Source organism: Alphaproteobacteria bacterium (assembly GCA_016870095.1).
In the GTDB taxonomy this organism is placed as follows: Bacteria; Pseudomonadota; Alphaproteobacteria; order Paracaedibacterales; family VGCI01; genus VGCI01.
In genome coordinates this window covers 1-42,500 of sequence record VGCI01000005.1, presented here as the reverse complement: position 1 = coordinate 42,500, position 42,500 = coordinate 1, and the positions used below count along the sequence as shown (strand labels likewise).

Below are 42,500 nucleotides of genomic sequence, written 5' to 3'. Positions count from 1 at the left end.
GTGTGGTTCGTCTGGGTGAAGGAATTCAGGCAAATAATAGATTACAACCAGGCGCCATCGCCCGTACCATTGATGCGTTGAAAATTTGTCGGGATAAAATTGCCAAAAATAATGTTAGTAAAATTAGAGCCGTTACAACCGAAGCGTGCCGTCGAGCCGAAAACAGTGAGGATCTATTGAGTCTTGCTCGCGCAGAACTTAGTATTGATATTGAAGTCATTACTCCTCTTGAAGAAGCTCGGCTCGCTTTATCCGGCTGCGCCGCTATTCTTGACCCCCAAGTTCCCTATGCTGTTGCCTTTGATATTGGCGGGGGCAGTACAGAAATCATTTGGCTAAAATTAATGCCCTCTCCTAAAAATCGCAGATCCCGTATTCCTATTGTTCAAGTTATTGACTGTGCCTCTCTTCCTTTTGGCGTTGTCACGTTGAGTGAAATTTATGGCACCCGATTTACAGAGTTTGGCATTTACCAAGACTTACGTCAAAAAGTTGCGCAAGAAGTCAGTCGTTTTTCTATCAAAAACAATATTCAAGCCTTTATTGAAGATGGACAAGTTCAAATGGCGGGTACATCAGGTACGATCACAACGATTGGGGCTATTCACTTAGAATTGCAAAAGTACGATCGTCGTTTCATAGATGGACTGTTCTTGCAACTTAGCGATATCCATAAAGTCTGTGGAAATCTGCTTAAAATGACACCATTGGAGCGTTCTCACAGCGCCTGTATTGGACCCGGGCGCGCTGACCTTGTGTTAATGGGTACCGCTATATTGGAAGGTATTTGTGATGTATGGGCATTGCCCTACTTACGCGTTGCTGACAGAGGCGTTCGCGAAGGTATATTAATGGATTTGTTAGAGGAGCTATAGACCGTGACGCGACCACCGCGCCCATCTCAAAAAGCAAAGAATAAAAGTAAAAGCGCTTCGAAAGTAGGCAAAACCAAACTTAAAGATAACCGGAAAAGAACAGCATCATCAAAGAAATGGCTGATTCGTCAGATAAACGATCCTTATGTTATCAAAGCACAAGATGAAGGGTATCGATCTCGTGCTGCGTTCAAACTTATTGAAATCGATGCGAAATACCACTTTCTAAAACCCGGGATTACCATTATTGATTTAGGAGCCGCTCCCGGAGGGTGGACACAAGTTGCTGCAAAGAAATTAAAAGTAGGCACAAGGAAAGGAACAACTCTGGGAAGTCAAATTATAGCCGTCGACCTTCAAGACATGGCTCCCTTAAAGGACGTAACAATCCTTACCGCCGATTTTACAAATGACTCCACGGTTCAAATGATTCTTGAAAACCTCAAGGGTGGCGCAGATGTCCTCTTAAGTGACATGGCAGCCCCAGCTTGTGGAATGACGGATGTGGATCACATTCGTATTATGAATTTGGTAGAGGCCGCTTATGAATTTGCTCTCCTCGTTTTAAAGCCAGGGGGAACGTTTGTTGCCAAAGTTCTTCAAGGGGGAACCGAAGCCACTCTTTTAACACGCCTCAAAAAATCTTTTGCAAAAGTGAGTCACTTTAAGCCGCCCGCAAGCCGCAAAGATTCCGCAGAAATTTATGTGGTGGCCCAGGGGTTTCGAGAAAAATAATAGTTTTTCTCCGCTCTTTATTTAATAACTGTATAAAACACAGAAAATAATGGAAAAACCTCACTCTTTTCTCTACGATGCAGTCATGGAAAATATTTTAAGAACAAAATTAACAACAGCTTTGAGTCCCCTTATTTTAGAAATTGAGGATGAATCCCACAAGCATGCCAGTCATGCTGGAGCCAAGCCTTGGGTAGAACACGGTCAAAGCACTCATTTTCATATTAAAATTGTCTCTGCACTATTCACCCCCCTCACCCGGTTAGAGAGGTACAGAATGGTTCATGATATTTTGAAAGAAGAATTGGCAGGCCCCATTCACGCACTTTCCCTCAATTTACAAACACCAGAAGACATAAGATGACAGCTGAAGAAATGGTCGCCCGCATCCTTTACCGTGATGCTTTAATTCTTGTGTTGGATAAACCCTCAGGGATTGCGGTCCACACAGCAAATGGCGGGTTAAACAATTTAGAGCGCCATTTCCCTGCTCTTCAATTTGGGCTGCCAAACCCGCCTACCCTAGCCCATCGTCTTGACCGCGGCACCAGTGGTTGCTTAATTTTGGCCCGTCATAAAGAAGCCGCTCGACGTCTTGGTGTCCTATTTAAAAACAACCAAATTAAGAAATCCTATTGGGCTATTGTAAAAGGCACTTTCGCCCGGGATGAAGGGCGAATTGACTTCCCTTTAAGTAAACAATCCAGCAGCAAAAAACATTGGTGGATGAAAGTTGATGAGGAATTTGGTATTTCCGCCATTACAGATTACCGTGTTCTGGGGCGGGGCGATGGCTTGACATGGGTTGAACTTACACCGCAAACGGGACGCACTCATCAGTTGCGAGTTCATTGTGCCGCCTTGGGGCACCCCATTGTTGGCGATTATATTTACGATTCATCTGGCGAGACAGAGCCTAATGCCTTTCTCCACCTGCATGCACGATCTCTTGAAATTCCCCTTTACCCGAAAAAGGCCTCCATTTCTGTCGTAGCGGCACCACCCGACCACATGCGGGAAGCCTTAAATGTTTGTGGGTGTATTTCCTGAACCTTGTACCCTTGCTCATCTTGACCATAATGAATAGGACAATTTTGTCACAGTAATTCAGCAAAATATAATGCCTTTAGAATTTTGGGTTGAATCTAACATTTTCATATATTAAATTTTAAGAGTATTTTAATTAAATTTTTAATTATGGAGTTGAGTTTATGAAAAAAGTACTGAAAAGTAGTCTCGTTGTAGCAAGTCTTGTTACCCTCGCTGCCACATCTACCCATGCCAATCATCCGAAAAGTGGCTTTTATGCGGGCGCTGCCCTTGGCGGAACGGCACTAACAGGTAAAAGTAATTTGTCTGTACGCAGGAACATACCAGCTCTTGGAGATGTTCCCCAGAACTTTAACCCGACTATAGGCGACAAAAATTTTGCTGCCGATATTTTTGTTGGATTTGGAAAACGGTTTCAGTGCACCTGGGTTGGTTTTGAAGTTCTTGCTTCTCTTTCTTCCCTAAATGCCAATGCTCCCTTAGATATTACACCATTAACAACTTCTGATAATGGACAATTTTTATCTATTAAAACAACGAATGCTTGGGGTGGCACATTCAATTTTGGGTATTATATGAATCCAACAACCAAACTTTATGTAAAATTGGGCCTTGAATCCCGACGCTTCCGAACCAATTTTAATGGAACTGGGAATGCAGCCGTCGCAGCAACTGATCCCAATCTCCTTTCGATCGTCAAAAATACAACGAGTACCGCCTTTGTACCGGGATTCGGTTTAGAAACAGATCTAACCCCACGCTTGTCCCTTCGTACTGATTACCGTATCGCGTTACATCCCCGAAAGACAACGAATGTTACTAACTCAGCCACGCAGTTTAGTAATATTCGCACAAAACCAACTGTGCATTATTTCAACCTCGGCTTGGTTGTGAAAATCTAACAAGAAAAGGGGGAATCGTCAGATTCCCCCTCTCACTAAACCAAATATTTACCGTTAAATGTTTTTATAATCCAAGGCGATTTAATGCCCGACTTATATTATTAGCGACACCCGCTGCTACGGGAGTTCCATCGTTGGCTTTATGAGTACCGGCATTTAGTCTCGCCAACAGACTTTCTATTTTTGCTATTTTTGTGCGTCCTCCCAAATCCCTTAATAGGTCTCTCATAATTGTTGCCTCAACAGCTTCGTCGGTAAACATTTCTAAGTACGGATCTGAAGCAGCGCTATGATCAAGTCCTAAAGCTGTTTTAATTGAATTCTTAATTTCACTATCAGCTGGATTTGCAGAAGTGCGTATTGCTTCAAAGACTTTAGCTTTCATCGCAGGCGTAATTGCTGCAGCAGCAGGCAATCTAACAGCAGCTAATTGCACTGCTGCTGTACTACCCGCAACCGCAATAGCTTTATTAAAGATGTCAGATAGATTTCCGTTAGCTGCTGGTACTCTGAGAGCTGCAATCGGATCATTTACTGTATTTAAAAATTTCACCGGATCTTGAACCCCGTCAAGCGTTCGAGCTTGCAAAGCTGCATGCTCTTGCTTTTGAGCAGCTTGTTGTTTTGCTAATCTATCTAGACCATGACCAGCTTCAGGTAAACCAAACAGGGCAGCCATAACTGTTGTCGCCAATAATACTCTACCTAATTTTGAATTTTTCGTAACGCTCATGACAATAATCTCCTTATAATTAATGAATGATCCTCTTTCATATTATCCAATAATTATTAAAAAAATATGAATAAGAAAAATGACTAATTTATTTAAAACATGAAATTTTTTAGAGCCTGGAATAGGCTCTAGTGGTTGACTGACTTCGTTTCACAAACATTATTTTCTTTGCAACAAACAGTCTGCACCTCAGTGGTACTTTTCTAAATGAATCTCAGGATTCTAGCGCCGGGCAGCCTCAAGGTACGCTTTCAGCAAGCGTACACTTTCACGATCCCCATAACCATAAACCCCAAGGGCATATTTTAACTCATCAAGGGAGATTTTATCATTGTGAGAAAGAGCTACCCTACCTGTTTTGACGACTAACTCGTATTTATTGATCAGAGCCGTTAGAACATCAAGTTGTTGGAAAGGAACCAGAGCGGGTTTACCATGGGCAGCATCTTGAGGATCGACAGATCTTTTCGCTATGTGGGCCGCAACGGCTCCCATACCTTTTTCTAAAGTATTTTCTCCCTCTATAAGCGTTTCCAATAAACCAGAGGAAGCCGCAATCATTGTAAAAAAATGGAGATCACTTGGCCCAATGCCAGGTATATTCAAGCCTAAAATTTCTTTTATTTGCGCTTTATCGGCTTGATCCGCAGGAGCATTTGAATTGATAATATTTCGAAGTGCATGAATTTTTTGCCCAATTGTGGCTTGATCCCCTTCTGGCAATAAACCTTTAGCCGCACTATCAGGTTTTGCGGATGCTGCACGTAATAGGTTATCTAAGGGACGATTTTTACCGAAGTTGGCAGTCGGATCTAATAATGCTTTTCTAAATTTATCATTTGCATGGGAAGCTCCCAATACAAAAAGTAGACTAAAGGTGGTAAGAGCAAACCTTATAATTGCTTTTACTTGCTTTTCATAGCTCATAACAATCAACTCCCTTATCAATAAATTATCATTCTATTGTAAAAGAAATTTATTAAAGGAAAATTAAGAAGAACAACTTTTTAGTCAGTCTTTTGGACTTTGCGCCATTCTTTAACATTTTGCAGATGTTGGTCATAGGTTGCAGAAAAAGCATGGCCGCCCGTACCATCCGCTACAAAATATACATCGGGTGTTTTGGCGGGACTGACGACGGACTGCAAAGATTTAAGACCCGGACATGCTATGGGCTTAGGAGGCAAGGCCGGGATAACATAGGTATTATAATCGGATACATGTTTTAAATCATTCAAGGTCAAAAGACGACCTAAGGGTTTTTCCCCTCTTGTTAAGCCATAGATAACCGTCGGATCTGATTGAAGTTTCATTCCTTTTTTTAATCGATTTAAAAACACCGCTGCAACGCGTGGACGTTCGGCTGCAACACCTGTTTCTTTTTCTATAATTGATGCTAATACAAGGAGGTCTTCTGGTGATTTCAGAGGAAAATCAGCAGAGCGACTGCCCCAGACTTCCTTCAAGGCTTGAGTCATTGCCCGACGCATATGAGATAATACTTTCTCACGAGACTCTCCGCGAACGTAGCTATACGTCTCTGGGAGCAAGGCCCCCTCTTCCGGAATTCGAATAATCTCTCCACTTAAATTGTCAACATCCTTTACAATCTTAATGATCTGCGTAACCGTTAAGCCTTCAGGAATGGTAACTTGATGAACAATCACTTTGCCACTGGCCAGTATGTGCGCAATATCGATAGGCCGCGCTTGAGCCGGGATGAGATACTCGCCTGCCTTAAGAGCCCCCTTCTTATCCGCAAAAATGACAGCAGCCACAAATCCCCACGGATATTTAACCACGCCTTGTGAAACAAGAGCATCTGCTGTCGCTGTTAAACCGCTGCCTTTTTCGATAAGAATTGTTACGTCTTGATTGTTTGGACCGGGAGCTAATGCTCCCCCTGGAGCCCATAAAATGATCACGCACCCTAATGAGGCAAGGCTTAACGTCAAGAAAAATGTTACAATTTTGCTTCTCATAATAAAATTGTAGGGGTTTTCTTATTTGAATTCTACTGGAAAGAATGGATACAATGAGAAAGAGGATTGCATTAAAAATAATAAAGGTTGATCGATAAAATTCATCGATCAACCTTATTACATTCACCTAAATGGTGAATAGACTCCTAAAATTTATAAGAGCGAATCTCTTATTCACTTCCAATTTCAGTATTGATAACTTCATCTTGAGAATTTTCATTAACAGGTTGTTTATCTCGAGGATCCCAAGGGTTATTTTGAGTAATTTCCATGCTTTTAAATACATTAGTAGTCTTAACGGATGCTTCAGCTGAATTTGCACTTATCAAAATGCCAGCAACCAAAGTAAATAATGCTAATAAATTTTTCATTTTAATGCTCCTATTTATAAGTTACATTATTAATAATAAGGCATTACTATTAATATATTATTAAAATGAGATTTATATTTAAGTATATAATGTACACATAATTAATAATGAAATTATACTAAAAATCAATTAAAAATTATGGCCTGCGAATCAAGAACAAAACTAGACTTTATAAATGGATCTCTTTTATACTGCCTGCAGAATAAGGATTAAAGTATGTCGAACTTAAGAATATTACAGGTCATACCCGAAATAAAAATGGGCGGCGTGGAGCGGGTAACCCTCGATATGGCTGCAGCTTTACGAAAAATTTACCCTACCACTTATGTTGCTGCGAAAAGAGGGGACCTTCTGCCTGTATTAGAAAATCTGGGGGCAACTCACTTCCCCCTGCCCCTTACAACTAAAAATCCTATTCAAATCATTCGAAATGGCTATAACTTAGCCAAAATAATTCGAGAGTATAATATAGATGTGATTCATGCTCGTTCGCGAGCCCCAGCTTGGAGCGCCCTTCTCGCCGCCCGACTTACGAAAACACCCCTAGTTACGACGTATCATGGTGCATATCACTCAACAAACAAATTGAAAACATTTTATAATTCTGTCATGGCGCGCGGTGATCGTATCATCGCAATTTCGGATTTTATTTACAAAACTATTGAACATCATCACCCACAAGCTCTTTCAAAAGTAAGTTTGATCCGTGAGGGCATTGATCTTGATGAATTTAATCCGCATACCATTACGTCTTCCGAGGTTGAGCATTTGAAAAAGGAATGGCGCATCCCCCCTACAGCAACAGTTTTCTTAGTTCCGGGACGTGTATCACGTCTGAAAGGCCAAAGCATTTTTATCGATGCCATTCGACGCCTTAGTAATCCTAATATTGTTGGTGTTATCCTTGGAGAAAACCAAGAAAATTCCTCCTACCCTGCCGAAATTAGACACCAATCTGAAGGCCTACCCATTCGCCTTATCCCTTACATATCAAAACCAAAAATTGCTTATGCCGCTGCCGACTTTATTGTATCGCCATCTCTTGTGGAAGAAGCATTTGGGCGTATTACAGCTGAAGCTGGGGCCATGGAACGGATTATTATTGCCACAAACCAAGGAGCCACCCCGGAAATCTGCATCCCTCAAAAGACAGGGTTCCTTGTTCAACCTGGCAATTCAAGAGCCTTAGCCGATGCCATGATTCAAGTCATGAAAATGTCCCCCCAAGATTGCCAAATCATGGGGGAAAACGCGCGTCAATATATTTCTGATCACTTTTCTCTTTCCCGTATGTGTACTGAAACCATTAATTTGTATAAGGAACTTGTCGAATGAAACACATCCTTATTATTAAGTTGGGAGCTCTGGGAGATATTTTTGCAGCTACGTCAGGATTTGAGGCCATACGCAACCATCACCCACAAGATCATTTAACTTTGCTCACCACACAGCCCTATGAAAATTTTGCGAAACAGTTAGGTTTCTTTGATGACATTTGGTTTGATGAACGAAAAAAAATCACTAACCTTAAAAATTTATGGGCTATGCGAAAAAAACTCCGGTCTGGATCTTTTGACCGGGTTTATGATCTTCAAATGGTCGATCGGACTAATTTCTATTCTTACCTAATTGGGATGATCCATCGCCCCGAATGGGTAGGAACAGCTTGGGGTGCCTCCCATCGCTATTCCCTTCCCACCACACCAACCTACCATCAAGACCGCCTCCGTGGCCTTTTGGAAGCCGGTGGAATTTTTAATCTCCCTCCTTTAGATTTGACACGTCTTTCAGGTAATATTGCCGATTTTCCCGTCAAGTTCCCCTATGTATTGTTTGCACCAGGAGCTTCTCCGGCACACCGCCATACAAAATGTTGGCCGTTAGAAAGATATGCTGAAGTTGCTATGGCTATTGTTAAAGCTGGTTTAACACCCGTTATTGTTGGTGGCCCCGATGAAGATAATCATATCATGACCGAATTATGTCCCGAAGCCATAGACCTAACGGGCAAGACCAAATTATTAGACATTATTACCGTTGCAACTCATGCAGCTTTTGCTATTGGTAACGACACGGGCCCCATGCATATCGCTTCAACATGTTTATGTCCCGTTTTAGCTCTCTTTTTTGGAAAAAACGATCCCAAAGCTGTTGGACCCCGTGGCGTTTTTTATCACCACCTATACAGCCCACAAAAAGAAATGCTCCAAACGACTGAAGTCCTTAAACTCTTACCAATATTTATAAACCAATATAAAGATCGAGCCGGGCTGCATAAACAAAGGAATGGCAATAGTTAGGACTTGATTTTTATCCTTTTCACCCTAATTTGATTAATTAGACAGTCAATTCATCATAACCTAGGTTTGAGGAGGGTATAATGTCTATAAAATCTACATTCATTCTTAGTTGTCTCATTTTGAGTATCAGTAGTACACAAAATATTGCATGGGCTGCCTATTCTTCACCCAGCGTTGCTAAAGAAAATGACATTGAAAAAGTTGATGTAACCACAAAAATGCAAGTCGTTATGGCAGAAAATAATGGCTCAAAACTTTCTCTAAAAGACTTAGATAATGTCACTCCCAACGTTACAAAAGCTGATACCTTACTTCGATCTCTTACACCAGAACAATTGACAACCCTACTTATCACTCCGGAGTCTTCTCCAGTTATGAGCGATACGCAAGATGCTCTCTTAATAGATGCTTTGTCGAAGAAACTTGTTTTTTCCCTCGTTGAAAAAGTCTCTGTGTTTGACACGCGTGAAGCCCTAAAAGATATATCCTTAAGTGAAGCTGTCAGAAATTTTGATTTCACTGATAGCTTGGTATCCTCGCTTAATGGAAAAGAACTTGTTTTTGGAGCTGAAGCTTTAAAAGAGGAAAGTTTGGTTGCTAAATTAGCAACTAAGGTGCAATTTGGCTCTCAAAAAGACTCAACCTTGGCTAAATTAACCGAAGCATTAAAGAAATTTAATCCTGACTTCTATATGATACCAGATTAAATAAATGAACGCTCTAGGGAGCACTGTTCAATAAAAGAGATTTGAGGCGCTCAGTGGCATTATTCTTCGCCATAATACGTGCAGGGATAGCATCACCATCCTGTCCTTTTACTAAACTCGCAAAAGTCAAAATTTGCCCAGGCTTATCTTTTGGCGGCTCAACCCAGCCAACAAACCATCCAATAGGTCGGGAAACACTCACAGTCGCTCCTTTATCCATTCGGTGGGAGCCTGAGCCTGTCTTTGCATAGAGCTTATAACCTCCGGGTAAGTCTTCAATAAACAATAAGTCTCGAGTAAACTTATAGGCTATATCAGAAAATGGTAACTTGTGATCCATAAATTTTTGAAGAAAATTCACCTGCTCTCTAGGAGATATTTTTAAGCTACTTGATAGCCACGCATGCGTTAGACCATTGTTTTTCCCCTTATCGCCCTCCAAATCCTCATTGCCATAACCAAGCAACTGAACGTAGCGCTGGAATGTTTCACTACCTAAGCGCTTCGTGAGAACTTGCGAGAACCAGACACACGAATGTCTCATCCAGGTTGTCGGTGTTTGATCAACCCCCCAATTTGGCAGACGCAAAGTATTCCATGATAAATATTCCTCACGAAATTTCCACACTGGATTGGTTTGACTAATAAGGATTTGTTGATCATAACCAATTAAACTTAAAACAATTTTAAACGTTGAACAGGGAGATACCTGCTCATCGACAGATCCCTCCTCAACAACAATATTTCCCGATGGATATTCTTTTATCAAAAGACTGGACTCACTCGCATAAATTCCGAGGGTATTCAACAAAATGAGTATACAAACTTGGTAAATAAATTGAGTCATGGATAGGCTTTCATGAGCAATTGAATTGTATATGAATATATAAAATACACTTTAGATTCCAATTTTCAATAAAAAAAACGGCCCTTAATTATAGGGCCGTTTCTTAGAAGTTACACTTCAGAAACTGTTATTTTGCAGGGGCTTCGGCTATATTTTCTTGCCCCGAAAGTCGGGCCATATCTTTTGCGCCTTTTGCGCCTTCGTCACGATCAACCAACTCAATGATCGCCAAGGGAGCATTATCACCATAACGAAAACCGGCTTTAATAATACGAATATATCCACCATTGCGTTTTTTATAGCGATCAGCAAGAGGCCCCATAAGTTTCGCTGCTAGTTCTTCACTACGGATTTGTGAAATAGCCTGACGCCTAGCGGCTAAGGACTTCTTCTTACCTAAAGTAATCAATTTCTCAACAATAGGACGAAGATCTTTTGCTTTTGGCAATGTGGTCGTGATCTGCTCATGCTCGACAAGAGCTTGAGCTAAATTAGCAAACAAGGCTTTTCTGTGAGCGCTTGTGCGATTAAGTTTTCTACCACTGATTCCATGTCTCATTTTCTAAATCTCCAATAGGGTACATATTTTATCTGGTGTACCACAATTCTTAAGTATAAGGATCTTCCAACTTCTTAGCGAGTTCTTCAATATTTTCTGGCGGCCAATTTGGAATAAGCATTCCAAGAGTTAGGCCCATACCATCAAGAACTTCCTTAATTTCATTCAAAGACTTCCGTCCAAAGTTGGGTGTCTTTAACATTTCATTTTCTGTTTTTTGGACTAAATCACCAATGTACAGAATATTTTCGTTCTTCAAACAATTTGCAGAACGAACTGAAAGCTCGAGTTCTTCAACTTTACGAAGCAAATTGCGGTTGAAGGGTAAATCTGAGGCTTCAGATTGACGCTCGGCATATTTTGGTTCTTCAAAATTGATAAACTGTTGAAGTTGATCTTGAAGAATGCGTGCTGCTAATGCAACGGCATCATCGGGCTTAATAGATCCATCCGTTAAAATACGCATCGTTAGTTTATCATAATCTGTACGTTGACCAACACGCGTTGGCTCAACGCGGAAGCTAACGCGCTTAACGGGACTAAAAATTGCATCAATAGGAATAACGCCAATTGGCTTATCTTCTTGAATGTGTTGTCCTGCCGGTACATAACCCTTGCCAGTTTCAACCGTCATTTCCATATTGAGTTTTCCACCTTCATCAAGTGTACAAATCACAACATCTGGATCTAGAATCTCTACTTCTGAAGGACAAATGATGTCTGAAGCTTTAACGGGACCACTACGAGCCACATTTAAACGAATTTTTCTTGATGTCTCAGAATGTAGACGAACACCAACAGTTTTGAGATTCAAAACAATATCCGTTACATCTTCCAATACTCCAGGGATAGTTGAAAATTCATGAAGAACTTCGTCTATTTTTACAGCAGTAATAGCTGCCCCCTGAATAGAGGAAAGAAGGATACGACGTATGGAATTACCCAAAGTCATCCCGAACCCTCTCTCTAACGGTTCTGCTACAACTTCTGCCTCACGCAAATCTGGATCGACAAACTGCACATTCAGCTTGAAGGGCTTAATTAATGACTGCCAATTTTTTTGAAGCACTTATCTTCCCCAATCTTAAAAACAAAATTCATGAACGACCAAAGTTAAAACTTTATGGTCAAACCTATACACGACGGCGCTTAGGTGCACGGCACCCATTATGAGGCACGGGAGACACATCACGAATAATGGTCACATTAAAGCCTACGGACTGCAAAGCCCTTAAGGCGGTTTCTCTTCCCGAACCTGGGCCTTTAACCATCACAGAAACATTTCTGACACCATGTTCAGATGCTTTCTTCCCAGCATCCTCAGCAGCGAGCTGTGCTGCATATGGTGTTGATTTGCGAGATCCTTTAAACCCAACCGAACCTGCAGATGACCAGGAAATTGCATTTCCTTGCTCGTCCGCAATTGTGATAACGGTGTTATTAAAAGTCGCATTAATGTGAGCTACTGCGTTGACGATATTTTTACGTTCTCGTCGACGAACTCTACCTACTGGTTTTTGTGCCATAATCGCCCCAATTATCCTTTACTTATTTACCAACCATTTTTTTACCCGCAATAGCAACTGCCTTGCCTTTGCGCGTACGTGCGTTTGTATGAGTCCTTTGACCACGAACAGGTAACCCTTTACGGTGTCTTAATCCTCTGTAACATGCCAAATCCATTAGTCTCTTTATATTCATTGAAACTTCCCGGCGCAAATCACCCTCAACTTTATAGTCTCTATCAATAATTTCCCGAATCTTCAAAATTTCTTGATCTGTCAGATCATTCACGCGGCGCTTAAAATCAATTCCTGCTTTATTCATGATGTCTTTTGAACGCACAGGACCAATGCCGTAAATATACGTTAAGGCTATAACTACCCTTTTTTGTGTCGGTATGTTGACACCAGCAATACGAGCCACATTATTCTCCTCTTCTAATTAACCCAGCCTTCATTATGGCTTCATTTATAAATGACGTTACTTCCTCTTGAGGAAGTGATGCATCAATACTTTTTAACAAACCCTTCTCGCTGTAGAAGCGTTTTGCTGGCAATGTTTGTTCTTGATAGATTTTTAATCTATTCTCGAGAACAGCTGGCGTATCGTCTTGGCGTCTATCAAAATGAGAAGAACCACATTGATCGCAAACGCTCTCAATTTTTGGTTTCTTCGTCACATCATGGTAGACAGCGCCACACTCCCGGCAAACATACCGCCCAGTAACACGTGCAATAAGCTCGCTCATATTTACAGCAAAGTCAAATACAACATCAACCTTTAAATTTTCTACACCAAGAAGTGCATCAAATGCAATAGCTTGGTTCAATGTTCTTGGAAAACCATCAAAAACAAAATCTTTTTTAACATTTTTTTCCACAACATTTGCAACAACTTGCATTATTAGTTCATCTTTCGGAAATTCTCCTGCTTGAACCTTAGAAGCAATGCTACGTCCAATTTCCGATCCAGAAGCTATTTCTTGCCTTAAAAGATCACCTGTTGAAACATGTACCAAATCTTTTATCGTTTTTTGCAAGGCTTGAGCTTGGGTTCCTTTACCTGAACCTGGAGGCCCAAAGAAAACGAGAATCATTTTACCGTTTTCCCCTTCCTCGGGATTTTTTGATCAGACCTTCATATTGGTGTGCCAATAAATAGGATTGAACTTGATTAATGGTATCAATCGTAACGCTCACAACAATTAATATACTGGTTCCCCCAAGATAAAATGGCAAGGAGCCAACACGTGATAAGATAAACTCAGGCAATATGCAAACCGACGCTAGGTAGATAGCACCCACAGCTGTTAGTCTTGTTAATATGTAATCAATGTAATTAGCCGTGCTTGGTCCAGGACGCACACCAGGAACATACGCACCCATTTTCCTCAAATTCTCAGCTGTCTCTGCCGGATTAAAAACAAGAGCTGTGTAAAAGAATGCAAAGAATACGATCATGAAAACATAAAGAACTATGTACAAAGGCGTCCCATGATTTAGATAAATAGCAATCATTCCTAACCAACTATCCGGTGTTCCTCCCGCAGAAAAGCCTGCAATAGTTGCTGGGAACATAAGTAAGGAAGAAGCAAATATAGGAGGAATAACACCTGCACTATTCAGTTTTAAGGGCAAATGTGTGGTTTGTGCTGTTGCAGGACGATCGGGAGCGGCCTGTCTTTTCGGATATTGAATGAGGATGCGTCTTTGTGCACGCTCAACAAACACAACGTAAGCAATAATAAGAGCTACCATAAATAAAATACCCAAAATGATAAGCAACGACAATGAACCTGTACGTCCTAGCTCGATCGTTCTAAACACAGATGAAGGGAGGTTAGCAACGATACCTGCATAAATGAGCAAGGAAATGCCATTGCCGATTCCTCGAGAAGTAATTTGTTCACCTAACCACATAATGAAAAGCGTACCGCCTGTTAATGTAATCATGGTTGTAAGACGAAAAAACATGCCAGGATCAAGCACAGCACCACCACCCGTGTGTCCGGTAAGTTTTTCGAGGCCTACGGCAATACCATAAGCTTGAATACATGCAAGAAATACTGTTCCATAACGTGTATATTGATTGATCTTGCGACGACCTGACTCACCTTCCTTTTTTAAAGCTTCTAAGTGAGGGGAGACGGAAGTCATTAGTTGAATAATAATGCTTGAGGAAATATAAGGCATAATCATAAGGGAAAATATTGTCATACGACCAACGGCACCACCTGAAAACATATCAAGCATTCCAAAAATACCGCCGGCATTTCTTTGAATAAATTCAGCTATAACCTCAGGATTAATACCAGGTAACGGGATATACGTTCCGATACGATAAATGACAAGAGCTGACAAAGTGAACCAGATTCTCTTCTTTAAGTCTTCTGCCTTTGTAAAAGTTTTTAAACTAATACTAGATGCAAATTGTTCGATTGCAGAAGACATACAGTTCCCCTTGCCTATAATTTATGCTATTAACATTACTCTTTTACAAGGCGTGAATTCCAAATATTAAAACTACATTTAATTTTACATTAATATGAAAAACAAACCTTACATTACCACTTAAACTCAAAAACAAAAGTCATTTTTGAGTACAAACTGACGATTAAGCCTAAATCTAACTCTTAAGCAAACTTTATAGATCCACCCAATTTTTCAACTGCAGCTTTTGCTGAGGCTGACGCACGTGTAATCTCTAAATTGACTTTTTGATCTAACTTACCTGTAGAAATAAGACTGATACCTTCGTACCATTTCTTCATGGTTCTCGTGGCAATCAATATTTCTCGATCAATCGGCTTAGACGGATCAATTTTTTTATTCTTAATAAGAGTATTAATTTTACTAAAGGTCAGCTCAAACATACTTTGGGCATGAATGTTTACGAATCCACGCTTTGGAAGTCTACGATAAATAGGATTTTGACCGCCCTCAAAGCCGTTCAATGCGACGCCTGAACGCGCAGTTTGACCTTTACCCCCACGACCAGATGTTTTTCCCAATCCTGATCCAATACCACGACCACGTAACTTTTTCTTTGTACGTGCACCGTAGTTGTCATTAATTTCATTTAATTTTATGCTCATGTAACTATCTCAATTCGTTATTATTCAAGAACGACAACCATATGCTGTAACTTATCAAGCAAACCTCTTGTTGATAAATTATCAATAATTTGACGCTCCCTATTCAGCTTTCCCAGTCCCAATGACTTTAGATAAAGTTGTTGTCTCGGATCACGACGAATAGGGCTTCCAATTTGTTTAATGCGAACCATGCTTTGCTTTGCTTTTGGCGAAGCCTCGGATTTAACTGGCTTTGCTTCAGACTTTATAGATTTTGCGGTTTCTGCACCAGCAACTTCAGTCTGTGATAACTCATCAGTCACTTTCGAAGCTTTTGTCGATTTAGCCGGAGTCTTTGTAACTTTATTATCTGCCATTTATTATCTCCTTGCCAAAGCCGCATCACGACGCGCCACAACTTCAGGTACTTTTCGACCCAATTTCATAGCAATCTGACGTGGTGAAGTCATATTTGTTAAAGCATTAAAGGTTGCCCGAACGACGTTATAATAATTTGAAGTTCCAACAGACTTACTAACAACATCTTGCAGACCAAGGGCTTCAAAAACTGCGCGCATAGGACCACCAGCAATAATACCTGTTCCGGGAGGAGCCATTCTCAAATTAACACTGCCGGCTCCAAATTTACCTTTAACGTCATGATGGAGTGTACGCCCCTCTCTTAAAGGAACGCGAATCATTCCGCGTTTTGCTTGCTCAGTCGCTTTTCGCACAGCATCGGGAACTTCCCGCGCCTTACCCGCTCCAAAACCAACTTTACCTTTACCATCACCAATCACAACAAGGGCAGAAAAACGCAAGTTTTTTCCGCCTTTAACAACTTTTGTTACGCGGCGGACACTGACGAGTTTTTCAATCAGCTCTTGCTCTTCTTTAACGTTTTTATCTGTATTCGTAACTTTGCTCATTGTTTTTTCCTAGAAACTCAGTCCATTTTCACGTGCTGCATCAGCAAGGGCTTTCACACGCCCGTGATACAGGTAACCCGATCTGTCAAAGTATACGTCTTTAATACCTGCTTTAACAGCTTTCTTTGCAATTAATTGCCCGACAGCAATTGCCGCCTCTTTATTACAACCACTCTTCAATGACTTTTTAATATCTTTGTCAATTGTTGACGCTGTTGCAAGCGTAATTGATTTTTCATCATCAATTATTTGCGCATAAATATTACAATTAGAGCGATATATGCTCAATCTTAATCGCCCAGAATTAACCTTTCGCAGTTTCGTACGAATTCTCTGTTTACGGCGATCTCGTGCGTTCTTTAATACTATCATGGCTACTTCTTCTTACCTTCTTTTCTTACAACAAACTCACCTTGCCGTATAACCCCTTTTCCCTTATAAGGTTCTGGAGTCCGGTAAGACCTAATCTCTGCTGCCATTTGACCCACTTTTTGTTTGCTGGGTCCCGTAATAGAAATTGAGGTTGGCTTTTCACATTTTACCGTAATTCCATGAGGAATGGGATATTCAATATCGTGACTATATCCCAGCTGCAATACAAGTTTTGATCCTTGCACTGAGGCGCGATAACCAACACCACTCAACTCTAAGTTAACAACAGCGCCTTGATCTACAGCAGATATCATAGTTGCAATTCGACGTTGTGCAGTCCCCCACATCATTTGAGCGATTTTTTCGCCAGATTTTGGTTTAACGACAATTACATTATCATTGCGCTCAACGATAACATGATCCGGAAACTCATAAGAGTCCTTACCTGTTTTTCCTTGCGCTTCTATGACATTGGCGTTAATTGTAACTGTAACACCAGCAGGCACACTTATAGGATTTTTCCCAACTCGAGACATATTAATACCTTAAAATACTTGACAGATTATTTCGCCACCGACACCTTGAACTTTGGCTTCTATATCAGACATTACACCTTTTGAGGTCGATAATATACTAATTCCCAGACCGCTACGATAACTGTTTAATTTCTTCACAGCACAATAAAGACGCCGACCTGGCTTTGAGGCTCTCACAACAGTTTCTATAACTGGCAAACCTTCGCTATACTTCAATTCTATAATGATCTTTTCAATGCCTTTTCGCACTTCTTCTGATCGATAATTTCTGATGTAACCTTCGGTCTTTAGAACTTCAAGTACATTTTTACGCATTGACGATGAAGGAGATTCAACAGATGCTTTACCAACCCGTTGACCGTTACGAATTCTCGTTAACATATCTCCAATAGGATCATTAATATTCATATTTTACCAACTCGACTTTATAATACCTGGGATTAAACCTGCAGACCCTAAATCTCTCAATGCAATTCTTGAAAGAGAGAACTTACGGTGATAACCTCTTGGACGCCCTGACAACAAACAACGATTCCGAATACGCGTTGCAGAACTATTGCGCGGCATTTCAGCAAGCTTTAAAGTTGCCATTATGCGATCTTCAATTGGCGTTACCTTTGAAGAAATTATTTTCTTCAAAGCTCTGCGCTTATTTTCTGCGCGCTTTGAAAGAAGTTTACGCCTATTGTTTTTTTCAATTGAACCTTGTTTTGCCATAACTCATTATTCCTTAGATTGTATAATCGGAAGATTTAAGGCCTTCAGCAATGCAAGACATTCTGCGTCCGTTTTTGCTGTCGTACATATAATTACATCAAAGCCGCGAACTTTATCAACTTTGTCATAATCAACTTCAGGAAAAATGATTTGCTCTTTAATTCCTAAAGCATAATTGCCATGACCATCAAAGCTCTTAGGTGAAAGTCCTCTAAAATCTCGTACGCGTGGAAGGGCGATATTAATCAATCTATCCATAAATTCATACATACGTGCTCGACGTAAAGTCACTTTAGCACCAATTTGCATACCTTCGCGCAGTTTAAACTGTGCAATTGATTTCTTCGCAGTTGTTATCACTGGTTTTTGACCAGATATAGCCGTCAATTCGTCAACAACAGTCTGTAGTTTTTTACTATCTTGCGTTGCTTCTCCAACGCATGAATTGATCACGATTTTATCAAGACGGGGAACTTCAAGAACATTTGTGTAATTGAAATCCTTCATCAACTGCGATCGGATTACATCCTTATATAAATCATATAACCTTGCCATAATTGTACTCGTCTATTCTAATATGTATCGCCACTTTTTTTAGCGTATCTAACCTTTGTTCCATCTTTTTGAATTTTGAAACCCACTTTTGTTGGACTTCCATCTTTAGGATCTAACAAAGCAACATTTGAAATATGAATGGGTAATTCCTTTTGAATGATACCACCTGTATTTGTTTGACTTGGCTTTGTGTGACGTTTAACCACATTAATGCCTTTTACAAATACTTTTGCATCTTCCTTAACAACAGAAAGAACTTCACCCTTCTTACCTTTATCACGTCCAGTGCGAACTATAACAGTATCGCCTTTGCGAATTTTAAACTTTACTGCAGTCATTATAATACCTCTGGAGCCAAAGAAATAATCTTCATAAAACCAACTGACCTTAATTCGCGTGTTACGGGTCCAAAAATACGCGTGCCAATAGGCTCATTTTGTTTGCTAATTAAAACTGCAGCATTACGGTCAAATTGTATTTCACTTCCGTCTTGACGACGAATTGCCTGTTTTGTGCGAACAACAACCGCTCTGTGAACATCGCCCTTCTTAACTTTCCCCTTAGGAAGCGCACCTTTAATTGAAACCACAATAATATCACCAACGGAAGCATAGCGTCTTTTAGAGCCACCCAATACTTTAATGCATTGTACTTCGCGAGCACCGGAATTATCGGCAACTTCTAACCTTGTTTCGACTTGAATCATGGCTTTGTCACCTTTGCGCTTTTAGAATTTGTTACTGATTCAGACTTAAGATCAGACGTCTTTTTTACAGATCCAGATACTTTAGTCGCTCCCCCTGCATTTGAACCACCAGCCTTTTTAATAGCAGTTTCAGACTTTAAAGGATGCTCTTGTTGATTTTCAGACATTACATGCCATTTTTTAGTCTTCGATATAGGACGACATTCAATTATTTTTACAACATCACCTGTCTTATGAAGATTTTCAGGATCATGGGCTGCGTACTTGCATGAACGTGTAATATATTTTTTATACACTGGATGCTTAACATTTTTAACAACCCGAACAACAATAGTTTTGTGACTTGCATCACTAACAACTACACCTTGTAGTACACGACATGGCATCGATTCTCTCCGCTCTACTTCTTATTCACTTGGACAAGCCGTGTCTTAATACGGGCAACATCACGACGATTTTTACGAATTTGTGAGGTATTTGCAACTGTCCCCGTGGCTCTTTGAATACGAATATTCAATAGTTCCTTCTTGAGGCTATACAAGCTATCATAAAGCTCACTCGTTGATTTATTTGATACTTCTTGATACTTCACGTTACTTCACCTTAACCAATACGTTTTACAAATTTAGTTTTGATGGGCAATTTTGCATCAGCCAACTTAAAGGCTTCTTCGGCGATTTCTGCCGACACACCATCTAATTCAAATAATATTTTACCTGGCTTCACTCGGCATATCTGATATTCCGGGTTACCCTTACCACTTCCCATTCTGACTTCTGCTGGCTTTGAAGAAACCGGAACATCTGGAAATATTCGAATCCAAACTTTTCCAATACGTCTTATGTGACGCGTTATAGCTCTTCTAGCTGCTTCAATTTGTCTAGCAGTAATACGTTCTGGTTGCAAGGCTTTTAATCCATAGGTACCATAGCTAACTTCAGTACCAGCCTTGGCCATTCCATGAATTTTTCCCTTAAACGCCTTGCGGTATTTACTTTTTTTGGGCGCTAACATCGAAGCATTCCTTTAAATAAGTGTTAACTCTCTCGATTTATCGAGCTGTTGTACCTTCATTGAGTCTCTTTTCATGAGCCATTGGATCATGCTCCAATATTTCACCTTTATAAACCCAAACCTTAATTCCACATGTTCCGTATGTTGTTTTCGCAACGCCCAAACCATAATCTATGTCTGAGCGAAATGTATGCAGAGGAACCCGTCCTTCACGATACCATTCCATACGAGCAATTTCAGCACCGCCTAAACGGCCCGAACAGTTAATTCTTACGCCAAGCGCACCAAGTCTCATCGCAGACTGCATCGCGCGCTTCATAGCACGACGAAATGAAACACGACGTTCAATTTGTTGGGCTATTCCATCAGCTATAAGTTTTGCGTCAAGCTCTGGTTTACGAACTTCTACGATATTAATCGTTACATCAGTCTTAGATATCTCTGATAGCTTTTGCTTGAGCTTCTCAATATCAGCACCCTTTTTACCAATAAGCACGCCTGGGCGAGCTGTATAGATACTTAAGCGAGCTTTTTTAGCAGGGCGCTCAATAATGACACGAGAAATACCCGCTTGTTGCAAATTTTCCATAAGGTATTTACGAATCTTAAAATCTTGGTGAAGCAGAGTCGCGTAATCTTTTTCAGCGTACCAGCGTGAATCCCAAGTTTTATTAATACCTAATCTTAAACTTATAGGGTTAACTTTTTGCCCCATTATCTTTATACCTCTTTTTCGCGTACAATAATCGTCAAATGGCTAAATGGCTTCTTAATTCCAGCGCCGCGTCCTTTTGCTCTTGCATGAAATCTTTTTAATACAAAAGATTGTCCGACAAAGGCTTCATCTACTATCAATCGGTCTATATCTAAACCATGATTGTTTTCTGCATTAGCAACAGCAGACATTAATGTTTTATAAGCATCATGTGATACTCGCTTTTGGCAATTTGACAAAAGATCAGAAGCTCGGGAAATATCCTTACCTCTAATTAATTGTGCAATAAGGTTAAGCTTGCGAGGACTCACTCTTACATTTCTTAATATTGCCGTCGCTGTGGTTTGAGATGCCATATTAGCCTCTTTTCGCTTTCTTATCTGCGCCATGTCCATAATAAGTACGTGTCGGCGCAAATTCACCAAACTTATGACCAACCATATTTTCGCTTACATAAACTGGCACAAATTTTTTGCCATTATGCACACCAAAAGTTAGGCCCACAAACTGGGGCAAAACAGTTGATCTTCTGGACCATGTTTTTATTACGTCATTTCGGCCTGATCCTTGAGCTACTTCTGCTTTCTTGAGAAGATATCGATCAAAAAAAGGGCCTTTCCAAACTGATCTTGGCACTGAATTGTCTCCGTTACTTAGCGCGTCTAATAATTAATTTCGATGTTCTCTTATTCTTACGAGTCTTCTTGCCTTTTGTTGGAATACCCCAAGGTGTAACGGGATGTCGTCCACCAGATGTACGTCCTTCACCACCACCATGCGGGTGATCAATTGGGTTCATAGCAACACCACGAACACAAGGCTTCTTTCCTAACCAGCGATTTCGACCCGCCTTACCAATACTTCTATTTTGATGGTCCGGATTTGATACCGCACCAACAGTCGCTGTGCACTCACCTTTAACCAATCTAAGCTCTCCAGATGATAACTTAAGGATTGTATTTCCTGAATCACGTCCAGCAATTTGAGCATACGCACCAGCGGATCTAGCAAATTGGCCACCTTTACCAACTTTAGACTCTATATTATGAACAATAGTCCCTACGGGAATGTTTTTCAATGGCAATGCGTTTCCCGGCTTAATATCGACTTTATCACCAGCAATGACTTGATCGCCAGCTTTTAAGCGCTGTGGGGCAAGAATATAAGCATATTCACCATCTTCATATCTTATCAATGCTATAAAAGCCGATCGATTGGGATCATATTCTAAACGTTCCACGGTTGCCATAACATTTGTTTTGGTTCGGCGGAAGTCAACCAAACGATATCGTTGTTTATGACCACCACCTCTGTTCCATGATGTAATACGGCCATGACAGTTACGTCCACCCGTTTTGGATTTTCCCTCAGTCAAGCCTTTGAAAGGCTTACCTGGCCATAACTCGCTGCGATCAATATTGACGAGTTGGCGCTGAGAAGGAGTTGTTGCTTTATAATTTTTTAAGCCCATTTCTAAATTCCTGCCCCAAGATCTAACTGTTGACCGTCATTTAAAGTAATGATGGCTTTTTTAACGTCTACCTGAACCCCGCGCCTACCCTTAAAGACTTTAACTTTTCCTTTACGGACAAGTGTATTAACAGCCTTTACAGATACACCAAAAGCCGACTCAATAGCCAACTTTATTTGAGGTTTTGTTGCTGTAATCGATACAGCAAAGGTGACTTGATTGTGTTCACTTGCATTGGTGCTTTTTTCAGTTACGATTGGATATTTAATGACATCAAGCAACCCGAAGTTTTTTTTGTCACCAGCATTGCTTGCCGATGCAGTTCCTTTCTTGGCTTTTTTAGTCTTAGTTTCTGTTTGTGTCATTTCAATCGTGCCTCTAAAGCTTTAACAGCTTCCACTGTTAAAATTAATTTTTCTTTACGCATGATGTCATATACGTTTGCTCCAATTTGTGGCAGCACGTCAAAACCCATAACATTTCCCGCAGCTAATGCTGTATTCGTTAGACCTGTTGCATCGACATCAATAAGAAGAATGTTTTCAGTACCAAATTTAGCCAATATAGCTTTTAATTCTTTTGTTTTGGGTTGATTGATCTCAAAACTATCGACAACAATTATATTTCCCGACTCCAACTTTGAAGAAAGGACCGATTTTAATCCCAAGGCACGAACCTTTTTGGGCAGACTATATGCATGTGAGCGCACTACGGGACCAAATATAACAGCTCCACCTCTGAATTGTGGGCCTCTTTTACTTCCGTGACGTGCGCCGCCTGTACCTTTTTGACGATACATTTTTTTAGTTGTACCACTAATATCACCGATTTCTTTTGTTTTATGGTTGCCAGAGCGACGTTTTGCCAGCTGCCATTCAACTACCCGTGATAAAATATCAACCCGAACTGGTTGTTGGAAGATAGAAGCAGGTAATTCAATGTCCCCTACCTTCTTATTTTGAATATTTACAACTTCGTGTTTCATTTTCGTATACCGTTATTCCTTAGAGGTAACCGTGCATTATATAGCGGCTGTTGTAGGGGATTTCTTGATTGCATCCCTAACATAAACACAACTGCCGCGGGCTCCAGGGACACTTCCCTTTACATAAATAAGCCCACGTTCTGCATCAACATCATGTACTTTTAAATTCAACTTAGTAACACGTCTTGCCCCCATGTGGCCAGCCATTTTTTTATTTTTAAAAACTTTTCCAGGGTCTTGACGATTTCCAGTGGATCCATGACTTCTGTGTGAAACGGATACACCGTGTGATGCTCGTAGTCCACCAAAGTTATGGCGCTTCATAACACCAGCAAATCCCTTACCAACGCTCGTCCCTGTCACATCAATATATTGACCCGGAGCAAACATATCAACGTTTACAATTTGGCCAACTGTTAACATGTTTTGGTCATCAACTCGGTATTCACATAGCTGAGCTTTAGGGTCAACTTCAGCCTTTGCAAAATAACCTCGCATTGGTTTTGTTAGCGACTGGGGTTTTGCAACCTTAGCGCCTAACTGAACAGCTTGGTATCCGTGCTTTTCGACTGTTCTTACAGCCACAACTGAGCAATTATCGACTTTTAAAACCGTGACAGGAACTTGCGTTCCATCAGCGGTAAAAATCTGTGTCATGCCTATTTTTTCTGCTATTAATCCGGTTCTCATGGGTCTTAGCTCCTACAGTTTGATCTCAACATCAACGCCAGCAGCTAAGTCTAGCTTCATTAAAGCGTCAACTGTTTGAGGCAACCAGTCAATAATATCAATAAGTCTTTTGTGCGTGCGAATCTCGAATTGTTCTCGAGATTTTTTGTCAATAAACGGTGAACGTAAAACCGTAAATTTTCCAATATTAGTTGGCAAAGGTATGGGACCTCTCACTTGAGCTCCCGTTCTCTTAGCTGTATTAACAATTTCCTTAACAGATTGGTCTAGCAAACGATGATCGTATGCTTTTAATCTGATTCGTATGTTTTGCTTTTCCATTTTACCCTTGCTCGCTAATAAATATTATATGAGATTCATCCCACCAGATCTTTACTTTAAGATTTTTGAGACCACACCAGCCCCAACAGTTCGGCCACCCTCACGAATCGCAAACCGTAATCCTTCATCCATCGCAATCGGAGCGATCAATTCTACCTTCATCGCGATGTTATCGCCAGGCATCACCATCTCAACTCCCTCTTTCAAATACACCATTCCCGTCACATCCGTCGTACGGAAGTAAAATTGAGGACGGTAGTTCGTCATAAACGGTGTATGGCGGCCCCCTTCTTCTTTCGTCAATATGTAAGCTTCCGCTTCAAAGTCTGTATGCGGGTTGATAGAACCAGGCGCTGCCAATACTTGACCACGCTCAACTTCTTCTCGCTTCGTTCCGCGCAATAGGGCTCCAATGTTATCACCAGCTTCTCCTTGATCCAGAAGCTTGCGGAACATTTCAACTCCCGTAACAACCGTCTTCGTCGTCGCATGAAGTCCCACAATCTCAACTTCTTCACCAACCTTCACAACGCCACGCTCAACGCGACCCGTCACAACCGTTCCTCGGCCCGATATCGAAAACACATCTTCTATCGGCATCAAAAACGGACGATCCTTCGGGCGCTCAGGTTGCGGTATAGATGCATCCACAGCATCCATCAACTTCTTAATCGCATCCGCTCCTTTTTCAGGATCTCGGCTTTCAAGAGCACATAACGCTGACCCGCGGATAATCGGAATATCATCCCCAGGATAACCATACGACGTTAGCAAATCTCGAATTTCCATCTCAACCAAGTCTAACAACTCGCTGTCATCTACCATATCCGTCTTATTCATAAAAACTACCAACGCAGGAACGCCAACCTGGCGCGCCAACAAAATATGTTCACGGGTTTGGGGCATCGGACCATCAGCTGCTGATACAACCAATATCGCGCCATCCATTTGCGCCGCTCCAGTGATCATATTCTTTACGTAGTCAGCGTGACCTGGACAGTCAACGTGCGCATAGTGACGATTATCAGTCTCATATTCAACGTGCGCCGTCGATATCGTTATCCCACGAGCTCTTTCTTCAGGCGCTTTGTCAATCTGGTCATACGCTGTATAACTCGCTTGACCCTTCTCTGCCAATATCTTCGTTATCGCGGCTGTCAATGATGTCTTCCCATGATCAACGTGACCAATCGTTCCTATGTTACAATGCGGCTTATTCCGCTCAAATTTCGCTTTCGTCATGATACCCTCTCAACTTTCAAACCATAAATTTCAAAAAAGTTCTTTATTACTACACTCTAACTTGATTTCGCACGTATTTCATCTGCGACATGCTGTGGAACTTGTTCGTAATGATCAAACAGCATTGTAAATTGTGCACGACCTTGCGACATAGAGCGCAATGTATTAACATATCCAAACATATTTGCTAAAGGCACTTTAGCCATAATAACGCGTGCGTTTGCTCTTTGATCCATGCCCGTTACTTGTCCACGACGACTGTTTAAATCACCAATAACATCTCCCATATAATCTTCAGGAGTTACAACTTCAACTTTCATTATCGGCTCAAGTAGCTTTGGGGCACATTTTGGGATACCTTCCCGGAACGCCGCTCTGGCAGCAATTTCAAAGGCTAGAGCACTGGAGTCAACATCATGGTAGCTACCATCATACAAAATAGCTTTAAAATCTATGACCGGGAAACCAGCCAAAACACCCGTATCAAGTGAAGATTGAAGACCCTTAATAACACCAGGAATATATTCTTTTGGAACCGCTCCACCCACAATTTCATTCTCAAACACAAACCCTTCACCAGGCTCAAGAGGTTGAAATTTCAATTTAATGCGAGCAAATTGACCAGATCCACCTGATTGCTTTTTGTGTGTATAGTCAATATCGCCAATTTTTGTAATTGTTTCACGATAAGCAACTTGAGGCGCACCAATGTTGGCTTCAACTTTAAACTCTCGCTTCATACGATCCACAATAATTTCTAAGTGCAGCTCTCCCATTCCTTTTATAATAGTTTGACCTGATTCAACATCAGATGTTACGCGGAAGGAAGGATCTTCACTAGCAAGTCGCGCCAAAGCAATACCCATTTTTTCTTGGTCAGCTTTGGTTTTTGGTTCAACGGCAATTTCAATAACAGGATCTGGAAATTCCATTCTTTCCAATATAACGGGATGAGATGGATCACACAGAGTATCCCCCGTTGTCGTACTTTTTAATCCGCATAGCGCAACGATATCGCCGGCTTGCGCTTCTTTAATATCTTCTCGGCTGTTCGCATGCATTAATAACATACGCCCCGTTCGTTCTTTTTCATCTTTTGTAGAATTGAGAACGTAACTGCCCGTTGCGAGGGTTCCAGAATAAACCCGAACGAAAGTTAATGTCCCGACAAATGGGTCTGTCATAATTTTAAAGGCTAGACCCGAAAATGGCGCCTTATCATCTGCATTTCGGATAACTTCCTCATCAGAATCTGGTAATATGCCTTTGACAGAAGTAATATCTTCTGGCGAAGGAAGGTAGTCCACAACACAATCCAAAAGCGGTTGCACACCCTTATTTTTAAATGCACTGCCACACATAACAGGCACAAACTTTCCATGCAATACGCCTTTGCGAATGCAATTTTTCAAAACATCTATGGTTGGTTCTTCACCATTTAGGTATTTCTCTAACGCAACATCATCTAGCTCTACAGCCATTTCCACTAATTGGGCATGGTATTTTTCTGCCGCTTCTTTCATATTTTCTGGAATTTCGACTATGTCGAATTTAGCGCCTAACGTTTCGTCTTGCCAAATGATTGCCTTCATAGCAACCAAATCAACAATACCAACAAAATCACTTTCAACACCAATTGGCAACTGAATCACTAAAGGACGCGCGCCCAAACGATCCACGATCATATCTACACAGCGATAAAAATTGGCACCTGTACGATCCATTTTATTTACAAAACAGATTCGAGGCACATGGTATTTATCTGCTTGACGCCAAACCGTCTCAGATTGTGGCTCCACTCCTGCCACACCGTCAAACACAGCCACTGCACCATCAAGAACTCGCAACGACCGCTCGACTTCAATCGTAAAATCGACGTGACCTGGCGTGTCTATAATATTGATTCTATTATCATTCCAAAAACAAGTTGTTGCCGCAGAAGTAATTGTAATGCCGCGCTCTTGTTCTTGCTCCATCCAGTCCATAACGGCGGTACCTTCATGGACTTCACCAATTTTATAGGATCGACCTGTATAATAGAGAATACGCTCTGTAGTCGTTGTTTTTCCAGCATCAATATGGGCCATAATACCAATATTGCGATACTTATTAAGAGGGGTGGTTCTTGACATCTTCTTCCCTTACCAACGATAGTGCGAAAACGCACGATTGGCTTCTGCCATTTTGTGAGTATCTTCGCGCTTTTTAACAGATGTACCACGATTATTTGCTGCATCTGAAAGTTCAGCAGACAAACGATCAACCATCGTTTTTTCTGATCTTTTACGAGCGCCGCCAATAAGCCAACGAATCGCTAATGCTTGTGCTCGCTCTGGTCGCACTTCCGTTGGAACTTGATAGGTAGCACCACCGACTCTACGTGACCGAACTTCAACAGCGGGTCTTACATTTTCTAGCGCATCATGGAATAAATCAATGGCGTTTTTTCCACCACGTCCTTGCATTTTTTCTAAAGCACCGTAAACAATCCGCTCTGCAGTGGATTTTTTACCCTTAGACATGATACTATTGATGAATTTAGCCAACACAAAGTCTCCAAACTTTGGATCTGGCAAGATTTCTTTTTTTTCAGCCGCGCGACGACGAGACATTGTATTTCCCTCTTAACTAAATCTTATTTAGGACGCTTAGCGCCATACTTTGATCGAGATTGACGACGATCTTTAACACCTTGTGTATCTAATGCACCACGAATGATGTGATATCTCACACCTGGCAAGTCCTTTACACGACCTCCGCGTATCAACACGACAGAGTGCTCTTGTAAGTTATGCCCTTCACCAGGTATATACCCTGTAACTTCATATCCATTTGTTAAACGAATACGTGCAACTTTACGTAAAGCTGAGTTAGGTTTTTTCGGTGTTGTTGTAAACACACGGGTACACACACCACGCTTTTGAGGGCACGCCTCAAGGGCCGGCACTTTGTTTCGGGCTCCTTTAGGGGCCCGAGGTTTACGAATCAATTGATTTATTGTAGGCATAAGCCTTCATCCTTTTACAAATTTACAAAAATTCCACTAGCATACCGTGTGAGTAGTTTTGACACATACCCAGCAAATGGCATACTAACACGCTATTTATATAAGTCAACGGTTTCTCGATCACTATCGATAAAAAAACCTTACGTAATTTGCATTTGCTCCTGCACCTCGATCTCGGATTCACTAGAATCTTCAATCTCACTTGGCACATCTACAATAGCAACCCTGTCACGTTCTGCTGCTAGTTTACGTAAACTATGAACCATACTTCCTGTCCCTGCGGGCACAAGACGTCCCACAATGACATTTTCTTTCAACCCAACAAGTGCATCAACCTTGCCAGAGACTGCAGCTTCGGTCAAGACTCTTGTCGTTTCTTGGAATGACGCCGCCGCGAAGAATGACTTCGTTTGCAGAGATGCCTTCGTTATACCTTGCAAAATAGGAATGCCGCTAGCTGCTTTTTGACCCTTTGCAACGGCTTCTTTATTAGCTTGCTCGAATTCACTGCGATCAATTTGTTCGCCACGAATTAGAATTGTCTCCCCTGGATCTGTAATTTCATACTTCTGAAGCATCTGGCGTGCAATCACTTCAATATGCTTATCATTTATGCGCACACCTTGCAATCGATAGACTTGTTGAATTTCAGTTACAAGGTAGGTTGCCAGGGCTTCAATTCCCAAAATGCGCAAGATATCATGAGGCACAGGACTGCCATCTACCAACAAATCTCCTCTTTTTACATAATCTCCTTCATGAGCTGTTATGTGACGCCCTTTTGGAATTAAGTATTCCATTGGCTGTAAGGTTTCATCGGTCGGTATGACAAAAATTCGACGTTTTGCTTTATAGTCTTTGCCGTATTCAACACGTCCATCAAATTCCGCAATGATAGCAGCATCCTTTGGATGACGAGCTTCAACAAGCTCTGACACACGAGGCAAACCTCCTGTAATATCACGCGTCTTTGTTTTCTCTTGAGGAATACGCGCCAATATATCACCAGCTCGTACTTTTACATTATTCTCTGTTGAAAGAATGGAATCGACAGTCAAGAAATAGCGAGCTTCCATGCCGTTAGGGAGGATAACAGGATTTCCATCTTTGTCGCGAATGCTCAACATAGGACGCAAATCACTACCCCGAGCTTGTTGTTTCCAGTCAACTACCACGCGATTTGAAATACCTGTGGATTCGTCTATAATTTCGCGAATAGAAAGTCCTTCCACCAAATCAACGAAATGAACAACTCCATCCCGTTCTGTGATAATCGGAATTGTGTAAGGATCCCACTCAACCAAACGCTGGCCTGGCTTGACTTTTTCACCATCCTCAACAAGGATCCGTGAGCCATAAGGAATACGATGACGGAATTTTTCTCTGTCTTGGTCGTCCATAAGAACAATTTCACTGTTACGTGCCAAAACGATGTTAGAGCCACTTCCATTTTTCACAATGTTCTTGTTACGTATGGTAACTGTGGCATGATAGGATGCTTCCAAGCTGGACTGTTCCGCACCACGTTGTGCTGTTCCCCCAATGTGGAAGGTACGCATTGTTAATTGCGTTCCCGGCTCACCAATTGATTGTGCAGCAATAACACCAACGGCCTCACCCTGATTAACCAATTTACCTCGTGCCAGATCTCGACCATAACACTTTGCACAAATGCCGAAAACTGTTTCACATGTAAGCACAGAGCGAATCATGACCGTATCTATACCTGCAGCCTCAATAGCCTCAATATCTGCTTCTGATATTAATTGTGCAGCCTTTACAATAACTTCACCAGTAACGAGATTAATTACATCATGCGCAGCACTTCGACCTAAAATTCGGTCTGAAAGAGAGGCAATAGTGTCTCCTCCTTCAATAACTGCACTTAGCATAATACCTTTATCTGTTCCGCAATCTGTCTCAGTAATGATACAATCTTGCGCCACGTCAACAAGGCGACGCGTCAGATATCCTGAGTTTGCTGTCTTTAACGCCGTGTCAGATAACCCTTTACGGGCACCGTGGGTCGAGCTGAAGTATTCTAAAACAGTCAAACCTTCTTTAAAGTTTGATATGATCGGCGTTTCAATAATATCACCCGACGGACGCGTCATCAAACCCCGCATACCCGCTAGCTGTTTCATCTGAGCTACGGATCCACGCGCACCCGACTGTGCCATCATGTATACTGCATTGACAGGCTCACCGGCACGTGTTTTTGAAATTGCTTTCATCATGGCATCAGCGACTTTATCTGTACATTGCGACCAAGCATCAACAACTTTGTTATATTTTTCACCTTGGGTGATTAAACCATCTGCATATTGTTGTTCAAATTCTGATACCATTGTTTTTGTTTGAGAGATGAGTTTTTCTTTTTCGGGTGGAATGACGAGATCATCCTTACCAAAGGATATGCCGCCCTTTGTAGCATATGTGAAACCCATACCCATAATTCTATCAACAAAAACAACCGTATCTTTTTGTCCGCAATGGCGATAAACAACATCGACTAAGTTTGCAATTTCTTTTGAGGTCAATTCTTGGTTAACCAGATTAAATCCAATTTTTGGGTGTTTTGGCAATAATTCACCAAAAAGCATTCGTCCCGGAGTAGTTTCCACACGCTTAATAATTACCGTTCCGTCTTCTTGAAGAACTGATATTCTGGCCATAATTTTTGTATGGAGGTGCACAATATTCTCTGCTAAGGCAAATTCAATTTCTAGCAAAGAACCAAAGTTCATTCCTTCTCCGGGCAGACCTTCTGCCATTAATGTCAAGTAATATAAACCTAAGACAATGTCTTTTGAAGGGACAATAATCGGACGGCCGTTGGCTGGACTCAAAATATTGTTCGTTGACATCATGAGAACGCGAGCTTCTAACTGCGCTTCTAATGAAAGAGGAATATGCACAGCCATTTGGTCACCGTCAAAGTCTGCGTTAAATGCAGCACAAACTAACGGATGTAATTGAATCGCTTTTCCTTCCACCAACAAAGGTTCAAAAGCCTGGATTCCCAAACGGTGGAGCGTAGGAGCACGATTGAGAAGAACAGGATGTTCCCGAATAACTTCTTCTAGAACGTCCCAAACTTCGGGGCGCTCTTTTTCAACCATTCGCTTTGCGGCTTTTAAAGTATTTGCTAAGCCGTATCTCTCTAAACGAGCATAAATAAAAGGTTTAAAGAGTTCTAAAGCCATCTTTTTAGGCAAACCACACTGATGTAGCTTGAGCTCAGGACCAACAACAATCACCGAACGACCAGAATAATCTACGCGTTTGCCCAAAAGGTTCTGCCGGAAACGACCCTGCTTTCCTTTCAACATATCTGCTAATGATTTCAAAGGTCGTTTATTAGCACCCGAAATAGCTCGTCCCCGTCGTCCGTTATCAAAAAGAGCGTCAACGGATTCTTGAAGCATTCTTTTTTCGTTCCGAACAATAATATCAGGGGCGCGTAATTCAATGAGACGCTTTAATCGGTTGTTCCGATTAATCACGCGACGATATAAATCATTTAAATCGCTGGTGGCAAAACGACCGCCGTCTAAAGGAACAAGAGGGCGAAGTTCTGGAGGAATGACCGGTATGACATCTAAAATCAAACTCTCTGGACGTGTGCTAGATTCTAAAAACGCATCAACAAGCTTGAGACGCTTCACCAATTTTTTACGACGAATCTCAGACGTTGTATCGACCATCTCAATACGAAGCTTTTCTTGCTCTTGTTCTAAATTAATAGCCACAAGCATTACTTTAAGAGCTTCTGCACCAATTCCTGCTGAAAAAGAGTCTTCACCAAACTCATCTTGAGTTCTCATAAATTCTTCTTCAGAAATTAATTGACCCTTTTTCAAATGAGTCATTCCCGGATCCATAACGATATAATTCTCAAAATAGAGAACGCGCTCCAAATCTTTTAGAGATAAATCAATTAGCAAACCGATACGACTTGGCAATGACTTGGTAAACCATATATGAGCAACGGGAGAGGCCAGCTCAATATGACCCATTCGATCTCGACGCACCTTGCTTAAAGTGACTTCAACGCCGCACTTCTCACAAACAACCCCCCGGTATTTCATACGCTTATATTTTCCGCATAAGCATTCATAATCTTTGATCGGACCAAAAATACGAGCACAAAATAAGCCGTCTCTTTCGGGCTTAAATGTCCGATAGTTAATTGTTTCTGGCTTCTTTACTTCTCCGTATGACCAAGACCGTATCCGATCACTGCTTGCAATGGAAATTCGAATTGCATCAAAGCCGGGCGCAACCTCAACGTTCTCCATAACTTTTCGTAAAGCATTCATGGTTTATCTAACCCTTCAATCAAATTATATTTGTTGTTCAAAAGAAACATTTAGTCCTAAAGACCGCAATTCCTTGACCAAAACGTTAAAGGACTCAGGAACCCCTGCTTCCATGTTGTCATCTCCTCTAACAATAGACTCATAAGCTTTTGTTCTGCCGGAGACATCATCCGATTTAACTGTCAACATTTCTTGCAAGGTAAAGGCTGCTCCATAAGCTTCAAGAGCCCAAACTTCCATTTCACCAAATCTTTGACCACCAAATTGAGCCTTACCGCCAAGAGGTTGCTGGGTCACCAAGCTATAAGGTCCGATGGATCGCGCATGAATCTTATCATCAACCAAGTGATGCAGTTTCAGCATATAAATGTAGCCAACAGTCACTTTGCGATCAAATAGTTCGCCTGTCCGACCATCATACAAAGGAAGTTGGCCGCTGCTGTCGAGTCCTGCTGCTTTTAACGCTTCCTCGATATCTTCCGCTTGGGCTCCATCAAAAACGGGTGTGGCAATAGGAACGCCTTTGCGTAAATTATGTGCCATTTCCAAGACTTCATCATCAGACATTTGTTTGATATCCGTTTGGTCATCGGGACGAGAATATATGTTGTTTAATGTGGAACGCACATCTGCAACTGTAGATTCTTGCTTACGGTACTGTTCCAACATGTTATTAACCTGACGACCAAGACCAGCCGCAGCTCCTCCAATGTGGGTTTCAAGAATTTGTCCAACGTTCATACGAGAAGGCAAACCAAGTGGATTTAAAATAATGTCAAGTTGAGTGCCATCTTCTAAATAAGGCATATCTTCTAACGGCAAAATTCGAGAAACAACACCTTTGTTACCGTGACGTCCCGCCATTTTATCGCCGGGTTGAATTTTTCGTTTAACAGCGATAAAGACTTTGACCATTTTAAGAACACCAGGCGACAACTCATCTCCACGACGTAGTTTATCAACTTTATTCTCAAACCAATCTTGTAAACGGGTCACGTTCTCATCAATTTGCTGATTGATAGCTTCAATCTCTGTCATAACAGCATCATCTTTAACTGTAATTTGACGCCATTGACCATTTGTAAACTCATTTAACAAGTCTTCAGTGATTTTGGCGCCAGCTTTAATTCCCTTTGGCCCTGTTACCACCTTTTGATCAAGTAATCTTTCTTTCAGGTTTTGATAGAAACTTCTTTCTAAAATAACACGCTCCGCATCGCGATCTTTTGCAAGGCGATCAATTTCTGCCCGCTCAATAGCAAGTGCACGTTCATCTTTATCAATACCCCGTCGTGAAAATACGCGCACCTCAACAACAGTACCTGTTACCCCTGGTGGAACCCGTAGAGACGTATCACGTACATCTGAGGCTTTTTCACCAAAGATTGCCCGAAGAAGTTTTTCTTCAGGTGTCATCGGAACTTCACCTTTTGGCGTTACTTTACCAACCAATATGTCACCTGGATTGACTTCTGCACCAATATACACAATGCCAGCTTCATCGAGATTTTTTAGACCTTCTTCACCGACATTGGGAATATCACGCGTAATTTCTTCATTGCCCAACTTCGTGTCTCGACTCATCGCTTCAAATTCTTCAATATGAATAGATGTAAAGATGTCATCCTGAGCTATTCGTTGTGAGAGAAGAATGGAGTCTTCAAAGTTATAACCTTGCCATGACATAAATCCGACCAAAACATTCTGCCCAAGAGCCAACTCACCAAGTTCAGTGGCAGGTCCGTCTGCAATAATATCGCCTTTTTTAACGATGTCGCCTTTTTTCACAAGAGGACGCTGATTAATACAGGTACTCATATTTGAGCGTTGATACTTTTGTAAATTATAGATATCAACACCCGCTGCGGAATCTTTAATGTCTTCTTTTTCTGTAACTCTTAAAACGATACGTAATCCATCTACAGAATCTATAACACCCGATCGTTTGGCAATGACACTTGAGCCAGAGTCCCGTGCAACAATATGCTCCATGCCGGTTCCAACAAGAGGAGCTTCCGCACGAATAAGGGGCACAGCTTGTCGTTGCATGTTAGATCCCATTAAGGCTCTGTTTGCATCGTCATTTTCCAGGAAAGGAATCAAGGACGCGGCAACAGACACCAATTGCTTAGGGGACACGTCAATTAATCCAACTTCGTCTTTGTGAACAATGCTCAATTCACCCGCACGACGACAGGTAACATATTCATCCTTAATCGTACCATCAGCACCCATTTCAATGTTAGCTTGCGCGATTGTGTATCGGCCTTCTTCCATAGCTGTCAAATACACAACATCTTTAGAAACTTTTCCGTTAGAAACCTTACGGTAAGGACTTTCAATAAAGCCATATTGGTTAACGCGTGCATAAGTGGCTAATGAATTGATAAGCCCGATATTTGGACCTTCAGGTGTTTCAATAGGACAAATACGACCATAATGGGTTGGGTGCACGTCTCGAACTTCAAAGCCTGCCCGCTCGCGTGATAAACCACCTGGTCCCAATGCTGATAAACGGCGCTTATGGGTAATTTCGGAAAGAGGATTTGTTTGGTCCATGAATTGTGACAATTGAGAAGATCCAAAAAACTCACGGACAACGGCGGCTGCAGGTTTGGCATTAATAAGATCATGAGGCATGACTGTATCGATATCAACGGTACTCATGCGATCACGAATAGCACGTTCCATACGTGATAAGCCGAGACGATATTGATTTTCTAACAATTCACCAACGGAACGTACACGACGATTACCCAGGTTATCAATGTCATCAATTTCACCGCGCCCATCTTTAAGCTCTAACAGCGTCTTCAAAATAACGAGAATGTCTTCCTTACGCAAAGTTCTTAAAGTATCTACAGTTTTTAATCCAAGACGTGCATTCATTTTTACACGTCCAACCGCGGATAAATCGTAACGCTCTGCATCAAAGAACAAACCTTTAAATAGATTTTCAGCCCCATCCAAGGTGGGTGGCTCGCCAGGGCGCATAACACGATAAAGCTCCAAGAGGGCATCTTCTCTGTTATTGCTACGATCAGCATTTAAAGTATTTAATAAATAGGGACCAACATTAACATGGTCGATATGGAGGACAGAAACATCTTTTACTTTCAGATCATTGAGAATGACCAATGTTTCTTCTGTAATTTCTTCACCGGCTTCAATATAAATTTCACCTGTATCTTCATTCACATATTCTTTGGAGATATATCGGCCAATTAAGTCTTCGGATTCAGCCTGGACTTCGGTCAAACCATCTGTTGCAAATTTCTTAACCAATCTTGGGGTAAGTTTTGTTCCAGCTTCTGCAACAACCTTACCTGTCTTTGCATCAATTAAATCACGAGTCAACTTGATGCCCTTCCAACGATTAGCATCAAAAGGGGTTTGCCAGACTTTTTTATTCTTTTTATAAGGTATAATTTCGTAGAAATAATTCAAAATTTCTTCTTTTGACATTCCAGAAATGAGGTGGGCAGGAAGGGGTTCTTCTTTAGCCGCATATTCTTCGCGGTACTTCTCGGTTTCCGCACTGTCCAATGCCATTAAGAACACGGTGACCGGAACTTTACGTCGTCGATCAACACGAACATGCATCAAATCTTTTGGATCAAATTCAAAATCAAGCCAAGAACCACGGTAAGGTACAACGCGTGCAGCAAACAAATATTTTCCTGATGAGTGAGCTTTTCCTTTGTCGTGATCAAAAAACACACCCGGACTGCGGTGCATTTGAGAAACGATAACACGTTCAATACCATTGACAATAAAAGTACCACTATCTGTCATCAGGGGCATATCGCCCATGTAGACATCTTGCTCTTTGATATCACGAATAGAACGGGCGCCTGTATCTTCATCCGTTTCCCAGACTATGAGTCGTAGGGTGACTTTGAGAGGCGCAGCATATGTCAGACCTCTTTGACGACATTCATCTTCATCATATTTTGGCTTTTCAAGCTCGTATTTGAAATATTCTAATTGAGATTTTGCAGCAAAATCTTTAATAGGGAATGTAGAACGGAAAACCTCGTGCAACCCCATGTTTTCACGCTTATTTTGTGGTACATGCATTTGCAGAAAGTTTTCATAGGAAGACTTTTGAAGCGCAATCAGATTGGGCATAGGTGCCACTTCAACAATCCGACCAAAATTTTTACGAAATCTTTTCCGACCAGTGAAAGATCTTACCATAGATGTCCTCTTTCAATTTTGACGATGCTTAAACCAAGTTTTCGGCGTGCTTCTTGAATTATTGAGCACCCAACCTAAAACAACTCATCTATTGAGCCAAACAATATATACTTAGCTGCAATACATCAATTGTTTTTTAAATAGAATTATGCAGGAAGAGCATTAAACTCTTCCCGCACAATTTTTTTATTAAATAATCGCTTATTTAATGTCGACTTTTGCGCCTGCGTCTTCCAATTGCTTTTTAAACTTTTCAGCTTGTTCTTTGGAAACGCCTTCTTTAACAGCCTTGGGTGCACTTTCAACCAAAGTTTTTGACTCTGTTAAGCCAAGGCCTGTTATGGCACGAACTTCCTTAATTGTATTAATTTTGTTGGCACCTGCATCCATCAACATAACTGTAAATTCAGTTTGCGCTTCAGCAGCTTCACCACCGCCACCAGCAACCGCAGCAACTGCAGCTACAGGAGCTGCAGCGCTAACGCCCCAGCTTTCTTCTAGCATTTTTGATAGAGTTGCAGCTTCCAAAACGGTTAGCTTGGATAGATCTTCTACGATTTTATCGAGATTTGACATTTTTTAACTCCTTAAACTTAAAAATATTAATGCTTACGATTCTAAGGTTCTATTTAACTCCGTGCGGCTAATACACAAGCAACACGTCTTGCAGGTTCTTTTGCCAAAACTGCCAATTTAGTTGCAGGCGTAGATATGACAGCAATAATTTTACTGCGCAATTCATCCAAGGATGGCAAGTTTGCCAAATACTTGACTGCCTGAGCATCCAGAACTTGACCATCTAAGTATCCGCCTACAATTGATAACTTATCGTTCGTATCTGCGAACTTAGACAAGACTTTAGCCGCAGCAACAGGATCTTGAGAGTATCCTAATGCAGTTGGCCCCTGGAAATATTGATTTAATGATTCCAGGTTTGTTCCTTTAACGGCAATTTGTGCAAGAGTGTTTTTTAAAACCTTGAATTCAGCTCCTGCCCCACGCATATTGCGACGTAGTTGAGTTGCCTCAGCTACTGTTAATCCTGTTTGATGTGCAACGATAACGCTGGACGCCTTTTGCAGAGATTCTCGCATTTGTGAGACCAGTTCTTCTTTTCCTAAACGGTCCATTTTTCACTCCCTAACAGTTAAACTCACGGAAAAGATTTATCCCTCCCGCGTTTTCTTTAATAAAACCACAGAAAATCTGTGATTTTTGGATTCTGTCCCAGAAGGAGCCAAAACGTCTCTCCCTTCTGTCTCATGCAGGCGGTTACCCATTAAACTTTTATGTTGCCATAAAAGGACCCACAGTCTCGGACCAGGCTGACACGGCATTAATGTTACCGTGTCAATAGAGAGGCAAAATGGCCTAGACCATTGTCACCCTCAACTTTTGAAAAGATTCTAAGGAATCTTTTTTCTTAACTCTAAATCATAAAAAACTAATTGTTTCGCACGGGCCTCTTTGTTATTTAGGCTTGAATTTCAAATCGCACACCAACGCCCATAGTAGAGGTCAAGGTCATTTTCTTTATAAAAGAGCCTTTAATACCTGTTGGACGGGCTTTCTGCACAGCATCGATATAAGCTGCAATATTTTCTATTAAAGCTTTTTCTTGAAAGCTTGCTTTTCCGATGCCACTGTGAATGACACCGCCTTTTTCTGCGCGATACTCAACTTGCCCGCCTTTAACAGCAGCGACCGCTTGAGCAACATCCATCGTTACAGTCCCTAATTTTGGGTTAGGCATCAGTCCACGAGGGCCTAAAATTTTACCCACGCGGCCAACAAGCCCCATCATGTCAGGTGTTGCAATACATCTTTCAAATGGCATGTCGCCATTTTGAATTCTTTCCATGAGATCTTCAGCACCAATAATATCTGCACCCGCCTTTTTAGCTTCATCAGCCTTAGGGCCTTTTGCAAAAACAGCAACACGATAGTTTTTACCGGTTCCGTTCGGCAATTGAACCACACCGCGAACATTTTGGTCTGATTTGCGAGAATCGATATTCAAATTGATTGCAATTTCGACAGTTTCATCAAATTTGGCTGTCGCGTTAGCCTTAACGAGCTTTACGGCTTCTTCAATAAGATATACTTTTTCCGGCTGAACTGTTTCATGGGCTTTTTTCAGTCTTTTTCCAACGTGTACCATTTAAATCTACTCCACCACTTCCAAGCCCATAGAGCGAGCAGATCCAATAATCATCTGGCAAGCCGCATCTATATCGTGAGCGTTCAAATCTTGAAATTTTTTCTCCGCAATTTCCCGCACTTGAGCCATTGTTACAGAACCGACTTTCTCAAGACCTGCGGTCTTTGTCCCCTTCTCAATCTTAGCGGCTTTTTTAAGCCAATAGGTATTAGGAGGCGTTTTCATAATAAATGAAAAAGTACGATCTGCATAAACCGTAATAACTACGGGAATAGGCGTACCAGGATCCATGCTTTGTGTTTGCGCGTTAAACGCTTTACAAAACTCCATAATGTTTAAACCACGTTGTCCAAGAGCAGGACCAATTGGCGGTGATGGGTTGGCTTTTCCAGCCGGGACTTGTAACTTAATGTATCCCTCAATTTTCTTTGCCATTTTTCATTCCTCAATATTTTGCTCAAGTCACAATTACTTGAACCTGTCATTTTCTCAAATTTTTGAGTCTGTGGTACGCTTCTTGGCTGAAGCTCCCACATATTCTCTTTTCTTTTACGTGCAATTCTTAGCCTTTCACTTCATAAAATGCTTGTTCGCATTCAATAAAGTTATGAAAATAAATTATGTTTTCAATAGTAACTGACAACACCATTATTTCTTAAATCTAACATAAACGCACAAAAGCTTGATACTTATCAAGCTTTTTCCACTTGACCAAACTCCAACTCTACAGGTGTGGGTCGACCAAAAATCATAACAGAAACTTTAAGACGTGCTTTTTCTGCATCAACTTCTTCCACAACACCAGCAAATGATGTAAAGGGACCATCACTAACCCGCACCTGTTCTCCAATTTCGAAGATGACAGAATGACGAGGCTTCTCAATTGAATCCTGAACTTGACGCAAAATACGGCTAACTTCGGCTTCAGATATTGGCGAAGGTTTTCCTTTGCCACCCAGGAATCCTGAGACCTTTGGGATATTTCTTACCAAATGCCAAGTTTCGTCTGTCAATTCCATTTTCACAAGGACGTAACCCGGGAAATAGTTCTTTTCAGAACTTACCTTTACCCCACGACGAACCTCAACCACTTCTTCTGAAGGAACTAATATTTCTTCAAAACGGTCACCAAGACCACTTTTTTCTGCCTGTTCTTGTATGGCTTGAGCTACTTTTTTCTCAAAACCAGAATAGACATTTACAACATACCAACGCAGAGCCATTCAAAAATTCCCTTAGCTCCCAAATCCCAAGATCGAGTGGACGACTCGATAAACGACTTGATCCACCAACATAAAATATACCGCTGCAATAGCAGCAAAACCAAAGACAAATGCTGTCGTCATGAGTGTTTCCCGCCGTGACGGCCAAGCAACTTTTTTAACCTCTTGACGAACTTGTGGAATAAATTCAAATGCTTGCTGTATTCCAGTTTTTTTTCGATCCGCACTCATTTGCATTTACCACCCATTACTCGAAAATTTACTTTAAATGCACTCAAATTTTGGCAGGAGTGGAGGGTCTCGAACCCCCAACCTTCGGTTTTGGAGACCGACGCTCTAGCCAATTGAGCTACACTCCTACAAAAACAAATAGAAGTACCTTATAAACAAGAGATAGTTTCACCTCTTTGATCACAAGGAAACAGCTAACATTTTATAGGTAGCTGTTTCTTTTACCGCACTTCTGCCTTAATTGTCTATAGGTTTCTCAAGAGAAACCTAATGTTTTACTTTAAGATTTTTGAGACCACACCGGCCCCAACAGTTCGGCCACCCTCACGAATCGCAAACCGTAATCCTTCATCCATCGCAATCGGAGCGATCAATTCTACCTTCATCGCGATGTTATCGCCAGGCATCACCATCTCAACTCCCTCTTTCAAATACACCATTCCCGTCACATCCGTCGTACGGAAGTAAAATTGAGGACGGTAGTTCGTCATAAACGGTGTATGGCGGCCCCCTTCTTCTTTCGTCAATATGTAAGCTTCCGCTTCAAAGTCTGTATGCGGGTTGATAGAACCAGGCGCTGCCAATACTTGACCACGCTCAACTTCTTCTCGCTTCGTTCCGCGCAATAGGGCTCCAATGTTATCACCAGCTTCTCCTTGATCCAGAAGCTTGCGGAACATTTCAACTCCCGTAACAACCGTCTTCGTCGTCGCATGAAGTCCCACAATCTCAACTTCTTCACCAACCTTCACAACGCCACGCTCAACGCGACCCGTCACAACCGTTCCTCGGCCCGATATCGAAAACACATCTTCTATCGGCATCAAAAACGGACGATCCTTCGGGCGCTCAGGTTGCGGTATAGATGCATCCACAGCATCCATCAACTTCTTAATCGCATCCGCTCCTTTTTCAGGATCTCGGCTTTCAAGAGCACATAACGCTGACCCGCGGATAATCGGAATATCATCCCCAGGATAACCATACGACGTTAGCAAATCTCGAATTTCCATCTCAACCAAGTCTAACAACTCGCTGTCATCTACCATATCCGTCTTATTCATAAAAACTACCAACGCAGGAACGCCAACCTGGCGCGCCAACAAAATATGTTCACGGGTTTGGGGCATCGGACCATCAGCTGCTGATACAACCAATATCGCGCCATCCATTTGCGCCGCTCCAGTGATCATATTCTTTACGTAGTCAGCGTGACCTGGACAGTCAACGTGCGCATAGTGACGATTATCAGTCTCATATTCAACGTGCGCCGTCGATATCGTTATCCCACGAGCTCTTTCTTCAGGCGCTTTGTCAATCTGGTCATACGCTGTATAACTCGCTTGACCCTTCTCTGCCAATATCTTCGTTATCGCGGCTGTCAATGATGTCTTCCCATGATCAACGTGACCAATCGTTCCTATGTTACAATGCGGCTTATTCCGCTCAAATTTCGCTTTCGTCAT

53 protein-coding genes and 1 tRNA gene (1 of these 54 running past the window's edge) are annotated in these 42,500 nt (G+C 41.5%); 8 read left to right on the top strand and 46 right to left on the bottom strand.

The features are described 5' to 3' along the window. The 5 genes from FJX03_05075 to FJX03_05055 all read left to right on the top strand — a co-directional run. Positions 1 to 875, top strand: partial view of a Ppx/GppA family phosphatase gene (locus FJX03_05075; GenBank protein MBM3633063.1) — the 3' portion only. It extends 175 nt beyond the left edge of the window; the window shows 875 of its 1,050 coding nt (coding positions 176-1,050); its start codon lies beyond the left edge, outside the window; the stop codon is at positions 873 to 875. Positions 876 to 878: 3 nt separating this feature from the next. Beyond that, a complete protein-coding gene (locus FJX03_05070) occupies positions 879 to 1,610 on the top strand; it encodes an RlmE family RNA methyltransferase (protein MBM3633062.1) in 732 nt (243 codons plus the stop codon). Between the two features lie 85 nt (positions 1,611 to 1,695). Beyond that, complete coding sequence (locus FJX03_05065; GenBank protein MBM3633061.1) at positions 1,696 to 1,974, top strand: BolA family transcriptional regulator; 279 nt, start codon at positions 1,696 to 1,698, stop codon at positions 1,972 to 1,974. Further along, complete coding sequence (locus FJX03_05060; GenBank protein ID MBM3633060.1) at positions 1,971 to 2,660, top strand: RNA pseudouridine synthase; 690 nt, start codon at positions 1,971 to 1,973, stop codon at positions 2,658 to 2,660. Before FJX03_05065 ends, FJX03_05060 begins: the two co-directional genes overlap by 4 nt. A 161-nt stretch (positions 2,661 to 2,821) precedes the next feature. After that, positions 2,822 to 3,562 (top strand): porin family protein, encoded by a 741-nt coding sequence (locus FJX03_05055; GenBank protein MBM3633059.1) that lies wholly within the window; start codon positions 2,822 to 2,824, stop codon positions 3,560 to 3,562. 64 nt (positions 3,563 to 3,626) lie between these two features. Here the strand turns inward: FJX03_05055 and FJX03_05050 are convergent, their stop codons facing one another. The 4 genes from FJX03_05050 to FJX03_05035 form a co-directional block, all read right to left on the bottom strand. Continuing rightward, complete coding sequence (locus FJX03_05050; protein MBM3633058.1) at positions 3,627 to 4,295, bottom strand: hypothetical protein; 669 nt, start codon at positions 4,293 to 4,295, stop codon at positions 3,627 to 3,629. Between the two features lie 222 nt (positions 4,296 to 4,517). Next, positions 4,518 to 5,222: a hypothetical protein gene (locus FJX03_05045; protein ID MBM3633057.1), complete on the bottom strand. Its 705-nt coding sequence runs from the start codon at positions 5,220 to 5,222 to the stop codon at positions 4,518 to 4,520. Positions 5,223 to 5,302: 80 nt separating this feature from the next. Beyond that, positions 5,303 to 6,277 carry an endolytic transglycosylase MltG gene (mltG, locus tag FJX03_05040; GenBank protein ID MBM3633056.1) on the bottom strand — a complete coding sequence of 325 codons (975 nt, stop codon included), beginning with the start codon at positions 6,275 to 6,277 and terminating at the stop codon, positions 5,303 to 5,305. A gap of 170 nt (positions 6,278 to 6,447) precedes the next feature. Then, positions 6,448 to 6,648, bottom strand: a complete 201-nt coding sequence (locus FJX03_05035; protein ID MBM3633055.1) for a hypothetical protein — start codon at positions 6,646 to 6,648, stop codon at positions 6,448 to 6,450. A 216-nt stretch (positions 6,649 to 6,864) separates the two neighbouring features. Here FJX03_05035 and FJX03_05030 point away from each other — a divergent pair, with 216 nt between their 5' ends. From FJX03_05030 to FJX03_05020, 3 genes are all read left to right on the top strand, one after another. Continuing rightward, positions 6,865 to 7,983: a glycosyltransferase family 4 protein gene (locus FJX03_05030; GenBank protein MBM3633054.1), complete on the top strand. Its 1,119-nt coding sequence runs from the start codon at positions 6,865 to 6,867 to the stop codon at positions 7,981 to 7,983. Further along, positions 7,980 to 8,948, top strand: coding sequence for a glycosyltransferase family 9 protein (locus FJX03_05025; protein MBM3633053.1), 969 nt, complete (start codon positions 7,980 to 7,982; stop codon positions 8,946 to 8,948). The genes FJX03_05030 and FJX03_05025 overlap by 4 nt, the downstream gene beginning before the upstream one ends. A gap of 80 nt (positions 8,949 to 9,028) precedes the next feature. Continuing rightward, positions 9,029 to 9,655: a hypothetical protein gene (locus FJX03_05020; GenBank protein ID MBM3633052.1), complete on the top strand. Its 627-nt coding sequence runs from the start codon at positions 9,029 to 9,031 to the stop codon at positions 9,653 to 9,655. Positions 9,656 to 9,668: 13 nt separating this feature from the next. Here FJX03_05020 and FJX03_05015 read toward each other — a convergent pair whose 3' ends face one another. The 42 genes from FJX03_05015 to tuf (FJX03_04810) form a co-directional block, all read right to left on the bottom strand. Then, positions 9,669 to 10,502, bottom strand: a complete 834-nt coding sequence (locus tag FJX03_05015; GenBank protein MBM3633051.1) for a class D beta-lactamase — start codon at positions 10,500 to 10,502, stop codon at positions 9,669 to 9,671. Between the two features lie 127 nt (positions 10,503 to 10,629). Beyond that, positions 10,630 to 11,061, bottom strand: a complete 432-nt coding sequence (locus tag FJX03_05010; GenBank protein MBM3633050.1) for a 50S ribosomal protein L17 — start codon at positions 11,059 to 11,061, stop codon at positions 10,630 to 10,632. 49 nt (positions 11,062 to 11,110) lie between these two features. Beyond that, positions 11,111 to 12,130, bottom strand: a complete 1,020-nt coding sequence (locus FJX03_05005) for a DNA-directed RNA polymerase subunit alpha (protein MBM3633049.1) — start codon at positions 12,128 to 12,130, stop codon at positions 11,111 to 11,113. A gap of 64 nt (positions 12,131 to 12,194) precedes the next feature. Beyond that, complete coding sequence (gene rpsK, locus FJX03_05000; protein ID MBM3633048.1) at positions 12,195 to 12,587, bottom strand: 30S ribosomal protein S11; 393 nt, start codon at positions 12,585 to 12,587, stop codon at positions 12,195 to 12,197. 22 nt (positions 12,588 to 12,609) lie between these two features. Then, complete coding sequence (rpsM, locus tag FJX03_04995; GenBank protein MBM3633047.1) at positions 12,610 to 12,987, bottom strand: 30S ribosomal protein S13; 378 nt, start codon at positions 12,985 to 12,987, stop codon at positions 12,610 to 12,612. Between the two features lies 1 nt (position 12,988). Then, entirely contained in the window at positions 12,989 to 13,660 is a 672-nt protein-coding gene (locus FJX03_04990) for a nucleoside monophosphate kinase (GenBank protein MBM3633046.1), read from the bottom strand. A 1-nt stretch (position 13,661) separates the two neighbouring features. Next, on the bottom strand, positions 13,662 to 15,014 hold the full coding sequence (secY, locus tag FJX03_04985) for a preprotein translocase subunit SecY (GenBank protein MBM3633045.1): 1,353 nt from the start codon (positions 15,012 to 15,014) through the stop codon (positions 13,662 to 13,664). 182 nt (positions 15,015 to 15,196) lie between these two features. After that, positions 15,197 to 15,652: a 50S ribosomal protein L15 gene (locus FJX03_04980; GenBank protein ID MBM3633044.1), complete on the bottom strand. Its 456-nt coding sequence runs from the start codon at positions 15,650 to 15,652 to the stop codon at positions 15,197 to 15,199. A gap of 26 nt (positions 15,653 to 15,678) precedes the next feature. Beyond that, positions 15,679 to 15,849, bottom strand: coding sequence for a 50S ribosomal protein L30 (gene rpmD / locus FJX03_04975; GenBank protein ID MBM3633043.1), 171 nt, complete (start codon positions 15,847 to 15,849; stop codon positions 15,679 to 15,681). Between the two features lie 168 nt (positions 15,850 to 16,017). Next, complete coding sequence (locus tag FJX03_04970) at positions 16,018 to 16,566, bottom strand: 30S ribosomal protein S5 (protein MBM3633042.1); 549 nt, start codon at positions 16,564 to 16,566, stop codon at positions 16,018 to 16,020. A 9-nt stretch (positions 16,567 to 16,575) separates the two neighbouring features. Then, positions 16,576 to 16,938, bottom strand: coding sequence for a 50S ribosomal protein L18 (locus FJX03_04965; protein MBM3633041.1), 363 nt, complete (start codon positions 16,936 to 16,938; stop codon positions 16,576 to 16,578). 2 nt (positions 16,939 to 16,940) lie between these two features. Further along, positions 16,941 to 17,474, bottom strand: coding sequence for a 50S ribosomal protein L6 (locus tag FJX03_04960; GenBank protein ID MBM3633040.1), 534 nt, complete (start codon positions 17,472 to 17,474; stop codon positions 16,941 to 16,943). A 9-nt stretch (positions 17,475 to 17,483) separates the two neighbouring features. Continuing rightward, positions 17,484 to 17,882 (bottom strand): 30S ribosomal protein S8, encoded by a 399-nt coding sequence (gene rpsH / locus FJX03_04955; GenBank protein MBM3633039.1) that lies wholly within the window; start codon positions 17,880 to 17,882, stop codon positions 17,484 to 17,486. A 3-nt stretch (positions 17,883 to 17,885) separates the two neighbouring features. Then, entirely contained in the window at positions 17,886 to 18,191 is a 306-nt protein-coding gene (gene rpsN / locus FJX03_04950; protein MBM3633038.1) for a 30S ribosomal protein S14, read from the bottom strand. Between the two features lie 6 nt (positions 18,192 to 18,197). Continuing rightward, a complete protein-coding gene (gene rplE / locus FJX03_04945) occupies positions 18,198 to 18,746 on the bottom strand; it encodes a 50S ribosomal protein L5 (protein MBM3633037.1) in 549 nt (182 codons plus the stop codon). A 17-nt stretch (positions 18,747 to 18,763) separates the two neighbouring features. Further along, positions 18,764 to 19,084, bottom strand: a complete 321-nt coding sequence (locus tag FJX03_04940; GenBank protein ID MBM3633036.1) for a 50S ribosomal protein L24 — start codon at positions 19,082 to 19,084, stop codon at positions 18,764 to 18,766. Next, positions 19,084 to 19,452, bottom strand: coding sequence for a 50S ribosomal protein L14 (gene rplN / locus FJX03_04935; protein MBM3633035.1), 369 nt, complete (start codon positions 19,450 to 19,452; stop codon positions 19,084 to 19,086). Before rplN ends, FJX03_04940 begins: the two co-directional genes overlap by 1 nt. Further along, complete coding sequence (rpsQ, locus tag FJX03_04930; protein MBM3633034.1) at positions 19,449 to 19,838, bottom strand: 30S ribosomal protein S17; 390 nt, start codon at positions 19,836 to 19,838, stop codon at positions 19,449 to 19,451. Before rpsQ ends, rplN begins: the two co-directional genes overlap by 4 nt. Positions 19,839 to 19,852: 14 nt before the next feature. After that, complete coding sequence (locus FJX03_04925; protein MBM3633033.1) at positions 19,853 to 20,044, bottom strand: 50S ribosomal protein L29; 192 nt, start codon at positions 20,042 to 20,044, stop codon at positions 19,853 to 19,855. 11 nt (positions 20,045 to 20,055) lie between these two features. Beyond that, positions 20,056 to 20,466, bottom strand: coding sequence for a 50S ribosomal protein L16 (gene rplP, locus FJX03_04920; GenBank protein MBM3633032.1), 411 nt, complete (start codon positions 20,464 to 20,466; stop codon positions 20,056 to 20,058). A gap of 37 nt (positions 20,467 to 20,503) precedes the next feature. Continuing rightward, positions 20,504 to 21,181: a 30S ribosomal protein S3 gene (gene rpsC / locus FJX03_04915; protein MBM3633031.1), complete on the bottom strand. Its 678-nt coding sequence runs from the start codon at positions 21,179 to 21,181 to the stop codon at positions 20,504 to 20,506. A gap of 5 nt (positions 21,182 to 21,186) precedes the next feature. Continuing rightward, positions 21,187 to 21,537 (bottom strand): 50S ribosomal protein L22, encoded by a 351-nt coding sequence (locus FJX03_04910; protein MBM3633030.1) that lies wholly within the window; start codon positions 21,535 to 21,537, stop codon positions 21,187 to 21,189. Between the two features lies 1 nt (position 21,538). Further along, positions 21,539 to 21,817, bottom strand: coding sequence for a 30S ribosomal protein S19 (rpsS, locus tag FJX03_04905; protein ID MBM3633029.1), 279 nt, complete (start codon positions 21,815 to 21,817; stop codon positions 21,539 to 21,541). A 13-nt stretch (positions 21,818 to 21,830) separates the two neighbouring features. Next, positions 21,831 to 22,652: a 50S ribosomal protein L2 gene (gene rplB / locus FJX03_04900; GenBank protein MBM3633028.1), complete on the bottom strand. Its 822-nt coding sequence runs from the start codon at positions 22,650 to 22,652 to the stop codon at positions 21,831 to 21,833. 2 nt (positions 22,653 to 22,654) lie between these two features. After that, entirely contained in the window at positions 22,655 to 23,017 is a 363-nt protein-coding gene (locus tag FJX03_04895; protein ID MBM3633027.1) for a 50S ribosomal protein L23, read from the bottom strand. Continuing rightward, positions 23,014 to 23,637: a 50S ribosomal protein L4 gene (gene rplD, locus FJX03_04890; protein MBM3633026.1), complete on the bottom strand. Its 624-nt coding sequence runs from the start codon at positions 23,635 to 23,637 to the stop codon at positions 23,014 to 23,016. The genes FJX03_04895 and rplD overlap by 4 nt, the downstream gene beginning before the upstream one ends. 36 nt (positions 23,638 to 23,673) lie before the next feature. Then, entirely contained in the window at positions 23,674 to 24,327 is a 654-nt protein-coding gene (locus FJX03_04885) for a 50S ribosomal protein L3 (protein ID MBM3633025.1), read from the bottom strand. Between the two features lie 12 nt (positions 24,328 to 24,339). Further along, complete coding sequence (gene rpsJ, locus FJX03_04880) at positions 24,340 to 24,648, bottom strand: 30S ribosomal protein S10 (GenBank protein ID MBM3633024.1); 309 nt, start codon at positions 24,646 to 24,648, stop codon at positions 24,340 to 24,342. Between the two features lie 51 nt (positions 24,649 to 24,699). Continuing rightward, entirely contained in the window at positions 24,700 to 25,890 is a 1,191-nt protein-coding gene (gene tuf, locus FJX03_04875; protein ID MBM3633023.1) for an elongation factor Tu, read from the bottom strand. Positions 25,891 to 25,946: 56 nt separating this feature from the next. Further along, the gene (fusA, locus tag FJX03_04870) at positions 25,947 to 28,022 is read right to left on the bottom strand and encodes an elongation factor G (GenBank protein MBM3633022.1); all 2,076 of its coding nucleotides are present in this window, start codon (positions 28,020 to 28,022) and stop codon (positions 25,947 to 25,949) included. A 9-nt stretch (positions 28,023 to 28,031) separates the two neighbouring features. Beyond that, positions 28,032 to 28,502 carry a 30S ribosomal protein S7 gene (gene rpsG, locus FJX03_04865; GenBank protein MBM3633021.1) on the bottom strand — a complete coding sequence of 157 codons (471 nt, stop codon included), beginning with the start codon at positions 28,500 to 28,502 and terminating at the stop codon, positions 28,032 to 28,034. 23 nt (positions 28,503 to 28,525) lie between these two features. Next, the gene (gene rpsL, locus FJX03_04860) at positions 28,526 to 28,897 is read right to left on the bottom strand and encodes a 30S ribosomal protein S12 (protein ID MBM3633020.1); all 372 of its coding nucleotides are present in this window, start codon (positions 28,895 to 28,897) and stop codon (positions 28,526 to 28,528) included. A gap of 140 nt (positions 28,898 to 29,037) precedes the next feature. Further along, entirely contained in the window at positions 29,038 to 33,219 is a 4,182-nt protein-coding gene (rpoC, locus tag FJX03_04855) for a DNA-directed RNA polymerase subunit beta' (protein MBM3633019.1), read from the bottom strand. 24 nt (positions 33,220 to 33,243) lie between these two features. Next, on the bottom strand, positions 33,244 to 37,419 hold the full coding sequence (rpoB, locus tag FJX03_04850; GenBank protein MBM3633018.1) for a DNA-directed RNA polymerase subunit beta: 4,176 nt from the start codon (positions 37,417 to 37,419) through the stop codon (positions 33,244 to 33,246). 201 nt (positions 37,420 to 37,620) lie between these two features. After that, complete coding sequence (locus tag FJX03_04845; protein MBM3633017.1) at positions 37,621 to 37,995, bottom strand: 50S ribosomal protein L7/L12; 375 nt, start codon at positions 37,993 to 37,995, stop codon at positions 37,621 to 37,623. Positions 37,996 to 38,048: 53 nt separating this feature from the next. Next, positions 38,049 to 38,549, bottom strand: coding sequence for a 50S ribosomal protein L10 (locus tag FJX03_04840; GenBank protein MBM3633016.1), 501 nt, complete (start codon positions 38,547 to 38,549; stop codon positions 38,049 to 38,051). A gap of 344 nt (positions 38,550 to 38,893) precedes the next feature. After that, a complete protein-coding gene (locus FJX03_04835) occupies positions 38,894 to 39,580 on the bottom strand; it encodes a 50S ribosomal protein L1 (GenBank protein MBM3633015.1) in 687 nt (228 codons plus the stop codon). Positions 39,581 to 39,586: 6 nt separating this feature from the next. Next, positions 39,587 to 40,015 (bottom strand): 50S ribosomal protein L11, encoded by a 429-nt coding sequence (gene rplK, locus FJX03_04830; GenBank protein MBM3633014.1) that lies wholly within the window; start codon positions 40,013 to 40,015, stop codon positions 39,587 to 39,589. Between the two features lie 257 nt (positions 40,016 to 40,272). Further along, positions 40,273 to 40,803, bottom strand: coding sequence for a transcription termination/antitermination protein NusG (gene nusG / locus FJX03_04825; protein MBM3633013.1), 531 nt, complete (start codon positions 40,801 to 40,803; stop codon positions 40,273 to 40,275). Positions 40,804 to 40,815: 12 nt separating this feature from the next. Continuing rightward, a complete protein-coding gene (secE, locus tag FJX03_04820; protein MBM3633012.1) occupies positions 40,816 to 41,034 on the bottom strand; it encodes a preprotein translocase subunit SecE in 219 nt (72 codons plus the stop codon). Positions 41,035 to 41,085: 51 nt separating this feature from the next. Further along, positions 41,086 to 41,162, bottom strand: a tRNA-Trp gene (locus FJX03_04815). A 147-nt stretch (positions 41,163 to 41,309) separates the two neighbouring features. Continuing rightward, positions 41,310 to 42,500: an elongation factor Tu gene (gene tuf / locus FJX03_04810; GenBank protein ID MBM3633011.1), complete on the bottom strand. Its 1,191-nt coding sequence runs from the start codon at positions 42,498 to 42,500 to the stop codon at positions 41,310 to 41,312.

Coding starts and splice junctions, on each gene's coding strand:
- FJX03_05065 (MBM3633061.1), top strand. CDS start 1,696: ATGGAAAATATTTTAAGAACAAAATTAACAACAGCTTTGAGTCCCCTT.
- FJX03_05060 (MBM3633060.1), top strand. CDS start 1,971: ATGACAGCTGAAGAAATGGTCGCCCGCATCCTTTACCGTGATGCTTTA.
- FJX03_05055 (MBM3633059.1), top strand. CDS start 2,822: ATGAAAAAAGTACTGAAAAGTAGTCTCGTTGTAGCAAGTCTTGTTACC.
- FJX03_05050 (MBM3633058.1), bottom strand. CDS start 4,295: ATGAGCGTTACGAAAAATTCAAAATTAGGTAGAGTATTATTGGCGACA.
- FJX03_05045 (MBM3633057.1), bottom strand. CDS start 5,222: ATGAGCTATGAAAAGCAAGTAAAAGCAATTATAAGGTTTGCTCTTACC.
- mltG (MBM3633056.1), bottom strand. CDS start 6,277: ATGAGAAGCAAAATTGTAACATTTTTCTTGACGTTAAGCCTTGCCTCA.
- FJX03_05035 (MBM3633055.1), bottom strand. CDS start 6,648: ATGAAAAATTTATTAGCATTATTTACTTTGGTTGCTGGCATTTTGATA.
- FJX03_05030 (MBM3633054.1), top strand. CDS start 6,865: ATGTCGAACTTAAGAATATTACAGGTCATACCCGAAATAAAAATGGGC.
- FJX03_05025 (MBM3633053.1), top strand. CDS start 7,980: ATGAAACACATCCTTATTATTAAGTTGGGAGCTCTGGGAGATATTTTT.
- FJX03_05020 (MBM3633052.1), top strand. CDS start 9,029: ATGTCTATAAAATCTACATTCATTCTTAGTTGTCTCATTTTGAGTATC.
- FJX03_05015 (MBM3633051.1), bottom strand. CDS start 10,502: ATGACTCAATTTATTTACCAAGTTTGTATACTCATTTTGTTGAATACC.
- FJX03_05010 (MBM3633050.1), bottom strand. CDS start 11,061: ATGAGACATGGAATCAGTGGTAGAAAACTTAATCGCACAAGCGCTCAC.
- rpsK (MBM3633048.1), bottom strand. CDS start 12,587: ATGGCACAAAAACCAGTAGGTAGAGTTCGTCGACGAGAACGTAAAAAT.
- FJX03_04990 (MBM3633046.1), bottom strand. CDS start 13,660: ATGATTCTCGTTTTCTTTGGGCCTCCAGGTTCAGGTAAAGGAACCCAA.
- secY (MBM3633045.1), bottom strand. CDS start 15,014: ATGTCTTCTGCAATCGAACAATTTGCATCTAGTATTAGTTTAAAAACT.
- rpmD (MBM3633043.1), bottom strand. CDS start 15,849: ATGGTTCGCATTAAACAAATTGGAAGCCCTATTCGTCGTGATCCGAGA.
- FJX03_04970 (MBM3633042.1), bottom strand. CDS start 16,566: ATGAGCAAAGTTACGAATACAGATAAAAACGTTAAAGAAGAGCAAGAG.
- FJX03_04965 (MBM3633041.1), bottom strand. CDS start 16,938: ATGATAGTATTAAAGAACGCACGAGATCGCCGTAAACAGAGAATTCGT.
- FJX03_04960 (MBM3633040.1), bottom strand. CDS start 17,474: ATGTCTCGAGTTGGGAAAAATCCTATAAGTGTGCCTGCTGGTGTTACA.
- rpsH (MBM3633039.1), bottom strand. CDS start 17,882: ATGAATATTAATGATCCTATTGGAGATATGTTAACGAGAATTCGTAAC.
- rpsN (MBM3633038.1), bottom strand. CDS start 18,191: ATGGCAAAACAAGGTTCAATTGAAAAAAACAATAGGCGTAAACTTCTT.
- rplE (MBM3633037.1), bottom strand. CDS start 18,746: ATGGCAAGGTTATATGATTTATATAAGGATGTAATCCGATCGCAGTTG.
- FJX03_04940 (MBM3633036.1), bottom strand. CDS start 19,084: ATGACTGCAGTAAAGTTTAAAATTCGCAAAGGCGATACTGTTATAGTT.
- rplN (MBM3633035.1), bottom strand. CDS start 19,452: ATGATTCAAGTCGAAACAAGGTTAGAAGTTGCCGATAATTCCGGTGCT.
- rpsQ (MBM3633034.1), bottom strand. CDS start 19,838: ATGCCATGTCGTGTACTACAAGGTGTAGTTGTTAGTGATGCAAGTCAC.
- rplP (MBM3633032.1), bottom strand. CDS start 20,466: ATGTTAGCGCCCAAAAAAAGTAAATACCGCAAGGCGTTTAAGGGAAAA.
- rpsC (MBM3633031.1), bottom strand. CDS start 21,181: ATGGGGCAAAAAGTTAACCCTATAAGTTTAAGATTAGGTATTAATAAA.
- FJX03_04910 (MBM3633030.1), bottom strand. CDS start 21,537: ATGGCATCTCAAACCACAGCGACGGCAATATTAAGAAATGTAAGAGTG.
- rplB (MBM3633028.1), bottom strand. CDS start 22,652: ATGGGCTTAAAAAATTATAAAGCAACAACTCCTTCTCAGCGCCAACTC.
- FJX03_04895 (MBM3633027.1), bottom strand. CDS start 23,017: ATGACACAAACAGAAACTAAGACTAAAAAAGCCAAGAAAGGAACTGCA.
- rplD (MBM3633026.1), bottom strand. CDS start 23,637: ATGAAACACGAAGTTGTAAATATTCAAAATAAGAAGGTAGGGGACATT.
- FJX03_04885 (MBM3633025.1), bottom strand. CDS start 24,327: ATGAGAACCGGATTAATAGCAGAAAAAATAGGCATGACACAGATTTTT.
- rpsJ (MBM3633024.1), bottom strand. CDS start 24,648: ATGGAAAAGCAAAACATACGAATCAGATTAAAAGCATACGATCATCGT.
- tuf (MBM3633023.1), bottom strand. CDS start 25,890: ATGACGAAAGCGAAATTTGAGCGGAATAAGCCGCATTGTAACATAGGA.
- fusA (MBM3633022.1), bottom strand. CDS start 28,022: ATGTCAAGAACCACCCCTCTTAATAAGTATCGCAATATTGGTATTATG.
- rpsG (MBM3633021.1), bottom strand. CDS start 28,502: ATGTCTCGTCGTCGCGCGGCTGAAAAAAAAGAAATCTTGCCAGATCCA.
- rpsL (MBM3633020.1), bottom strand. CDS start 28,897: ATGCCTACAATAAATCAATTGATTCGTAAACCTCGGGCCCCTAAAGGA.
- rpoC (MBM3633019.1), bottom strand. CDS start 33,219: ATGAATGCTTTACGAAAAGTTATGGAGAACGTTGAGGTTGCGCCCGGC.
- rpoB (MBM3633018.1), bottom strand. CDS start 37,419: ATGGTAAGATCTTTCACTGGTCGGAAAAGATTTCGTAAAAATTTTGGT.
- FJX03_04845 (MBM3633017.1), bottom strand. CDS start 37,995: ATGTCAAATCTCGATAAAATCGTAGAAGATCTATCCAAGCTAACCGTT.
- FJX03_04840 (MBM3633016.1), bottom strand. CDS start 38,549: ATGGACCGTTTAGGAAAAGAAGAACTGGTCTCACAAATGCGAGAATCT.
- FJX03_04835 (MBM3633015.1), bottom strand. CDS start 39,580: ATGGTACACGTTGGAAAAAGACTGAAAAAAGCCCATGAAACAGTTCAG.
- rplK (MBM3633014.1), bottom strand. CDS start 40,015: ATGGCAAAGAAAATTGAGGGATACATTAAGTTACAAGTCCCGGCTGGA.
- nusG (MBM3633013.1), bottom strand. CDS start 40,803: ATGGCTCTGCGTTGGTATGTTGTAAATGTCTATTCTGGTTTTGAGAAA.
- secE (MBM3633012.1), bottom strand. CDS start 41,034: ATGAGTGCGGATCGAAAAAAAACTGGAATACAGCAAGCATTTGAATTT.
- tuf (MBM3633011.1), bottom strand. CDS start 42,500: ATGACGAAAGCGAAATTTGAGCGGAATAAGCCGCATTGTAACATAGGA.